Origin of the sequence: Arthrobacter sp. CC3 (assembly GCF_039907775.1) — a bacterium.
In the GTDB taxonomy this organism is placed as follows: domain Bacteria; phylum Actinomycetota; class Actinomycetes; order Actinomycetales; family Micrococcaceae; genus Arthrobacter.
Map to the genome: position 1 here is coordinate 1 of NZ_JARCCY010000042.1, position 41,212 is coordinate 41,212.

Consider the following 41,212-nt stretch of genomic DNA (forward strand, 5'->3'; position numbering starts at 1 on the left):
ACAGAAAACACCCGCCGATCAACACACCGGCACGAACCAGCGACCATCACCGACCATCATGAAAAATCGAGGCTAGGATTCTGGTTGGTGGCGGGCCTACTGAATCCCGCCACCAATCCCCGGCGACTGAACAAGCCGGTCGAACTTTTCGCACAAAAATGGTCGGGCCGTCAAGACCTGCTCCATGGCGATTTCAAACATGTCGATGTACCGCTGGGCCGTGATCTGCACCCTGGGAAACCTGCCCGGTTCGATGATCCAATACGCACCGGAGACCGCGACAAGGACTGTGTCGCCATAGTAGAGAGCGACATCCTGTGAAAACCGCTGGATGTCGGCAACCGGATACTTCCTATCACGAATCACCTCATCGAGACGTTCAAGACCCTCACGTGTGCAGGCAACTGATCCCCCATCCCAGGGAAGGATCCCCTCCAGCGAAGGATACATGCGCAGCGGGCCGGCGTAGCGTGCAATTGCCGGCGCCTCGTCCTCGCGGGTGTACGCCGCATAACGGCGGGTAGGTGGTTTCGAAAGTACGGCGGATACGGCCCTTCTGGCCTTCAGAAGGTTCTCGTCATCTTTTTCAGACACGGCCTAGATTTCCTTTCGCGAGCCAATCACGTGACACCTCTCCGCCCTTGCAGCACTTTGCTCTGATCCGGTGTCGTCTGCCCAGAGACGCGCCGGGCTGGCGTGTGCGGACGGGTCGGCCTGATCATCGGACCCCTTGGTCGCAACTTATCAGATGCAGCGCAGCTTTACAGGGGTGCGTCGGCAAACCGATTCACTTGCGGGCGGGAAAAGCCCCATCCAAACCGGGACACCCTCGGCTGGACACTTCCCTGCGGATCCGAGTCGATGCCGAGAACTCATATGCTGGCCCTGTCCTCAACAGCGTCCTATATGTTCCCATGCGGGTCATTGAGGCAGACGCGTTCCACGTCCACATCCAATGAGAAGCAGCGGCAGTTTGATCCAATCAGCAGCTTTCGTGATCAAGGCATCGGACCACTTCGTGGATTTCGTCGTAGAGCCCTTTCCTCCGACAGACCCTGCATTTGCCCTGCAGGTGGCCATGCGCGGTGAGCGGCCGGAGACTCCGCTGATGGTTCCTCTGATTTACACCGGCGTATCTTCGGGTCTGATCTATTTGGCTGTCGAGGTCTTCGACGGGAGGGCGATGAGAAGGGCAGCTACCGTGTCAGGCTTCACGCCACCGGCCGCGACACCGCCTTTGATCATGTCGTGGAGTCGACAGTTGAGCGTCACCTGGTCCAGTTCTGGAAGGAGCCACCATCACCGGAGTCTGTCCTGTCATCGCAATCAGAGCGAGGCAAGAGCCTGCCGCGTTTCATAAAGATGTGGCAGGGACCACCCGGTGCCACGTCCGGCAGTGAACCACAACTCCTAAATAGCCCGTCTGAATAGCGGTAGTCGCAGACGGAAGAGGCGGACGCCGGTTCAGCCGGTGCTCGCCTTCTTCGTCTTCCAGGGACGATGAGGCACGAAGGATAAGCCTCAACTGTCTGCCATCTCAGGTCCTTTTATAAGGGCAGTCCCGGTGGGAAACCCGCGACCTGCGGCGGGGCGGCGTGTTTGCCAGCGCTACTTGGGCATGGGGATGGGAATGAGCCTCTCTCGACGGGAGTGGCTGTCTCGGAGCGAGTCTCTTTCCTCGAGCACGTCCAGGAGAGCGGTCGCATAGGCTTTGAGCCGTTTCTCCAGGTCACGGTTGGCAGCGGTGAGCCGGGCATTCCGCTCCCTTTCGTCGGACAGGAGTTTCCGCAGGCTCTCGACCTCGGGTTTTGTCCGGTTTAGCTGCCTTGCCCGTTCCTGGAACTTTGCGTTGATGTCGGGGTTGTCGTGGGTGAGCCGGTGGCGCTTGACGCCGGCGAGTTCGACGAGGCGGAGGCCTGTGAGGGGGCCGGGCACGCGGCCTTCCAGGAGGTCGTCCATAGCGCGTTCGAGGCATTGGCGGACCTTTTCCTTTTCCGTCGCCGTCATGGTGTGCCCTCCTGATGGGCTTCGATGATGCTTTGGATGGACTCTCTTATTGCGGTCGTGCGCTGGTGTCGGATCGGAGGGGCCAGCGAGTCCTCCGGAAGGCGAGCGAGCCTGTCGCGTAGTTCTTCGACGTCCGGGCCGGTTCGGGCGATGTTGGAGCAGTCTGGTTGGCAGCCGCTCAGATCCGGGCCGTCGTCCGTGGCCGTGATGCAGCGGGCTTTGGCTCGGTCGAAGACGCAGTGCAGGCCGCGTCCGGGGTAGACCTGGAGCAGTGGGTCCTGGAGCAGCTTTCGGGCCTGGCGGCCGGTGAGCAGGACCTTCCCTGCGAATTTCTTGCCGGTTCCCCGGACGCGGTGTTCCAGTTCGCCGGCGGCCGGTCCGCTGAGGTGTCCTCCGGTGTCGAGGTACGCTTCGAGGTCTGTCGCCTGGTCGATCCGTTCGAGCCATTGTTCGAAGGAAAGATCGTCCGGGAAACCCGAGGCGTAGTTTCCGGCGTAGCCTTGGGTGACGTGGACGTTGATGTGCCCGTATTGGATCGCGGCGACGACCAAGCCACGGGGCCGGCGAACAATGTGCCAGGCGAGGGTTCGGCGGAAGCGGCTGGGGGTGATCCGCCCGTCGGGGTCATCCGGGATGGTGTCAGGACGGCGGTTCTCGCGGCAGAAGCTGTTGACCCACTCGGCGAACGAGACGATGTCCTCCGCGACTTGCGTGGCTGTCCGGGCCTGGCCCGGCCGCACCCATACCCTGCGGGTCTTCGGGCGGTTTTCCTTGGGCCGGATGCTCTTGGGGAAGAGGAGGCGTCCGTTACCGAGTTCTTCGGCGACGGTGACGGCTTGGGCGACGAGGGGGTGGACGACCCACGGGTTCTCACGCGTTGCGCCTTCTTCTGCCTTGCCGCCGTGGGGTCCGGTTGCGCCCTTCCACCGCGTGCCGGTGAGTGTCCACACGTCCCGGTCGGGATCGTGGTGGAGGCATCCGGCCGTTAGGGTCAGGACCCCTCCTGGTCGCATGCCCGAGAGGTAGGCGATCACGATGTAGCAGGCGGTATGGAGCAGTCGGGCGTAGCCGAGAGCGTCATCGTACTTCATGGATCCGGGGTGCCAGGGGATTCCGTCGACGGTCACGGTGCAGCCGGGGGTCAGGTAGGCGTTGTCGTCCATTGGAAGGCCCGAGGCTTCGATCACTGACCGGTCATATTTGGCGTGCGTCGCCCCCAGCGTGCCGGTCAGCCGTGCGAGGTGCGCCCACCGGATCTCGCGTGACCCGTCGGTCAGCACGCGGCCGGGAAGCCCCAGGCCTGCCCCGCGCAGCTGCGCCAGGACCTGTGCCAGCTTCTGATGCCGCTCCGCCTCATACAGTCGAAGACCTGCCTGCCGGTATTCGCGTCCGCCCACGAGGGTCCTGCGGAACTCGCTGAAGTTGGGTCGGATGTCCGTTGAGATCTCTTCGACGAACCGGATCGCCCATGCCAGCAGGGGGACCAGGGTTGCATCGCCGATACGGGGTGTGCGGTTGATTGGCTGGACGTCGGAGCGAGCGCCGAGCAGTTCCCTGGCGGGAGCATCGTCCCAAGGCGGGGCGTCCGGCATCGCCAGCCGCGGCGGGACCAGGTCCCGATATGCCCACAGCCGCCGCACTTCCGCGACGGAGTGCTGTCTGGAACCGTAGGAGACCCCAGAGTCGCCCAGGTATGCCAGGTACTCATCGAGGCGTGCCGGCTCCAGCTCCGCGAAGGATTCCAGTCCGCGTTCGAGTGCCCAGATGATGAGCCGTTCGATAGGGCCCTTCATGAACGACACCGATCGCAGGGAGCAGCGGACTCCGGCGCGGGCGGCTGGCAGGGCGCGCGGATGGTCTTCGTTGATCAGTTGCCACAGGTAGTCTTTGACCGCGTCCCGCCATGGCTGCGGGAGCCGTTTGAAGTTGATGCTCGTGGCGTCGCTGTGGTCCTCGAAGATCCCGGGAGTGAGGTCCCAACGGTCATCGCCGAACCGTGACAGGGTCTCCAGGGCGATCTCCGGCCGGATCGGTCGGCCTAGCAGGACAGGGGTGCCTGACACCGGTGCCGGCCGGGCAACGTCGATGGCGTGGATGCTCATGGGATCTCCAACTCACTTTCAAGGAGGGCTCGGACAAGGCTGGTGTCTTCGACGGATGCTCGCCCGGCCTCCGCCGGGACATCTGCGCGCTGGAGCTGGAGAACGTCGTCGAGCCGAGTGGCTGCTGGTGCGAAACGCCGGTCCCACTCGGACGGCGTCATCTCGGTGCGTCGTCGCCTGAGCTCAGTGAGCATCAGGGCCTGGACCGGCACGTGCCTGGGCTCGGAACGCGAGCACGGGCACGTGAGGCAAAGGAGGAACGATGCCGTGCACGGCCGCCCTTGCTCGCTGTAGGGGCTGTGCTCGTTGTCCACGCAGGCGGATCCGACCGTGTCCAGTTTCCCGGCGAGCACTTTCCCAAGAATCTCCTCGCTGAGTCCGAACCTCTCCGCCACCTGTGCCGGGTCGTCAAGAGCCGCGTGGCAGTCTGCATCGCTGAGGGTGCGGTCCAGGTTCTCAGCGCGGATCCTCTCGACCTCGCCTTTGAGCGCTCCTGCCACGACGTCCTGATAGCTACTGAGGGACGTCCGGTCCCGAACGAGGTAGACAGAGGCAAGCGTGGCGCTGGCCTGGGCCACCGGGCGCTGGTGGAGTTCAAGGAACGTCCGCCGGAGCCGACGAGAATCCACGCGTTGGGGAATGCCGTCCCCGTCTGGAAAGCCCTCCAGCGGTCCGAACAGGCCCACAGCAGGGGTGCGGTAGCCCAGGCTCCCTGGGGTTCCCAACCGATAACTGAAGGAGTGGTAGACGATCAGATCGGGATAGGCGAGGTACTGTCTGGCGTCACGGCCGAGCTCGAGGGCGATCTCGTAAACGCCGTGGGCCGAGCCGTAGTCGTCCCGGTCCACCAGCGGTTTCCGCCGGGCGGAGAGGGTCAGGTCCATCTCGGACCGCAGCGGTCCGCGCCGCGGTTTGCTGCCACGTGTGACCAGGGCAGGAAGCTCACCGGGGGCGGTTGACACGGAATGCTCGGCGCTCATTCCCAGTACCGTCGACGCATTCAGGCCCGTCATGCACATCATCAGCATGGCCATGGCCTCGGCTTCGTGCCTCAGAGGGTGCAGCTCCGAGACCAGGTCCGCGCAAGAGGAGTACCGCACCTTGCCGCTTGCGCGTCGTGGGAGGCCTCCGTGAACTGCGACATATGCCAGCTTCGCTGCTCTCGTTCCTTCCCGGAAACAGGCCTCGCCCGGCCGGGGGTCCCCGGAGAGGTATCGGTCGGCCACGGCGCGGGCAGCACGGACACGCGTTACCGCCGCGCGGACACTGCGCCGGGCCGCCCGCCGGACCTGGCGGAACTCAGCCTCGGTGTAGGCCTCGATGGCGGCACGGGGTTGTGCCGCATGGACCGGGGTGTAGAGGGCATCGCGGAACTCGTTCGGGACGCCGACGCCCCGAAGCGCCGTCCTGAGGGCAAGCACGACGGCGTTCCCTTCCCGTGTGCCCAGCATCCGCAGCTCTAGGACATATCCGGCCCGCAGCTCGCCCACGCATGCGGCCGGTTTTGGCCTGGACAGGATGAGGTTCGCGAAGGTACGCAGGTTTTCGAAGAGCCCGTCGGCGGACGGAATCGTCCGCCTCGTCCCCGCGGGTCCCGTCGCCCGCGCGAAACCGGCGGCGAGTTCCCCGGTCAGGACCGGGGAGAGCCCGAGCCTTCCGAAGTGGAAATCACGAGGCTTCCGTCCCCGCTCCGGATAGACCCGCACCACCGGAGCGTCGCCGTCAAGGAAGAGCGTCTGAGGGGTTGAGTAGCCGGACGGGGGCAGGGATGCCGCCCGCCCCGTCACGTGCCGTCCCCCGGATCGAGCAGACGAACCCGTGGATCGGAGCGCAGGAATGCAAGGACCCCGTCCTGGCTGAGCTCGTCCCCGCTGTGCGCCAATAGGAACTCCACATCCAACCCGATGAAAGGCTCAAGATAGATATTCCTGGTGGTGTTTACATCCGAATGGCCGAGCATCGTCTGCACCAGCGACCATGTGTCGCCGAACTGTTCCCGGAAGTCCTCCAGACGGTCCGACCCGGTCACTGCCCGCCGGCGTTCCCACACCAGCCGTCCGACGGCGTACCACCTCAGCGCGAAGCTGTGCCGGAGCATATGGGGATGGCATTCGAGCCGGTCGATTCCGGCCTTGCGCACACGTTTGTTGGCCAAAGCGAATGACTTGTACCAGGCGCGCTTCGCCCGCGGCAAGCCATCCTCGTTCAGCCACAGCGCCAGCGGTTCAAGACCGTCCGGTCCTTCGACGAACAGCAGGCTCCGGTCCGCCGGGGACAGGTCATTCAGGTTCGCGTGCATGGTACTTCCACCCGGCTCCGCAATCCGTACCAAGCCACGGTCGGTTACTCCTTGGACAATCCGCCGGCCGGCCCGGTTTTGGTACAGCCCGCTCTCGAGGCCGCGGCGGATCGCGGCGGCCCGGTCGGTCTGGACGTAGTTCCACATGCCGTCGAGCGCCTCGCGTCCCACCCAGTACCGCCGGCTCCGGCCGCCCTTTGCGCAGCTGCCCGCCAGACGAGCCGTGGCGTAGGCTTTCGCGGCTCCGTCGGCCGGGAGCTCGATGAGGCATATCGAAGCGAGCTCCTGTATGCGCAGCCCGGTCCCGTAGAGGCCGTCAACGAATGCCGCATCCCGCGTCTGAGACCGCGGCCTCCAGCGCGTTTTCTCCGCCCCGCTGGGCTCCCGTCCGTGAATACCGACGTCGCGCCACAGGCGGAACGCCCCAGGAGAGAGCCATTTGACGTCCGCTGCACGGATCGCCGAGGCTCTGGCGCGGGGGTCGCGCACCGCAGCCCGGTTCCCTGCCCACGCTTGCTTTTGAGCCGCCGGAAGCAGACGGTCGGCGCCTAGCCGGTCTGATGCCCAGTCGTGGAAAGCAAGGATTGCGGCAAGGTCGCCTTGCCATGTCGCGCCAGAAATACGACGCGGATTCTCCAAAGCTGAGGTCCTCCAGAAGCGATAGTCGAATAGATCGCTCTCGGACGCCCCTGTCCACTCCTTGCTCCGCGTCTGGAGGAAGTTGAACCAGGTCCGAAGGGAAAATGCGTACTTTCGGTTCGTTCCCGCCGTCAGATTCCGCATCCGTCCGCTGGCAAAGAACTTGTTGCCCGCGTCATGCGGCACGCCCTCGCGATCCAGGAAGAACGGGCGCCCCGCATCGAGGCGCACACCCTGCCGGCCAACGCGGGCCAGGAGACCGTCATCCCCAGCTGGGCCGGAGTCCTGTGCGAAGTGCAGCCGCCACGTCCCGCCGCCAGATTCGATCATGGCCCGACAGTACGACCGATCTCATGAATCCTCTTTGCAACACGCACGACATGGCGAGAGTTCAAACCGCATCTACCTCGAGTCGTGGCTGAGCAACGACTCGAGGACGTAAACCGAGCTAAGCCGCGCTGCGGCGCGGCGCGGCGCGGTCGCGCTGACGGCGCGGTCGCGGTTGATCCGGGACGTCAGCGCTTAGCGCTGGCGGGCAGGTTCTTGCGTCCGAACGCGAAGTAGCTCCCCGGACCGACGAAGTTGATCAGCGTGACCGCACGCCACAACGCCTTGCTGCCGCGGATCTGCTCCGCGGGCCGCCGGGAAATGTCCCGCTGGGCCGCGATCAGGAGGGAGAGTTGCACGGCCGCCGCCACCAGGGTCCCGAACCGTGCGAGCGGCGGCATTTCCTTCCAGGACTTCTTCTTCTTTTTCTGAGTGGCCATGGCCGATGCTCCCTTGCTCGTGGATTTGTTGCGTTGTTGGACTTGGTGCGTTGTTGGACTGGATCGGTTGGTGGACTTGGTGCGTTGTCCTGGCGCCCCTGTAGTGACGATCATAGGGACGCCGCCCCGCCCCAAGGTAGGGGCTTTGGGCTCAGGCCGTGTACGGGGCCAGGCGCTCCTTCTGTTCCGGGGTCAGCCGCAGCACCCTGCCGGTAGCCTCATCCACGAAGGCCAGATGCGTGGTGGCCTTGACGCAGTCCTCCCTGGTCACCGGGTCCTGCAGCAGGTAGTGGATGTCGAAGCTGGCACCTTTGACGGCACCGATCCACAGCTGGACCACCGCCGGAACATTCCGGTAGTCGAGCGTCCTGACGTACCGGATCTTGTGCTCCACCACCAAAGCCATGGTGCCCTCTGCCACGTCGTTGAAGAGGGACACCTGCGGCTCGATGCCGGGCAGGCCGGCGCCGCGGGGCGGTCCGAAGGCCGCGATGCGGGCTTCCTCCAGGATCCGCACGATCTGCACATTGTTGACATGACCGTAGGCATCCATGTCTCCCCAGCGCATGGGCACCTGGACCTCGATGCGCCGGCCGCCTGTCACGGTCCGGGCGGCGGCGCTCAGCTTCGGACCGCCGTCGTGTTGTCCGCGGAATCCGCCAAAGCGGCGCCCGCGTCCTCGCCGGCGAACTGGGACATGTAGAGCCGGTGGTAGGCGCCCTTGAGTTCGAGCAGGTCATGGTGGTTGCCCTGTTCCACGATCCGCCCGGCCTCCATGACCAGGATGGTGTCGGCGTCGCGGATGGTGGACAGGCGGTGCGCAATCACAAAGCTGGTGCGGTCCGTCCTCAGTGCTGCCATGGCTTTCTGGACCAGGACTTCCGTGCGGGTGTCCACGGAGCTGGTTGCCTCGTCCAGGATGAGCAGGGACGGGTTGGCCACAAAAGCCCGTGCGATGGTGATGAGCTGCTTCTCACCTGCGCTGACGTTGTTGCCTTCCTCATCGATGACGGTGTTGTAGCCGTCCGGCAGTGCCCGGACGAACCGGTCGACGAACGCTGCCCGGGCGGCCTCCATGACCTGGTCCTCGGTGGCGTTGAGGTTTCCGTATTTGATGTTGTCGTAGATGCTGCCGCCGAACAGCCATGCGTCCTGCAGCACCATGCCCACCTTGGCGCGCAGCTCGGAACGGCTCAGGTGCGTGATGTCCACGCCGTCCAGCGTGATGCTTCCCGAACTGAGCTCGTAGAACCGCATCACAAGGTTGACCAGGGTGGTCTTGCCTGCGCCGGTGGGTCCGACGATGGCCACGGTGTGACCCGGCTCCGCGGTGAACGAAAGGTCCTCGATCAAGGGCTTGTCCGCCGAGTAGCTGAACGTCACGTGCCTGAAATCGACGTGGCCGTCGGTCTTGGCGGGCAGGTGCTCGGTGGCGGTTTCGGCATCCTGTTCGTCCGCATCCAGGAATTCGAAGACGCGTTCCGCCGAGGCAACGCCGGACTGCAGCATGTTGGCCATGCCTGCCATCTGGCCCAGCGGCTGCGTGAACTCCCGCGAGTACTGGATGAAGGCGGTGGCGTCACCCAGGCTCATACCGCCGGAAGCCACCCGCAACCCGCCGACCACCGCGATGCCCACGTAGCTGAGGTAGGAGACGAACTGCATGACCGGCATGATCATGCCGGAGACGAACTGGGCTCCGAAGCTGGCCTTGTAAAGGGCTTCGTTGCGTTCGTCGAAGCTTGCCAGGATGTCCGCGTCGCGGCCGAAGACCCGCACGAGGTCGTGGCCGGAGAACGATTCCTCGATCTGGCCGTTGAGCTGGCCGGTGTTCTTCCATTGCGCGGCGAACAGCTTCTGGCTGCGCGAGCCGATGATGCCGGCGGCCACGCCGGACAGCGGGAGGGCGACCAGGGCGATGAGGGCCAGCTGCCACGACACAACGAACATCATGATCACGATGCCGAGCACCGTCAGCGCGGAACTGAGAAGTTGCGCGAAGGCCTGCTGCAGCGCCTGCTGGATGTTGTCGACGTCGTTGGTGACGCGGGACAGGGTGTCGCCACGCTGGCGGGTGTCGAAGTAGTTCAACGGCAGCCGGTTGAGCTTTTTCTCGGTGTCGTCACGCAGTTTGCGGACCACCCGCATCACGAGCACGTTCAAAACGTAGCCCTGCAGCCACGTGAAGATGTTCGCCACGAAGTACATCACCAGCACCACGCTGATCAGGAACGACAGCTTCTGGAAGTCGATTCCCACACCGGGGACGAGTTCCATCTTGGCGATCATGTCCGCAAAGTTGTTCTCGCCCTGGGCGCGCAGACCGTCGACAAACTGGTCCTTGCTGACTCCGGAGGGCAGTTGCTTGCCCACCACTCCCCCGAAGATGACGTCCATGGCCTGCCCCAGGATTTTCGGGGCAACGACGTTCAGCACGACGGCGACTGTCACCATTGCGAGGACGACGGCGATGCCGGCGGCCTCGGGTTTCAGCAAGCCCATCAGTCGCGTGGCGGAGGGCCAGAAGTGCTCTGCCTTCTTCGCCGGCGTCCCGCCGAACATGTCGCCGTCGGCCTCCGTGGGCTTGTATTCCTCTTCGTAGAAATCGTCCTCTTCCGCGGGAACCATGTCCTGGCCGGCCGCGAGTTTTTCGTTGGTGCTCATGCCACTTCCTCCGCGGTCAGCTGGGACTCGACGATTTCCTGGTAGGTGGTGGAACTCAGCAGCAGTTCATCGTGCGTTCCCCGGTCCACGATCCGGCCGTTGTCCAGCACAAGGATCTGGTCGGCATCGGCAATGGTGGACACGCGCTGGCCCACAATGATGACGGTGGCGTCCGCCGTCTTTGCCTTGAGCGCACGGCGCAGCCGGGCATCCGTGGCGACGTCGAGCGCCGAGAAGGAGTCGTCGAACAAGTACACCTTGGGCTGGGTCACCAGGGCCCTTGCGATGCACAGGCGCTGGCGCTGGCCGCCCGAGACGTTGGTGCCGCCCTGGGCGATCCGGGATTCGAGCCCGTTTTTCTTGTCCCGGACGAAGTCGGCAGCCTGAGCCACCGTGAGGGCGTCCCACAGCTCCTGGTCCGTGGCCTCCGTCTTGCCGAACCGCAGATTGTGCTCGATGGTCCCTGAAAAGAGGTACGGCCGCTGCGGCACCATGGCCACCCCGCCGGTGATTTCGGAGCGTTCCAGGTTGGTGATGGGGACGCCGTCGAGCAGTACTTCACCCGACTCGACGTCGTAGAGCCGCGGCAGCAGCGACAGCAGGCTGGTCTTGCCCGAACCGGTTGACCCGACGATGGCCACGGTCTGGCCGGGTTCGGCCGTGAAGCTGATGTTGCTCAGGACAGGTTCCTCGGCTCCCGGGTAGGCGAAGGAGACGTTGCGGTACTCCACGCGTCCCGTCCGCCGGGCGGGCGCGACGGGCACGGCCGGCTCATGGATGGAGGGCTCGACGTCGAGCACGTCACCGATGCGGTCCGCGCAGACCGAGGCCCGCGGAATCATCATGGCCATGAATGTGCCCATCATGACCGCCATGAGGATCTGCAGCAGATACTGCAGGAAGGCGGTCAGCGAGCCCACCTGCATGTCCCCCGCATCCACGCGCTGGCCGCCGAACCACAGCACGGCTGCGGTGGAGACGTGCAGGATCATGCCGATGGCCGGGAACATGAGGACGAACAGGGAGCCAATCTTCAGCGAGACGTCGGTGAGATCGCGGTTGGCTTCGCCGAAGCGCTCCGTCTCGTGCGGTTCACGGACGAAGGCCCGGACCACGCGGATGCCGATGATCTGCTCGCGGAGAATGCCGTTGATGCGGTCGATTTTCGTCTGCATGGAGCGGAAGAGCGGCATCAGGCGGACCACCAGGTAACCCACCACGGCAATCAGGACGGGGACGGAAACCCAGACCAGCCAGGACAGGCTCAGGTCCTCGCGCAGGGCCATGATGATGCCGCCGATGCACATGATGGGCGTTGCCACCATGAAGTTCAGGCCCATCAGCACGAGCATCTGCACCTGCTGGACATCGTTCGTGCCGCGCGTGATCAGGGTGGGCGCGCCGAAAACGTTGACGTCCTTGGCCGAAAAGCTGGTCACTTTGCGGAAGACACCGCGGCGGAGGTCCCGGCCGAATGCCATGGCTGCCTTGGAACCGAAGTAGACGCCGGTGATGGCGGTGGCCACCTGGACCAGCGCAACGCCGAGCATCAGCCGGCCCGTCCTCCAGATGTAGTCGGTGTCGCCGCGGGAGACGCCCTCATCGATGATCTGGGCGTTCAGGCTGGGCAGGTAGAGGGCAGCGATGGTGGATGCCAGCTGGAAAAGAATGACTGCCGCGATATACGGCAAATACGGCTTGGAATAGCGCCGTATGAGGGTGACAAGCATGCCCGGGAGTCCTTTGGAAAGTGCGCGAAGTGTATGCCAGAAAGTAATACCAGCGGGGACTGACACTCTCAGCCTTCCCACTCTACGAAATTCGTTGCCTCGGCGAAACAATGCCCGGGAAATATCATCCGAACGGCGTACCGGCCAAGGGCCGTCTCGTCGGCCGGTTTGCAGGGGCCGCAGCGCCGCTGCAGCCCCAGGCGCAGTCGCGGTCGCAGTCGCAGTCGCAGGCGCAGTCGCAGGCGCAGTCGCAGTCGCAGTGCCACTGCAGCGTGCACACGTGCACCCTGTTACGGGAGAAACGGGTGTCACCCCTCGGTTCAAAGGGGATTGGCTGTGAAAAACGAGTGCCCAGTCAAGTACCGGCCACTCGCGATTACGCAGTGTTTGAGGCTTAGCGTGAAGTGGTCAGATAGTTGACAACTCTGCAGGAGAGTCGCAGGTGATCTGGGCATCTACGAACAACGGTCGGCTCCTCCATGGGCCTCCCGTTCCCGCAGTCTGGTCAGTCCAAAATGATCCAGATGGAGAATCCCATGAAGAGAATCCTCGCAACTGCCGGAGTTGCCGGCATTGCGTTAATAGGCGTCACGGCTCCGGCAAATGCCGGCGACAAGGGCGATGACAACGACAAAAAAGTCACTATTTGCCACGCAACGGGCTCGGAATCGAACCCGTATGCCCACATCACCGTCAGCGAAAACGCGCTCAACGGGAACGGCGGCCATGCTTCGCATGAAGGCGACCTGATTCCGGCGCCGGCGTACGGTTGCCCGGGCGGCAAGGATGATGATGACGACGACGACTCGGGCCACGGTCCGGACAAGATCACGATCTGCCACGCCACGGGATCCGAGAAGAACCCGTACGTTGTCATCACGATTCCGGAAAAGGCCTGGTGGAACGGCCACAAGGACGGACACAACGGCCGCGCCGACATCTACCCGGTCCCGGCCGGTGGTTGCGTCGCAGAGGAAGAGGAAGAGAAGCCGCCGGTCGTTGTACCGCCCGTCGTAGTCCCGCCGGTGGTAACACCTCCGGAAGTGACACCACCGGAAGTAACGCCACCAGCAGTGGCTCCGCCGGCACAGGTTCCAACAGGTGCTGCAGCGGCACCGGTCGGGGCGGCGGCAGCGGTACCCGTGGTCAACCGGGGTTTTAACGCCCAGACTGCGGCCGGAAGCCAGCCCGACGCCGGAATGCCGGCCTGGTTCGGCGGTCTGACAGCGCTCCTCGGGGCGACGGGGCTGATTGCCCTGAGGCATCGGGGACGCCTGCAGGACGCGCCCGGATCCAAATAGGGCCGATCCTGCGGTGAGGACGGGCATCCGCCATCGCGGTTCGATGCCCGTCCATACCACTCTCCCTGGAGGAGTTCAGATGTCCTTCCCCGGCAACAAGCCCGCAGACAGCCCGCCCCTCGGCAGCCGGACCGCTGCCCCGGAGGCGGGCGAGAGCCAATCCCCCGCCGCTACCCCTGCCCCCGCTGCCGGCGGGCGCCAATCCGCCGCAGGCTGGCGGCTCAGCCATCTTGCCCGCAAGCTGCCCTTCCTGAAACGCCTGTCACTTAACCGTGGCGACCGGCTGTTGCTGCTCGCCGGCGTTGCGGCCTTCTTCGCCCTGACGTTCCTGCCGGGCATACTGAGCGCCGGGAACTCCTCCGGCGGGACCGGACTCCATCTGGAAGCTGCTCCGTATTCACGGTCCGCCATCCCGGGGAATGCCGTCCCGCCGGATACGTTCGCCTGGAGCGGCAAGGGCTCGGCGGCCGAGGCGGGCAGGAAATCACCGGCTGCGGCGCCCGCGGCACAGCAGCCCACGCCGGCCGTTCCGAACTATCCACCGGCCGCGGCGCCCACCCGGATCGTGTATCCCTCTGCAGGGCTGGACGTCACCATCCATCCGCTCACCCCGGCGCCGGAGGAACTGGAATCCCAGGCGATCGTGCCGCCGATCACTGTGGACGGTTACTGGGTGACTAACTTCGGCATGCCCGGCGCCGGGTCCACCAACAGCACCTACATCCTCGGACACAGCTGGGAGGGCCGCGACGCCCCGTTCAACCGGCTCAGCGCATCGAGTTCCCCGGGGGACATCCTGGAAGTCACCACAGCAACGGGAACCATGCGGTACCGGGTGGATTCGGTGGACACCTACGTGAAGTCAAGCCTGAAGGACAGTCCCATCTGGACCGGTTTTCCCAACCGCCTGGTCCTCATCAGCTGCTACACGGAAGACCCCTGGGGCAAGAACGTGGTGGTGGTCGCCTCCCCGGTCCCGGAACCCTGAGCGGGAATCCTGAGCCCTGACGACGGCATGGCAACCACATCGCAACGGCGACGGCGGCACTCAGCCGCCGTCGCCGTCGGACGTTAGTGGTTGCTGCTACTCGCTCCGGTGCCGCCCGTGCGTTGCGATGTAGTCCGCCGCCGCCCGCTGCAGCTTCCGCTCCTTGGCAAGCTGCCGCCGCAGGGTGGTGAGCTGCTCGCTGATGCGTGACTGTTCGGCAGCGATCTCACGCTGCTCCGCCGACTGCTCGTGGACGGCCCGCAATGCCTCTGCCAGCTGGAGCTGCTGCTCCGCCAGCAACTGCTGGGTCTGCAGGAGGAGCGGGACGACGTCGGCAGCTTCAGGCCGCGGGTCCGCCACCATGGTCCGGGAACGCTCCCGGAAGCCTTCCCTGCCTGCCGCCGGGGTGTCGCCGCCGCGGAGGCCGTGCTCGTCGCGAGTAACGTCCCGGTCCAGGCGTGCGGCGTCGGGGAACCGGGATTCCTGGGCGCGCTGCCTGCTCAGGACCTCGATGAACTCCCGGTCCAGGTCCACGATTCCGGACCCGCCTGCCGTGACCGGCCCGGCATTGGCGACAGGGGCGTTGGCCTCAGGGGCTTTGCTCCCAGCGGCGTTGGCCGCGGTTGCTGCCGGCACGATGTCCACGGTGCGGCGCAGCGGCTGCTCCTTGATGAACAGGATGGCAACCAGGGCAATGATGCCGATGGCCGCGGAGATCAGGAAGATTCTCGGCCGTCGCGTCGCCGTAGGCCGCCCGCATGATGTCCCGGACCGGGGCGGGCATGTCCTGAAGGTCCATGCTGGCACCGGCTGATCCGCCCGTAACAGGAATCCCGGCGGCGGCGAGGCCTTCGGCAGCCAGTTCCTTGACACGGTTGGCCAGGACGGCGCCGAGCACCGACACGCCGATCGCGCCGCCCACCGAGCGGAAGAATGCCACGGAGGCGCTGGCAGTGCCGATGTCCGTGGCGCGGACGGTGTTCTGCACCGCCAGCACGAGGTTCTGCATCAGCAGGCCGAGGCCCAGGCCAATGACTGCGGTGTAGACGCCGGTGAGCCAGAGTTCGGTGGTGTGGTCGATGGTGCCGGCCAGTCCCAGGCCGCCGATCAACAGGGTGGAACCGGCAATCAGGTAGCGCTTCCATTTGCCGGTCCGGCTGATCAGCTGGCCGGACAGTACCGAGCCGATCAGGTTGCCGGCGATCATGGGCAGTGTCAGCAGGCCGGCTTCGGTGGGGGTGGCCCCGCGGGCCACCTGGAAGTACTGGCCCAGGAAGGCGGAGGATCCGAACATGCCGACGCCCACTGCGACGGAGGCCAGGATGGCCAGGGCCGTGGTGCGTTCGCTGATGATCTTGAGCGGGATGATGGGCTGCTCCACCCTGGATTCGACGACGACCAGGAGGGCCAGGAGCAGTACGCCGCCGCCCACCATGGCCGCTGTCTGCCAGGACCACCAGTCGTAGTAGTCCGGGTTGCCGGCGAAGGACACCCAGATCAGGAGCAGGCTGACGCCGGAGGTGAGCAGGATGGACCCGAGCCAGTCGATCTTCGCGTGGCGTTTGACGTGGGGTAGCTTCAGCGTGATCTGCAGCAGGATCAGGGCGATGACGGCCAACGGTACGCAGACGAAGAAGGTCCAGCGCCAGCCGAGCGGACTGTCCACGATGAATCCGCCCAGCAGCGGGCCGCCGGCGGTACCCACGGCCATCACGCCGCCCATGTAACCGGAGTACTTGCCGCGGTCGCGGGGCGGGATGATGGAGCCGATGATGGCCTGCGCCAAAGCCGTCAGGCCGCCCATGGCGACACCCTGGATGACGCGGGCAGTCAAGAGGAGCGGGATTGTTTCGGACAGGCCCGCCATGACGGAACCGGCCACGAAGATCACAATGCTCAGCTGGACGAGCACTTTCTTGTCGAAGAGGTCGGCGAGCTTTCCCCAGATCGGTGTGGTGGCCGCGTTGGCCAGCAGGGCCGCCGTGATGACCCAGGCGAAGTCCGTCTGGGTGCCCTTGAGCTCGGACATGATGGTGGGCAGCGCATTCGCGACGATGGTGCTGCTGATGATGGCGGTAAAGAATGCGGCCAGCAGGCCGGTGAGGGCCTCCATGATCTGGCGGTGGCTCATCGCCGCTTGGGGCGCCGGTGCCGACGGCTGCGAGGGTGCCGGTGTTGGTGTCGTGGACAGGGCCCGGGACGGACCGGTGGCTGTAGCGTGGCTGGCCATGTGCAGCTCCTTAAACGGTTGGAATTGTTTCGGTGGATCCGGCCGTCGTTGCCCGGGCTGAGTCCCTGAGGGATTCAGCAAGTTTCTTCAGGATTTTCGCGGTCTCCTCGGCGTCGAGCTGGCTCCAGTCCTGCAGGTAGCCCTGAAGCGTTGCCGTGCGCTGCTGTTCTATTTCGTGCAGCTTGCCCTCCCCCGCTTCCGAGAGCGCCACCAGCTGGGCACGCCCGTCCTCAGGATCCGGACGGCGGACCACCAGGCCCTGCTCTTCCAGATCGGCGATATGCCGGCTCAGGACAGGAGCGCTGACGCCGAGCCTGGCGGCAAGCTTCGTGGCCCGGGACTCCCCCTCCCCCACGAACCGCAGGACGCCCTGGAGCGCCACCCCGGTGTCCTGCCCGCGCGTGCTGGAGATGGCGACGCAGCGGACAGCCCGCTGGAGGTCGAAGATCTGGTACACGAGATCGGCTGCGGTTTCTGGTGCGACTGCCATGGCGAATAACCCCTTTGCTTGCCCTAAGCAACTATATCCGAAAATGGTTGCTTTGGGAAACTAACCAGCGAGCGGCCGATGCGGCCGGGGCAAGCGGCACCTTAAACGCCAAGCGCGAACGTACAGTTGAGGCCCCCGCTTTTGGGGCCTCAACTGTACGTTCGCGCTATGTGGTGGTGCTGGCTGGTGGTGGTGCTGGTCTGGTGGTGCTGGCTGGGTTGGGGCCTGCTGCTTAGACGCCCATGTGGGTGGGGCCGAACATTTTGAGCAGGGTTTCGACGACGACGACGTTGGGCCCCTCCGCGGCGAAGCCCGCCTTCAGTGCGTCCCCCACGTTCTCCGGGGTCACCCGGGCGGCCGGGACGCCGAACGCTTCGGCGAGTTTGACGAAGTCGGGCCGGGCCAGTTCCGTTGCGGTGGCCTTGCCGAAGGCGCCCACCATGTATTCGCGCAGGATGCCGTAACCGCCGTCGTCCACGATCAGCCAGGTGACCGGGACGTTGTGCTGCTTGGCCGTGGCCAGTTCGGAAATGGAGTACATGGCCGAACCGTCACCGGAAACAGCAAGGACACGGGCTGACCGGCCGGACCTTCCCGTGGTTTCCAGCCCCACCGCCCCGCCGATGGCCGCGGGGAAGCCGAAGCCCAGCCCGCCGGCGCCCTGGGCGGAATGGAACTGCCCCTCGCGGGCGTCCCAGCAGCTCCAGGCCCAGTACGCGGAGATGGTCATGTCCCAGAAGGTCTGCATGTCCGCGGGGACGGCTTCCCGGATGTCGGCCATGAATTTCAGTTCCTTGCCGAGGTCCTGGGACTCCAGCCGGGCCTTGACCTTGGCCAGGGATTCCTTGACCAGCGCTTCCGGTGAGGTGCCGTGCCAGTCGGCCCGTTCCCCGTGCGGTTCGGTCAGCGCGGCGTCCAGCGCAGCGAGGGCCTGTCCGGCGTCGGCACGGATGCCCAGGCCGGGCCGGTTGGACTCCAGGACCCGGGGTTCGGCGTCGATCTGGATGATCCGGCCGCGCGGCTCGAACGTGAAGTAGTTGGACGTGACTTCGCCGAGGGAGGAGCCGATGACAATCAGCACGTCCGCGTCCTCGAGCAGGTCCGTCATGTACCGGTCCTCGATCCAGGACTGCAGCGACAACTCGTGGTTCCACGGGAAGGCGCCGTTGCCGCCGGGAGTGCAGATCACCGGTGCGCGCAGCTTTTCCGCGATGGACAGCAGTGACTTCTCCGCCCGGCCGCGGCGCGTCCCGCCGCCGGCGATGATCGCCGGACGTTCCGCCGTCGACAGCCATTTCACTGCCTCGCGGACCAGTTCCACACGCGGCGGGTTGTCCGCCGCTTCGGCAAGGGCGTCTTCAACCGGCGGGACCATGATGGGATCCAGGAGCACGTTTTGCGGGATCTCCAGCCAGACAGGTCCCTGCGGGGAGGAAATCGCCTCGGTCCAGGCATCCTGGATGGCAGAGGGGATGCCGGACGCGTGCTGGATCAGGCGCTGGCTCTTGGTGACGTTGGCGGCCGAGGCCTTCTGGTCATCGAGCTGGTGCAGCATGCCCTTGCGGCGTGCGCCCAGGCCGTCCAGCGGAATCTGGCTGGCCACCACCACCATGGGCACACCCGTGGCATAGGCTTCCTGCAGCCCGGCCAGGGACGTCAGCGCACCGGGACCGGTGGACAGGAACAGCACGCCCACTTCGCCCGTGGCGCGGGAGTAGCCGTCGGCCGCGAACGCGGAATTGTTTTCCACGCGGGAGGAGACGAAGTGCAGGTTTCCCCGGCCCATGGCATCAAAGAGGCCCAGCGCGTGCTGGCCCGGGATGCCGAAGACCGTCTTGGCGCCCAGCGCTTCGAGGGTTTCGACGACGAGATCCCCGCCGTTGCGGACGCCGGTGGCGGCCGCCGCACCCGGATCAAAATCGATCACTTGGAGAACTCCTCGACGGCCGGTCGGATGATTCCGGCGGACTGGGCAGCGGCGGCGAAGCCGGCCTGGTGCCTCTTCTCCTGCCCGAGGGCCTGGGCGGCGTAGCCGTTGGCCGCGCCGAACCTGTTGCCTTCGACGGCGGAGTCCGCCATGAGGGTAACCAGCTCGTAGGCGACGTGGCTGGCAGCCACCCCGGTGATTTCTGCGTGGTCGTAGGCCGGCGCCACTTCAACAATGTCCGCACCGACGAGGTTCATGCCGCGGAAGCCGCGGATGATCTCCAGCAGTTCACGGCTGGTGATGCCGCCGGCCTCCGGCGTGCCCGTACCCGGCGCGTGCGCGGGGTCCAAGACGTCGATGTCCACGGAGATGTAGAGCGGACGGTTGCCGATGCGGTCCCGGACCTTGGCCACCGTCTCCAGGACACCCTGGTAGTAGACATCCGCGGAGGTCACGATGCCGAAGCCGAAGCGGTGGTCGTCGTCGAGGTCCTTCTTGCCGTAGAGCGGACCGCGGGTTCCGATGTGGCTGATGGCTTCGGTGTCCAGGATTCCTTCCTCCACAGCGCGGCGGAACGGGGTGCCATGGGTGTATTCGGCACCGAAGTAGGTGTCCCAGGTGTCCAGGTGCGCATCGAAGTGCAGCATGGCCACCGGCTCGCCGGCGCGCTCAGCGGCGGCCCGGAGGAGCGGCAGGGCAATGGTGTGGTCCCCGCCAAGGGTGACCAGCTTGCTGCCGCCGGCCGTCAGGTCCAGGGCGTTCTGCTGGATGGTTTCGATGGCCTCGTTGATGTTGAACGGGTTGACAGCCATGTCGCCGGCGTCCGCCACCTGGACATTCTCGAAGGGGCTGACGTCCCATGCGGGGTTGTACGGGCGCAGCAACCGGCTGGCCTCACGGACATGGTTGGCGCCGAAGCGGGCACCGGGGCGGTAGGAGACGCCGGAATCGAAGGGCACTCCCACCACCGTGATGTCCGCCTTGGCCACCTGGTCCAGGCGCGGCAGGCGGGCGTAGGTTGCGGCCCCTGCATAGCGGGGGATGCGGGATGAATCGATGGGGCCAAGGTTGCCGTTGGCCTCGATGCGCAGCTCTTCCAAAGGAACGCCTCTCCTTCGAGGATGGATCGGTAGTGTGACACCGATCATACACGCTAGTTTCCTATTGTGCATCAAGTGTTTACCAATCCAGCGCGCAGGTCAGTCGATCGCGGACACGCCCCGCTCCCCCGTCCGCACCCGGACGGCATCGGAAACGGAGACGGTCCAGATCTTGCCGTCCCCGAACCGGCCGGTGCTGGCACCCGCTTCGATGGCCGCCATGACACCGTCCATGGCATCCTCGGTCACCAGGACTTCCACCCGGACCTTCGGCAGCAGGTCCGAGCTGTATTCGGTCCCGCGGTACACCTCCACATGGCCGCGCTGCTGCCCGTAGCCGCTCGCCTGGCTGACGGTCATGCCACTGACGCCGAACCCTTCGAGGGCGGCACGGACCGTTTCAACCTTTTCCGGCCGGACGATGGCCGTGATGAGTTTCATGTCCGCACCTTGCCCCGATCGCCCTGGCTGGCCACCGGGACACCCGCCGGGAGTTCCGCCGGAATGTCCGCGGCAGGGTCTGCGCCACCGGGTGCGGCCTTGGCATGGTGTTCGCCGGGATGGAAGGTGCCCCCCACCATGAGGAGCTCGTACGCGGTTTCGGCATGCTCCGTGACGTCAATGCCGTTCCGCTCGCTGGCTTCGGTTACGCGCATGCCCATCGTCTTGTGGATGGCATAACCGATCAGCGTGGTCATGATGGCGCTCCAGGCCGTGACAATCACCGCGGTGAGGAACTGGGGCCAGAACTGCGCCAGGCCTCCGCCATAGAAGAGCCCGCCTTCGGTCTTGGCCGACGGCACGGCGAAGAATCCCAGCGAGAGCGTCCCCCACAGCCCGCCAACAAAGTGGACGGCCACTACGTCAAGGGAGTCGTCGAGGCCGATCCGGAACTTGAGGCCAACCGCGAGCGCACAGAGCACTCCGGCCACCACCCCGATCAGGATGGCGCCGACGGGGTCAACGAAGCCGCAGGCCGGCGTCACGGCAACCAGGCCCGCCACGGCTCCCGAGGCGGCACCGAGGGAGGTGGCGTGGCCGTCCCGAAGCCGCTCGACGAGCAGCCAGCCCAGGAGTGCCGCACTCGTGGCCAGCAGGGTGTTGGTCCAGGCCAGTCCCGCGGTGGCATCGGCGGCGAGTTCAGAGCCCGCATTGAAGCCGAACCAGCCGAACCACAGGAGCCCGGCGCCGAGCATCACGAACGGCAGGTTGTGAGGACGGATGTTGGGATCCTTCATGAATCCAAGGCGCTTTCCAAGCACGACGGCGAGCATCAGCCCCGCGATGCCGGCATTCATGTGCACAACGGTTCCCCCGGCGAAGTCGAGCGCCGAGATTTTGCTGCCCACGATGCCGGTGGCGCCGAAGAGCCCGCCGCCCCAGACCCAGTGCGCGATCGGGGCGTAGACAAGGGTCACCCACAAGGCGGCGAACAGCAGCCACGGCCCGAACCTGACCCGCTCCGCCACAGCTCCGCTGATCAGAGCGACGGTGATGATGGCGAACGTGGCCTGGAAACCGATGAACACCATGTCCGGGAGGCCCGGCGCTTTTCCGCCGATGCTGCTGGTCAGGCCGCTCAGGCCGGGGTTGGCAAAGGGGTCCCCGACGAGTCCGGCCATCGTGTCAGGGCCGAACGCCAGCCCGTAGCCCCACAGTGCCCAGACCACGGCAACAACACCCATGGCACCGAAGCTCATCATCATGATGTTCAGGACGGATTTCATCCGCACGAGGCCGCCGTAGAAAAACGCCAGGCCGGGAGTCATCAGCAGGACCAAGGCGGACGCCGCCAGCATCCACGCCGTGGCGCCGGGGTCCAGCACCGTGGGATCCACTGCCATGCCCACGCTGAGTAGGGAGATGTTCATTTTGGGAGCCTTCCTCTGGAAGTGGCGCTCCTGGGCGCCAACTACGGCGAGACCAATCAAAACGAGACCATTCAACACAACGAGACAGCCACTGAGCATCCACAGCTTTTCAGGGCTCCTCAGCCGCTCGTTATCCGACGCTACAACGGCGGTGTTACCGCCAGGGCCGAGCTGTTTTTCCGGCACGTTAAACAGCGGCGCCGGGGATGAATTCCTGGTTTCCGGCAGGTTTCCAAAATGTGACGTACATCTCACCGGCTGGTGATGGCCGTCATGGTGTGCGTAAAGGTTTCGTTAAAGCCGCCGTTCCGCACCCTTTTCCGGGCCTACGCTCCCAACAGGAGCAGCACACCGGGCCCGCACGGCCGCAGGGAACGCTGCGCGAAAGGAAACCGTGACCACGCTGACCAGGCCGCCCGCCGACCCTTCGGACAGGTACAACCGCAAGCCCCACAGCCTGAAGAGCTGGCTGCTGGAGGGCATGCCCGAAGGATCCGGGAAGCGCCAGGGGCCGCACGGCCAGCCGCAGGCGAACCATACGCCCCAGCCCTGGTGGAAGGTCATGTGCCTGACGGGCGTGGACTATTTTTCCACGCTGGGATACCAGCCGGCCATCGCCGCGCTCGCCGCAGGCATGGTCTCGCCGCTGGCCACCGTTGTCCTGGTGGCAGTCACGCTCCTCGGCGCCCTTCCGGTGTATCGCAGGGTGGCTTCGGAAAGCCCGCGCGGCGAAGGCTCCATCGCCATGCTCGAACGGCTCCTGCCGCGCTGGGGCGGCAAACTGTTCGTCCTTGCTCTCCTGGGGTTCGCGGCAACGGACTTCATGATCACCATTACGCTCTCCGCCGCCGATGCCAGCGCGCACGCCATCGAAAACCCGTTTGCACCGGAGTTCCTCCACGGCCAGGAAGTGGCCATTACGCTGGCGTTGATTGCGGGCCTGGGCATTGTGTTCCTCCGCGGCTTCAAGGAAGCCATCAACGTGGCCGTTGTCCTGGTGGCAGTGTTCCTCCTCCTCAACGCGGTGGTGGTGCTGGTGGGCCTCGCGCATGTGTACAGCGAAGCCCACGTGGTGACGGACTGGTGGACCGCCCTCAACCAGCAGCACGGCAACCCGCTGGTGATGATCGGCATCGCCCTGCTGGTCTTCCCCAAACTCGCCCTGGGACTCTCCGGCTTCGAAACGGGTGTGGCCGTCATGCCGCAGATCCAGGGCAGCCCCGACGACACTGAGGCCAAGCCGGCCGGCCGGATCCGCGGCGCGCACAAACTCCTGACCACGGCCGCCCTGATCATGAGCGCATTCCTCATCGCGTCCAGCTTCATCACCACCTTCCTCATCCCGGCAGCCGAGTTCCAGCCGGGAGGCAAGGCCAACGGCCGGGCCCTGGCATTCCTGGCGCACCAGTACCTGGGCGACGGATTCGGGACCGTGTACGACCTCAGCACGATCGCCATCCTCTGGTTCGCCGGGGCCTCGGCCATGGCCGGCCTGCTCAACCTGGTGCCGCGCTACCTTCCGCGCTTTGGCATGGCGCCGGCATGGACCCGGGCCGTGCGGCCGCTGGTACTGGTGTTCACCGCCGTCGCCTTCCTCATCACGGTGGTGTTCGAGGCCGACGTCGAGGCCCAGGGCGGCGCCTACGCCACCGGCGTCCTGGTGCTAATGACGTCCGCGTCGATCGCCGTCACGTTGTCCGCGCGGCGCAAGCAGCAACGCGGCCGCACGGCCGCTTTCGGCGCGATCGCCGTCGTCTTCCTTTACACCACGGTGGCGAATGTGGTGGAGCGCCCCGACGGCCTGAAGATCGCGGCCCTGTTTATCCTGGGCATTGTAATGGTCAGCTTCGCGTCCCGCGTCCGGCGGTCCTTCGAACTGCGCGCCACGCACATCCGGCTGGACGAACGTGCCCTGGAATTCATGGCCGCCAGCGAAGAGGGGCCCATCCGGCTGATCGCGCACGAGCCCAAACGCCTTAGCGCCGCGCGATACCGGGCCAAGCTGGAGCACGCCGAGCTGGCCAACCACCTTCCCGCGGACAGTGACGCGATCTTCATCGAGATCCTGGTGGACGACAGCTCGGACTTCGAACAGGAGCTCCTGGTCACCGGGAAGATCCGACACGGCTTCCGCATCCTGGAAGTCCACAGCAACAACGTGCCCAACACGCTGGCGGCCGTCCTGCTGCACCTCCGCGATGTCACCGGCCTGATGCCGCACATCTACTTCCGCTGGACCGAGGGCAACCCGCTCACCAACCTGACGCGGTTCCTGCTCTTCGGCGAGGGTGAGATCGCCCCCGTCACCCGGGAAGTGCTGCGCGAGGCGGAGCCTGACGTCACCCGCCGGCCCTGGGTCCACGTGGGCTGAGGCCCGGCCCACCTGCCGCGCCTATCCACGGACCCCGCCTGTCCGCGGACCCCGACTGCCCCGCGAACCCGGCTACGTCAGTGGCTGGCGGCGGGGACCAGCACCCAGAGCACCTCGACGGCGTCGTCGGTGGGATTGATCCAGGTGTGCGGCTCCCGGCCGGGGAACGTGACGGTGTCGCCGGTACTGAGCTCGTATTCCTCGTTGGTGAGGATCAGCCTGATCCGGCCCTTGATGACATGGAGGACGTCGACGTCGCAGTCCACGGCGTAGAGTTCGGATTCGCCGCGGCCACGCGGTTCGATCACGGCCTGGATGATCTGGACGCGGCGTTCCGAGCGGGCGGTCAGGAGGCGCTCGATGATGCCTTCGCCGCCCAGCGAAATCCGGGGCCCCTCGTCCTTCTTCGTAAGGTGGGTTTCCGGTGCGGCAAACAGGTCTCCGATCGAGATCGACAGGACCTGGCAGAGGGTCACCAGGGAAGCCACCGACGGTGACGTCAGGTCGCGTTCCACCCTGCTGAGGAATCCCTTGGTGAGGCCCGTCGCGTCTGCAACCTGTTCAATGGTGAGCCGCTGTGACTGGCGGGCAGCGCGGATGCGCGAACCGATGGCAACCGGGATGTTGCTCGGTTCAACTGGTAGAGCCTTCATTTACGAACCTTTCACAGCCGGCCGCACGGCCCCATTGCTGGAGCCATCCTAGCGGGATACCTACCTTGTGACGCCGGAACGGACCATGGTGTCATCCGCTTGACTGTTACCCGGATCACAGCATAACCTTTGAGGCAACAAGTGTTGTCTAATAGGCAATCCCCTAGGTAAACACTACGACAGTCAGCCTGTCATCATCAGGGATCTCCCCCTGCATCCCCGCTCTATAGCAGCGGAATTCCGGCGTGGCCCACGTATTTGCCGCGAATTCCCGCCCTGCTGCCGACTCGCTCCAAGGAGCCCATTAAATGGACGCAAACTTCGTCAACATCGCCATTGTGGTGGTGTACCTGATCGCCATGCTGGCCTTCGGCTGGTGGGGCAAATCCCGCACAAAGAACAACAGCGACTTCCTGGTGGCCGGCCGCAGGCTGGGCCCCTTCCTTTACACCGGAACCATGGCGGCCGTCGTGCTTGGCGGAGCCTCAACGGTGGGCGGCGTGGGCCTCGGCTACAAGTTCGGCATCTCCGGCATGTGGCTCGTGGTGGCCATCGGCGCCGGCGTGCTGCTCCTGAGCCTGCTGTTTGCCGGTACCATCCAGAAACTGAAGATCTACACGGTGTCCCAGATGCTGACGCTTCGTTACGGCAGCCGCGCCACCCAGACATCCGGCATCGTCATGCTGGCCTACACGCTGATGTTGTGCGCCACCTCCACCGGCGCCTACGCCACCATTTTCGTGGTGCTGTTCGGGTGGGACCGGGCCCTGGCCATCGTCATCGGCGGCGCCATCGTCCTGGTGTACTCCACAATCGGCGGCATGTGGTCCATCACGCTCGCCGACCAGGTCCAGTTCGTCATCAAGACGGTGGGAATCTTCTTCCTGATGCTGCCGTTCACGCTCAACGCCGCGGGCGGCCTGGACGGGATCCGCAGCCGCGTGGAGGACAGCTTCTTCCAGATCGACGGCATCGGGATCCAGACCATCATCACCTACTTCGTGGTGTACACCCTGGGCCTGCTGATCGGCCAGGACATCTGGCAGCGCGTGTTCACCGCCAAGACCCCCACCGTCGCACGCTGGGGCGGCGCAACTGCCGGCATCTACTGCATCCTGTACGGCGCGGCCGGCGCCCTGATCGGCCTGGGCGCACGCGTGGCGCTCCCGGAAATCGACGTGGCCACTGCAGGCAAGGACGTTGTCTACGCTGAAGTGGCCCAGAACCTGCTGCCCATCGGCATCGGCGGCCTGGTGCTCGCAGCGGCCGTCGCGGCCATGATGTCCACCGCTTCCGGCGCCCTGATCGCCGCTGCAACAGTTGCCCGCGCCGACGTCCTGCCCTTCGTGGCCAGCTGGTTCGGCAAGGACATCAACACTGACGACACCGACAACCCCGAGCACGACGTCAAGGCCAACCGCATGTGGGTCCTGGGCCTGGGCATCGTGGCCATCCTCATCGCGATCATCACCAAGGACGTCGTGGCGGCCCTGACCATCGCCTACGACATCCTGGTGGGCGGGCTCCTGGTCGCGATCCTCGGCGGCCTCGTCTGGAAGCGGGGCACGGGCGCAGCCGCGGCAGCTTCGATGGCCGTCGGTTCGGTCATCACGCTCGGCACCATGATCTACCTTGAGATCAACGCCGCGGCGCCACTGGACGGCATCTACGCAAACGAGCCCATCTACTACGGCCTCATTGCCTCGGCGCTGGTGTACCTCGTGGTGTCCGTCGCTACCAAGCCCACCGACCCCAAGGTCATGAAGAACTGGCAGGACCGCGTGGCCGGAAACGTCCCCGAAGAAGAACAGGTTCCGGTTCCGGCCAACTAGTACGGCCAACCAGTACTGCAGAAAAACGCACGACGGCGGTGCCTCCCGGCGCGGGGAGGCACCGCCGTCGTGCGTTGGGAACGGAAGCTACCTATTCGGCTTCCCCGGGCTCACGGAATTCTTCCTCCGCCAACGGCACCACGGGCTTCTCGTCGCCGAGGAAATCCTCCGCGCCCAGGGGAACCAGCCGGTCGGCCTCTTCGAACAGTTCCTCTTCCTCGCTCTCCCCGGCGTCGTCGACGGGAGCGTCCTCGGCAAAGTCGTAGGCGGGATCGGATTCGAGGGTGTCCCGTTCCGGCTGGGTGGGGTGTGATCCGGTGGTGTCCATGGTGCAAACCTCCGTGTCTGGTTGTGCGGCCAGGTGCCGGGCTACGGAAGCACCTGCCCTGGCAATCATCACAACACCGGCATCCGCCGCGGTCAATAGGCGGTCCGTTGCCGGCCTGCGCAACGCCTCCAGTGCCCGCGGCCGGAGGCGCCGGACCGGGCCCGGTTTGAGGTCCGCCTAAACCTGCCGGTGAGGAATACCAGCCGAAAATCCGCGGAAATACGCGGTAGGCTGGAGCTGCAATGGGGCCGATTCATGCCCTATCAAGCCCAGGAGTGTTCGTGTCTCAGCACGCTAAATCTGACCGCAGCCATGCCCTTCCCGCCGACAAGCCGGCAGCAGGCATCCCCGAAACCACCGCAGCAGGAGCCGCAGCAGCCGGACCCGCAGGGACCAGCGCCAGCCCGGCCGACATTAAGCGGTGGCGCCAGTACCTCGCCGACGAACGCGCCGAGGCCCGCGTCTACCGCGACCTCGCCCAGAACCGCCGCGGCGAGGAACGGGACATCCTCCTTGCCCTTGCCGAGGCCGAGGGGCGACACGAAGCCCACTGGCTCCGGCTCCTCGGCGACCACGCCGGGAAGCCGCGGCAGGCGTCCCTGCGCAGCCAGCTCCTGGGATTCCTGGCGCGCCACTTCGGCTCGGTGTTCGTCCTGGCACTGGCCCAGCGCGCGGAGGGCCGCTCCCCGTATGCCTCGGACCCCACGGCGACGCCTGCCATGGTGGCCGACGAACAGATCCACGAGGAAGTTGTCCGCGGACTCGCCACCCGCGGCCGGAACCGGCTGGCCGGTTCCTTCCGGGCCGCCGTGTTCGGAGCCAACGACGGCCTGGTCAGCAACCTTTCCCTGGTGATGGGCATGGCCGCGTCCGGCGTCGGCAGCCAGGTGGTACTCCTGAGCGGCGTGGCGGGCCTCCTTGCCGGCGCCCTGTCCATGGGGGCGGGCGAATTCATTTCCGTCCGTTCCCAGCGGGAACTGCTGGCCGCAACGCGGCCCACCCAGATCACCCTGTCCGCCGCTCCACGGCTGGACATTGAGCACAACGAACTGCTGCTGGTGTACCTGGCCCGCGGGATGTCCCGGGAAGCCGCCGAACACCGCGTCGCTGAACGCATGGGCCTGCTGAGCTGCGACTGCGATCCCAGCCTGTCGCTGCAGCCCGAACTCCCTGAGGCGCAGGACCAGCACGAAGCCGTGGGCACCGCGTGGAGTGCAGCCGCCTCAAGCTTCTGCTTCTTCGCCTCCGGCGCCATCATTCCCATCATTCCCTTCCTTCTCGGCATGACCGGCGTCGCGGCACTGGCGGTTTCGGCGGTCCTTGTGGGCATCGCGCTCCTGGTGACGGGCGGCGTCGTCGGCCTGCTGTCCGGGACGTCGCCCACCAGCCGCGGTTTCCGGCAGCTCGCCATCGGCATTGGCGCGGCCGCTGTCACCTACCTCCTCGGGATGGCCTTTGGCGCGGTGGTCGCCTAGTGGAGGGTCCGCGGCCGGAACAACGCCGGCCACGGCATGCCGGCGGGCCGGGCACCGTGGCCCGCATCCTTCGAACAGCGGCGCTCACGGCCGTGATCGCCGCCGCTGCCTTCACGGCTGCCGGCCTGTTCTACGGCGACCCCCGTTTCGTGGGGCTCTTCCAGCTCCGGAACAGCACGGTCCCCAACGGACAGGCGGCCGCCCAGCAGCCCGGAACCGCCGCCGCCGAGGGAGTCAGTTCGGACGCGCCTCCCCCGGGACTGGAAGAAGCGGACTCGCCGCTTCTGGTCGCGGAGGAGCCTCCCGCGCCGAGCGATTCCTTTGAGTTCCTGGCCACGAACGACGACGGCACACCGGTGGGCTATTCGCCATGCCGCCCGCTGCACTATGTTGTCAATGCCGCGCTGGCTCCGGCGGGCGCGGAAAACCTGGTGGAAGATGCCGTCGGCACGATTTCCCGTGCCACAGGGATCAGGTTCATCAACGACGGCCCCTCCACCGAAGCCCCCTCCGAGGACCGGGACCCCTACCAGCCTGAGAGGTACGGCGAGCGATGGGCGCCGCTCCTCATCGCATGGACCACTCCGGAGGCCTCCCCCAAGCTGAAGGGCCAGGTGATCGGCACCGGCGGCAGCACCCACTACAGTTTCGACGGCGGCGCGAAGACCTTCGTCACCGGCAGCCTGGACCTCGACGCCCCGCAAATCACCGGGGAACTCGAGCGGCCGCAAGGCTCCGCGTACGCCACCGCCGTGATCCTGCACGAGCTGTCCCACGTCATGGGGCTCGAACATGTCGATGACCCCCGGCAGCTGATGTACCCGGAGATCGGCACCCCGGACGGGCTTGCCGCGGGCGACCTCAACGGCCTCTACCAGCTGGGCAAGACCACCTGCCGTAAAGACCTGTAAGCCCGCCGCTGCCGGCCGGCCGCTGCTAGCCTGACACGACCTCGAGCGCTTCCTCTACCGTCTCCACCAGGAAGATCCGGCCTGCCATTGCCTTGCCCGCGGCCAGGCTTTGCAGCAGCGGCCAGGCGGGATACCGGCGCTGCCAGTGCTCGACGCCCACGAGGACCATGGGCGTGATGGTTTCGGAGGCACCGTAGTAGTTTTCGCAGGCGTCCTGGAAGATTTCCTGCAGGGTGCCGGCGGACCCCGGCAGGAAGATCACACCGCCGTTGCACAGCTCCAGCAGGACCGCCTCCCGGATGGCGTTGGCGAAATACTTGGCGATATGGGTGGCGAAAAAGTTGGGCGGCTCGTGGCCGTAGTACCAGGTGGGAACCCCCAGCGACGGCGTCCCGTCCGGATAGCGTTCGACGACGGCGGCCGCAGTCCGCGCCCACGCCGACACCGAGGGGCGGAACCCGGGTACGGCTTCGAGCTGCGCCAGCGCTGCGTGGAAGTCCGCGTCCGGCAGTTCGCTGAGGTAGGCGCCCATGTTGGCGGCCTCCATGGCACCGGGCCCGCCGCCGGTGGCCACTACCCTGCCGTTTGCGGCAAGGAGCCGGCCAGCTATGGCGGCCTCCTCGAAGGCCGGTGTCCCGCGCCTAGCGGTGTGGCCGCCCATCACGCCCACCATCGGGCGGCCGCGGCATAGCTCCGAGCGGGTCAGCTCATCCAGGGCGTCACCGACCGAGTGGTCATGCAGGGCTGCGGCGAGCGTGGCATCCAGCCGATGCCGCTGGCCGGGCCGGATGCTCCACTGGTAGATCCGGGCGTCCAGTGTTGATTCGTACCGCCCGCCGGCGGGACCGGAGTAGAGCTCCTGCGGCGAATAGAGCTGCCCGCGGTACGGATTGAAGGGCACGCTGGCAAGCTTGGGGAAGATGAGCGCACCCCTGCCGCGGAGCGTGTCCTCCACACCGTCGTCGAACGTGCAGCCGAGGAAGATGGCGCCCTGCGCGTCCAGGGCTTGCAGCGGCGCGGAGCGGCCGCGAAGGTCCAGGGACTGGGCGTGCCAGCCCTGCATGCTGCGGACTCCCGCCTTCACCAGCCGGTCGAAGCTGTCCAGGCTTTCAACCTCAAGCGTTCTGGGGCTGGGACTGAGGCTGCGGGCGGCGTTCATGCTGCCAGCCTAGTCCGCAACAAACACACAGGAGTGCCCCCGGTGAAATTCACCGGGGGCACTCCTGTGGGGACATTTTCGGCTGCGGATCAGGAGACCTGCAGGCCGCCGTTGATGTCGTATGTGGCAGCGGTGATGTAGCCGGAATCCTGGCCGAGCAGGAAGGAGATCAGTGCCGCGACTTCCTCACGGCTACCCACGCGCCCCATCATGATGCCCTCGGACATCTGGGCCTTGCGTTCGTCGGACAGGGTACCGCCCATGATGTCGGTGTCGATGGGGCCCGGTGCGATCGCGTTGACGGTGACGCCGAACTCGCCCACTTCCCTGGCCAGCGCACGGGTGAAGCCGATGATTCCGGCCTTCGATGCGCTGTACGCAACCTTGGAGTACGTACCGCCGCCGCGCTGGGCGGAAATTGAGGAGATGCTCACATGCGTCCGAGCTTGCGTTCGATCATGCCCTTGAGCACGCGCTGGGAGACGATGAAGGTGCCGCGCATGTTGATGGCGAAAACCTTGTCCCATTCCTCCACGGTGGTCTCCATGAACGTCGTCGGCGAGCTGATTCCCGCCAGGTTCGCGAGGGCGACGATCGGCGGCAGGGACTCCTCGATTTCGCTGATGGCACGGTCCACAGAGGCGGCGTCGGAAACGTCGGCGCCGACGCCGATGGCCTTGACGGCACGGTTGGAGCCGATTTCGGCGGCGGCGGCCTTGGCGTCCTCCGCGTTGATGTCCAGGATGGCGATGGACCAGCCTTCGCTGGCCATCCGGTCTGCTGCCGCCCGGCCAATGCCGCGGGCTGACGCCGCCCCGGTCAGTACAACGGTGCGTTCAGCGGGAAACGGGGTGATTGTCATGATGTGTCTTTCGTCGGGTGTCAGGTCGATGGTCGGTCGGTCAGGAGCGGGCTTTTGCCGCGTTCACGGCCGCTGCGGCAGCCACTGCGGGATCCAGGGCGGCATCACCTTCAGGCCGCTTCCGGGCGTAGAGGTACGTGGCCACCGCGGTGACGCACAGGCAGAAGGACAGGAACAGCAGGCCGCTCTGGTTGTTGCCCGTGGCGTCCTTGAGCATGCCGACGGCGTAGGGAGCCACGAATCCGCCCAGGTTGCCGAGCGAGTTGACCAGGGCCAGCCCGGACGCAGCTGCTGCGCCGGTGAGCGCCGCGGACGGCATCGACAGGAAGGGGGCGATGGCGCCGTAGATCCCCATTGCTGACGCGGTCAGGGCGATCAGGGCCAGGACAGGGTTGACCGGGAGGAGGTACCCGGCAGCAAGCAGGCCCATGCCGGCGAGGATCATGCTGACGGCGGTGTGCCAGGCGCGCTTTCCGGTCCGGTCCGCTCGCTTGCTCCAGAAGTACACAAAGACCGCGGCGATGGCGTAGGGAATGAAGACAATGAATCCCACTTCGGCGGTGGAGAACTTGCCCAGGGCGGCAACAATGGTGGGCATCCAGAGGCCGAGGCCATAGATGCCGCAGACCAGGCCGAAGTACAGGGCCGAGTAGACCAGCGTGCGCTTGTCCTTGAGGCCGGCCAGGAAGTTGTGGGTTCCGCCCTTGGACTTGGCGGCCAGTTCGGCATCCATGGTGGTGGCGAGCCATTCGCGCTCGTCAGTATTGAGCCACTTGGCGTCGCGCGGGCGGTCGGTCATGAGGATCGGGGTCAGCAGGCCCAGCAGGATCGCGGGGATGCCTTCGATGATGTAGAGCCACTGCCAGCCCTGCAGGCCAAGAATTCCGTCCATCTGCAGCAGCAGTCCGGACACCGGAGCACCGAGTGCGTTGGACACGGGCTGGGCCAGGATGAAGATACCCAGGACGGTGACGCGCTGCGCGGCCGGGAACCACAGCGTCAGGTAGAACAGGATGGCGGGGAAGAACCCGGCCTCGGCCGCACCCAGCAGGAACCGGATGATGTAGTAGGTGCTTTCCCCGTTGACCAGGCACATGGCCGTGGCGAAGATGCCCCAGGTGATCAGGATCCGGGCGAGCCATTTGCGAGCTCCGAAGCGGTACATGCCGGCATTGCTCGGAACCTCCAGCAGGGCGTAGCCGAGGAAGAAGATGCCGGCGCCAAGCCCGTAGGCCGCAGCGCTGAGGCCGATGTCCTCGCTCATGGTGAGTTTGGCGAAGCCCACGTTGTTGCGGTCAAGGTAGGCAACGAAGTAGAGCAGGACGATCAGCGGCATAACGCGGCGGCGGACCTTGCGGAGCGTGCGCTCACCGAGCTCGCCGAGCCCTGCGGACTGCATGGAGAGTGAAGTCATCATCGACCTTCTGTTTGACGGAGGCGGCACCCGGGTACGGGCGGCGCGGTCCGATGGAAATGTGGGGGGGCCTCTATGGTTTTCGTCAAGTGGCTGAGGTCGTTCGTGGTTCGTAGAAGGTGCCGTCTCTGAGCATGGCGAAGAGCGTGTCGCAGCGGCGGCGGGCAAGCGCGATGAGGGCCTGGTTGTGGCGTTTGCCTTCGGCTCGTTTCCGGTCGTAGTAGGCCCTCGACGGCGGGTCCTTCAACGCGGCGAAGGCGGAGAGGAACAGGGCTCTTTTGAGGATCTTGTTTCCTTTCCGGGATGGGTGGTCGCCGCGGATGGACGTCCCGGATCGCCAGGTCACGGGGGCGAGTCCCGCGTAGGAAGCCAGGTGCCCTGCCGAGGCGAAGTTTTTGCCGACGATCTCGGTGAGGATCCGTGCTGCGGTCCTGACGCCGACCGCCGGGAGTGACGTCAGGACCGGGTGAAGAGGGTGGGCCTCCACGAGGGCTTCGACGTGGGTGAAAACGGTGTCCCGTGATTCGCGGATGTCGGCGAGCATCCGGGCGAGCTGGGGCAGCACGATCGTGGCCGCGTTCGTCCCGATGACTGTGACCGTTTGCTGGTCCAGGGCGGCGATGATCTCGCCCGCGAGGCGTTCGCCCATCCGGGGTGCGAGCTTCTTGAGCCTGTTCCCGATCCGGCGCCGGCCGGCATGGCGGAGGGCTTCGGGGGTCGGCCAGGTCCGCAGCAGGTCCAACACGGCCGGGTGGTCCAGACGCGGGCCAAGGACACGTTCCAGTGCCGGGTGGATCTGGGTGAGCAGGCCTCGGATCCTGTTCGACGTTGCGGTGGCCTGTTTGGCCAGGTCGTCATCGAAGCCACAGAGCATGGTCAGTTCCGCGAGCTGTTCGTCGGCGATCTGGATGGAGCGCAGTGTGTGGGGCATTGTCCGGGCCGCTTCGGCGATGATGAACGCGTCCCGGGCGTCGGTTTTCGCCTCGCCAGGGTGCAGGTCAGCGATCCGGCGCATCGCCAAGCCGGGCAGGTATCCGACGGTGACACCGGCGGCCTGGGCAACCGCGACCGGTAACGCACCGATCGTCGCGGGCTGGTCAACCACGAGCAGGATCCTGCCGTGCTTGTTCAAAGAGTCGAGGATTTCGCGGAGCTTGACCTCGTCGTTGGGCAGGGCCTTGTCGAAGAGCTTCTTACCGGCCCGGTCCACGGCAACCGCGTGGTGCTCGCCCTTGCCGACGTCCAGGCCGATAAAGACATCAATGCTTTCGTGGTTTCCGATCACCTGTACCTCCCAGTCGCAGCAGCTGATACCCGTGCTGGACTGTCCGCGGTGTCAGAGCCCGGCATCCACGTTACGCACGACGATCCCAACCTGTCCTGCCTCTATCAGCGGTCTCTCCGGCACCTACCGGACCCCGGTGACAACACCCCCCGGATCATTGACGACTGGGGGCGGCAATCATGCCGGGGCCGGCAGGCCAGCACACCCTCATCCTGCAACAGGAACCGGGCTACGAAAAAGGTAACGGGGAATCCGTCGGGCGACTAGCTAAGTCTGATGTCTGACATCTGACGGAAGAACATGAAAAAGATCATAGAAGCGTGATCTGGGTTACGTCAAGCCCGCGGGGGCTGCGGCGTCAGGGCTGGGAGTGGTGGACGTAGCGTTCGTAGTCGCGGTACGTCTGCTCCATGTGTTCATCCATGGTTCGCCGGGACAGTTCGGCGTCTCCGCTGAGGATGCTGTCCATGACCTTCTGGTGGTACTCGATGGCGTGGAGCTGGATTTCGGGGACGGCGGACGTTTCCCGCCGGGTCATGTAGAGCAACTGTCCCAGCTGGGCGAACAGCGCCCGGACGAAGGGGTTGCCCGAGGCCTTCAGCACCACGTCGTGGAACGCGATGTCAGCTTCGACGAAGCGGTCCAGGTCGCCGGCCTCATGGAAGCGCTTCATGTCCGCGATGCACCCGCGCATCTGTTCTGCATGCTCGGGAGTATGCCGCCTGGCGGCCAGGGAAGCGGCACCGGTTTCCACCATGCGCCGCATTTCGATCAGCCCCACGGAAACCTGGTCCGCACCGTTTCCATGCGAGGCGGCCTTGAAGATCGCGTCCAGCCCGGTCCAGTTGTCCGAGGGATTGACGAATGTTCCGCGGCCGGCCTTGACGTAGAGGATGTTCTGCGCCCTCAGGGCCTTAAGGGCCTCGCGGACGGTTAGCCTGCTGACGTCGTAGGCCTTCGCAATGTCAGCTTCCGGAGGGATGGCATCGTGCGGCTTCAGCTTGCCGTCGAGGATGTCATCGAGCAGGCCGTCGACGAGGTCGTCAACGAGTGTCCTGCGGCCCATCCTGGCTCCTGCCCTCGGTTTTGTCCCGCGGTTCGGGTCCCTTCAACATTACTGTCGGATGCGGTCCTGATCAGCATCATGGCCGGAACCGGCGACATACTGGTCCAGCTTCGCCAAGGTTGCCTCCAGGTTGGCGGGGTGGCGGCGCAGGTAGCCGGCCAGCCGGAGGAACAGCTTTCCGCGGACGTTCCGCGCATCCCATTGCTCGGTGACCAGCGTGCCCGGAGTGCCGGCGGCGTTGGTGGCGGGCTGAAGCACATAGCGCCACACATGCCCGAAGAAATGCCGCCAGGCAATGCGTTTGCCTTCCTCGAACTCACAGACGGTGTTGAGGATCTTGTAGTCCACCATCACGTTCATCTCCATGCCGAACCTGGCCCCGGCGGACAGCCGCTCCGGACCGCGAGGCTGCGCCGCCTTCACCGTGTCCGACCCGTCGATCACGCTGTGCAGCGCGGGCGTTGCCAGCACTTCGAAAATGGCCTCGGGTGAGGCCGCAACGAAGCGCTGGCGGGACACAAGGTATCTGTTGTTCATCCGGCAAGCCTAACCGTTCCAGGCTGTTGCAGAATGAGTCATGCGCACTCCTCCCCCGCCCCCGCCCGGCCGTCCCCGGATCGGAATCCCGGTCCGCCTGAGCAATTCCCGGGACGCCGACCCGCGGGTCGGGGAGGCCAACGAGCTGTTCGCTTACATCGTGGATCTGGTCCGTGACGGCGGCGGGGAGCCTGTGCTGCTCACCCCCGATCCCGACGGCGGTTCCGACCATGGCGGTTCCGTCCACGGCGGTTCCGACCATGGCGGTTCCGTCCACGGCGGTTCCGACGGCGGCGGTTCCGACGGCGGCGGGCTGGCCGAACAGCTCAAGGAGCTGGACGGCGTCGTACTTCCCGGCGGCGGGGACCTGGACCCGCGACTTTACGGGGAAGAGCCGGGCGCCGCGTGCTATGACGTCAACGTCGCACAGGACGCGCTGGATGTGGCGGTGGCGCGGGGAACCATCGATGCCGGCCTGCCCCTGCTCGGGATCTGCCGCGGCCACCAGCTCCTCAACGTCCTCTACGGCGGCACCCTGGTGCAGGACATGGCGGACGGTCCCGTAACGCACCACGAGCCGGCGGCGGGTGACGCGGCGGTTGGCGGCGGTGAAGGCGGGGGCGCGGGAGCGTGGGCCTGGCACGACGTTGACATTATTCCCGGGTCCAAGGTGGGACGCCTCTACGCATCGCAAGGCACGGCGCACGGCCTGACGGTCAGGATCGCCTCCGGCCACCACCAGGCCGTGGCGCGGGTGGCCGACGGGCTGATCGTCACGGCGGTCGCCGGCGACGGCACCGTGGAAGCATTGGAGGATCCCGCCCGCTGGGTGGCATCCGTTCAGTGGCACCCCGAAGTGCTGGAACTCCCGGCCGAGGAACGTGTTGCACCCTTCCGGGCATTCGTGGATGCCTGCTATTATCGTCAAAACGGCAGTATGTCCTATCAAGAGAACATAGGCTGACATACGCGGCACCCGGGCACCCTCGGAGGCCGCGGAGCACAAGGGAGCGCTCAGTGGCGAATCAACTTAATCTCAGCATCGACCGCTCTTCGCCGGTGCCCCTCTACCATCAGGTGGTTCAGGGCATCGAGGCCGCCATCCACACCGGACTCCTCCCGCCGGGCAGCCGGCTGGACAACGAGATCGACCTCGCCGCCCAGCTCAACCTGTCCCGGCCCACCATGCGCAAGGCCATGGACGAGCTGGTGCGTTCCGGGCTCCTGGTGCGCAAGCGCGGGGTGGGAACACAGGTGGTTTCCAGCCAGGTCCGGCGGCCGCTGGAACTCTCCAGCCTTTACGACGACCTCACCAACAACGGGAGCAAGCCCACCACCGAGGTGCTCAGCTTCTCCCACATCGAGGCAGACGCCGCCACACGCACAGCCCTGCAGCTCCCGGCCGGTGCGAAGGTCTACCACTTCACGCGCCTGCGCAAAGTGGGCGGCAAGCCGCTGGCCCTGATGGAAAACTGGGTCCGCGACGACATCACCACCATCGATGAAGCCCAGCTCGCCGCCCAGGGCCTGTACGCGATCCTGCGCAACGGCGGAGTGAACTTCCGCCTGGCCTCGCAGCGCATCGGCGCCATGGTGGCGAACGACTACCAGGCACCGCTGCTGGACACCGAACCCGGGCTGGCCTTGGTCACCATGGAACGCACGGCCGTGGACGATACGGGGCGCATGGTGGAAACCGGCCACCACGTCTACCGGGCAGACTCGTACAGCTTTGAAATGACCCTTGTCCAGCGATAGGCGCCAGCGCTAACCGCTGCGGCAGCAAGCACTTAAACGAAAGAACAAAATCTATGGCCAACTGGGTATATCCGCTGGGTTCCGCCGCCGACGGCAAGTGGGACGTCTCCCTGGGAACCTCCGATTCCGCCCTTGAGGTGGACGGCTGGGCCCACACCGGAATCAAAGTCGCGACGCTGGCACCAGGTGCCGCCGTCGAACTCCCCGCTGCCGGCGAGGAGCGCATCGTGGTTCCGCTCAGCGGATCCTTCACCGCCACCGTCGACGGCCAGGACTACCGGCTGGCCGGCAGGGCGAGCGTCTTCCACGGTCCCAGCGACGTCCTGTACACGGGCACAGACACGGCAGTCACCATCAGCTCGGAGGCCGGCGGCAGGGTTGCCGTGGCCACGGCACCGGCGAAGGCCTCCTACCCCACCCGCCTCGTCACAGCCTCCGAGACGCCGGTGGAGCTAAGGGGCGCCGGCAACTGCTCCCGCCAGGTGCATAACTTCGGCACGCCGGCCGCACTGGAGGCCGACCGCTTTATCGTCTGCGAAGTCCTCACTCCGGCGGGTAACTGGTCCTCCTATCCCCCGCACAAGCACGACGAGGAAAAGGACGGCGAGACCAACCTCGAGGAAATCTATTACTTCGAGACCCGTGTGGCGCCGGACGGACCGGCCGCCGCCGGCTCAGGCGTGCAGGGCGACGCGATCGGCTACCAGCGCGTGTACGCCTCCGACGAACGGCCCATCGACGTCTCGGCGGAGGTCCGCACGGGCGACGTCGTCCTGGTTCCCTACGGCTGGCACGGGCCCGCGATGGCCGCCCCGGGGTACGACCTGTACTACCTGAACGTGATGGCCGGCCCCGGCCCGGTCCGGGAATGGCTCATCAGCGACGACCCCCACCACGGCTGGATTCGCCAGACCTGGGACGGCCAGGACGTGGACCCGCGGCTTCCCTTCGGCACCTAGGTTCCGGCAAAACTACTGATGCCCCCACCGCACGCGGTGGGGGCATCAGTTGTCTGGCGCGGCCTGTTGGCGCAGCCGGCACGGCTCAGCTGGCGACTTTCTGCGCCACGCGGACCGGGACGCCCGTTGCCAGCGACTCCTGGGCGGCGTCGGCCACCCGTGAGGCCGCGACGGCGTCTTCCGGCGTGCACGGGTTCTCCCGGCGGCCCAGGATCAGCTCCACGAAGGCTTCCATCTCGGACCGGTACGCCTGGTCGAAGCGTTCGGCGAAGGTCTTGTGCGGCTCACCCGCCGGGAAACCGACGCCGGGTTCGGCCGAGGCGATCGCGGTCTTGTCGTCCAGCCCCACCATCAGCGAACGGCGCGAACCCTGGATTTCGAGGCGGACGTCATGGCCGGCCCCGTTGTACCGGGTGGCAGAGACGGTCCCCACCGTGCCGTCGTCGAACGTCACCAGCGCGAGGGCGGTGTCCACGTCCCCCACCTCCCCGATGGCGGGGTCGCCGTTGTTCGATCCCCTGGCATACACCTCGACGATTTCGCGGCCGGTCAGCCAGCGCAGGATGTCGAAGTCGTGGACCGAGCAGTCCCGGAAGAGGCCGCCGGAGCTGGCCAGGAACTCCACCGGCGGGGGTGCCATATCGCAGGTGACGGCGCGCAGCGAATGGATCCAGCCCAGCTCGCCGGCCTGGTAGGCGCGCCGCGCCTCCAGGTAGCCGGCGTCGAAGCGGCGCTGGTGGCCGATCTGGACCACGCCGTTGTTGTCGCGGATGTAGTCGAGTACCGGTACGGCATCCGCCACGTTCAATGCCACCGGTTTCTCGCAGAAGACCGGGATCCCGGCATCCACGCCCGCCTTGATCAGCTCAGGGTGCGTGGCCGTTCCCGTGGCAATGACCAGGCCGTCCAGCCCGGAGGACAAAAGCGCTTCCACCGAGGGCAGGAACTCGGCGCCGAGCCCTGCTGCAACGGTCCGCGCGTGGTCTTCGGCCACGTCGGTGAGCCGGAGCCTGACGTTGATGCCGCCCGGATTGAGGACGCCGTTCAGCGCGGCGATGTTGTTGGCGTGCATAACGCCGATCCGGCCCACTCCGACCAGGCCAAGAATGACGTCCTTCATGATTTCTCCCCTGCATATGCGACGGTTGATGCTGCCGGAGCCGGCACGGGCGCCGGGGCGCCGTGGTTGACCGATTCGATGCAGGCCAGCGCCATCGCCAGCGCACGCCTCGCGTCCGATGCACCGGGTGTGAGGGTGACGTCGGACGACGACGGCGGCAGGCCGTCGCGCCTGGCACGCACCGCAGCAGCGAAGTCAGCTAGTTCATCCGTGTAGGCCTGCCGGAACAGTTCAACGTTGAGCCGCGGCGTGTCGGCGGACATTCCCTCTGAAGTGAAGCGGCGGGCCGCCGTTTCCGTGGCACGGCCGGCCTGCACCATCCCCTTTGAGCCGAAGACCTCGCCGCGGATGTCGTACCCGTACAGTGCGCTGAAGTTTGCCTCAGCCACGGCGATGGCGCCGTTGCTGTAGCGGATGGTCACAACGGCTGTATCCAGGAAGCCCTGGTCCCGCAGCCCTGGCTCCACGAGGGCGTCGGCAACGGCGTAGACCTCCACGGGCTCGGCGCCTTCGTTGAACCAGTTGAGCGTGTCGAAATCGTGGATGAGGGTTTCAAGGAAAATGGTCCAGGCCGGGACCCTGGCTGCGTTCGGGATGCTTCCGTTCCCGGGATCCCTGGTCAGCGACCGCAGGAGCTGCGGTGTTCCGGCCACGCCGGCGGAAAGGTCCTTCTTGGCGGCCAGGAAATCCTCTGCGTACCGGCGGTTGAAACCGACCTGGAAGTGGACCCCCGATGCTTGCACCGCGGCGAGGGCGGCGTCCAGCTCCTCAAGCCCCTGGCCGGCGGGCTTCTCGCAGAATACGTGCTTGCCGGCGGCGGCTGCCTGGGCGATGAGGGAGGAATGGAAACGCGCCGGGCTCGCGATGATCACTGCGTCAATCTCGGGATCCGCCAGGATGTCCTCGGCGTTGGGGGTGACCTTGGCGGCGCCCAGGGACCGGGCCAGGGCTTCCGCGGATTCCACGTTGGGGTCGGCGATGGCCGCAAGGACGGCGCCCGGAACGCGGCGGGCGATGCTGTCGGCGTGGAATGCCCCCATCCAGCCCGAGCCGATGAGTCCGATCCGCACCGGCGCCGGGACTCCGGCGGAGTGTTGAGTGATGTAGGCCAAGTGGCCGGTCCTTTCAATTGGTCCGAAGATGCTTCTGCCCGGCTGCTGCCTGGCCATTGCATGGCTGAGCAGGGCCGGCCCGGGTGGGCGGGCCCCGCCCGTGGCGTTGGGTCAGCTGTACGCTTTGCCGGTGGTCTGGGCGACGTCGGCCACTTCGCTCTTGACTTCCTTGACAACCTCGCTGTGGCCGCCGAGTTGTTCGAGTTCGTGGGCGAGTTCGGCCAGTTCCGCGCCGCCGGCCATCTGGGCGGTGAG

General features: G+C 66.1%; 31 protein-coding genes and 3 pseudogenes. 9 read left to right on the forward strand and 25 right to left on the reverse strand.

The features are described 5' to 3' along the window. Window positions 1–96: 96 nt before the first annotated feature. From PV761_RS19630 to PV761_RS19670, 9 genes are all read right to left on the reverse strand, one after another. The gene (locus PV761_RS19630; RefSeq protein ID WP_347899342.1) at window positions 97–594 is read right to left on the reverse strand and encodes a DUF6278 family protein; all 498 of its coding nucleotides are present in this window, start codon (window positions 592–594) and stop codon (window positions 97–99) included. A gap of 1,014 nt (window positions 595–1,608) precedes the next feature. After that, on the reverse strand, window positions 1,609–2,007 hold the full coding sequence (locus PV761_RS19635; protein WP_347899343.1) for a hypothetical protein: 399 nt from the start codon (window positions 2,005–2,007) through the stop codon (window positions 1,609–1,611). Beyond that, entirely contained in the window at window positions 2,004–4,109 is a 2,106-nt protein-coding gene (locus PV761_RS19640) for a hypothetical protein (RefSeq protein WP_347899344.1), read from the reverse strand. The genes PV761_RS19635 and PV761_RS19640 overlap by 4 nt, the downstream gene beginning before the upstream one ends. Then, the gene (locus tag PV761_RS19645; RefSeq protein WP_347899345.1) at window positions 4,106–5,896 is read right to left on the reverse strand and encodes a hypothetical protein; all 1,791 of its coding nucleotides are present in this window, start codon (window positions 5,894–5,896) and stop codon (window positions 4,106–4,108) included. The genes PV761_RS19640 and PV761_RS19645 overlap by 4 nt, the downstream gene beginning before the upstream one ends. Further along, the gene (locus PV761_RS19650; protein ID WP_347899346.1) at window positions 5,893–7,377 is read right to left on the reverse strand and encodes a site-specific integrase; all 1,485 of its coding nucleotides are present in this window, start codon (window positions 7,375–7,377) and stop codon (window positions 5,893–5,895) included. Before PV761_RS19650 ends, PV761_RS19645 begins: the two co-directional genes overlap by 4 nt. A gap of 185 nt (window positions 7,378–7,562) precedes the next feature. Continuing rightward, window positions 7,563–7,814: a hypothetical protein gene (locus tag PV761_RS19655; protein WP_347899347.1), complete on the reverse strand. Its 252-nt coding sequence runs from the start codon at window positions 7,812–7,814 to the stop codon at window positions 7,563–7,565. A gap of 151 nt (window positions 7,815–7,965) precedes the next feature. Continuing rightward, window positions 7,966–8,382: a thioesterase family protein gene (locus tag PV761_RS19660; protein WP_028272074.1), complete on the reverse strand. Its 417-nt coding sequence runs from the start codon at window positions 8,380–8,382 to the stop codon at window positions 7,966–7,968. 53 nt (window positions 8,383–8,435) lie between these two features. Next, window positions 8,436–10,478: an ABC transporter ATP-binding protein gene (locus PV761_RS19665; RefSeq protein ID WP_347899348.1), complete on the reverse strand. Its 2,043-nt coding sequence runs from the start codon at window positions 10,476–10,478 to the stop codon at window positions 8,436–8,438. Next, window positions 10,475–12,208 carry an ABC transporter ATP-binding protein gene (locus tag PV761_RS19670; protein ID WP_347899349.1) on the reverse strand — a complete coding sequence of 578 codons (1,734 nt, stop codon included), beginning with the start codon at window positions 12,206–12,208 and terminating at the stop codon, window positions 10,475–10,477. The genes PV761_RS19665 and PV761_RS19670 overlap by 4 nt, the downstream gene beginning before the upstream one ends. A gap of 536 nt (window positions 12,209–12,744) precedes the next feature. Between PV761_RS19670 and PV761_RS19675 the strand changes: the two genes are divergently transcribed. Together PV761_RS19675 and PV761_RS19680 are read left to right on the forward strand one after the other, a co-directional pair. Next, on the forward strand, window positions 12,745–13,509 hold the full coding sequence (locus PV761_RS19675) for a hypothetical protein (RefSeq protein WP_347899350.1): 765 nt from the start codon (window positions 12,745–12,747) through the stop codon (window positions 13,507–13,509). Window positions 13,510–13,588: 79 nt separating this feature from the next. Continuing rightward, the gene (locus PV761_RS19680; RefSeq protein ID WP_347899351.1) at window positions 13,589–14,497 is read left to right on the forward strand and encodes a class F sortase; all 909 of its coding nucleotides are present in this window, start codon (window positions 13,589–13,591) and stop codon (window positions 14,495–14,497) included. 96 nt (window positions 14,498–14,593) lie between these two features. Here the strand turns inward: PV761_RS19680 and PV761_RS19685 are convergent. From PV761_RS19685 to PV761_RS19710, 6 genes and pseudogenes are all read right to left on the reverse strand, one after another. Continuing rightward, a pseudogene (locus PV761_RS19685) lies at window positions 14,594–16,628 on the reverse strand (MDR family MFS transporter). A gap of 109 nt (window positions 16,629–16,737) precedes the next feature. Then, on the reverse strand, window positions 16,738–17,217 hold the full coding sequence (locus PV761_RS19690) for a MarR family winged helix-turn-helix transcriptional regulator (protein WP_347899352.1): 480 nt from the start codon (window positions 17,215–17,217) through the stop codon (window positions 16,738–16,740). A 232-nt stretch (window positions 17,218–17,449) separates the two neighbouring features. After that, window positions 17,450–19,144 (reverse strand): thiamine pyrophosphate-binding protein, encoded by a 1,695-nt coding sequence (locus PV761_RS19695; protein WP_347899353.1) that lies wholly within the window; start codon window positions 19,142–19,144, stop codon window positions 17,450–17,452. Continuing rightward, complete coding sequence (speB, locus tag PV761_RS19700) at window positions 19,141–20,244, reverse strand: agmatinase (protein ID WP_043439174.1); 1,104 nt, start codon at window positions 20,242–20,244, stop codon at window positions 19,141–19,143. The genes PV761_RS19695 and speB overlap by 4 nt, the downstream gene beginning before the upstream one ends. A 99-nt stretch (window positions 20,245–20,343) precedes the next feature. Next, window positions 20,344–20,685 (reverse strand): P-II family nitrogen regulator, encoded by a 342-nt coding sequence (locus PV761_RS19705; protein WP_028272067.1) that lies wholly within the window; start codon window positions 20,683–20,685, stop codon window positions 20,344–20,346. Then, the gene (locus tag PV761_RS19710) at window positions 20,682–22,115 is read right to left on the reverse strand and encodes an ammonium transporter (protein WP_347899354.1); all 1,434 of its coding nucleotides are present in this window, start codon (window positions 22,113–22,115) and stop codon (window positions 20,682–20,684) included. The genes PV761_RS19705 and PV761_RS19710 overlap by 4 nt, the downstream gene beginning before the upstream one ends. Window positions 22,116–22,509: 394 nt before the next feature. On the opposite strand from PV761_RS19710, the gene PV761_RS19715 reads away from it, so the two are divergent. After that, entirely contained in the window at window positions 22,510–24,486 is a 1,977-nt protein-coding gene (locus PV761_RS19715) for an amino acid transporter (RefSeq protein ID WP_347899355.1), read from the forward strand. Window positions 24,487–24,563: 77 nt separating this feature from the next. On the opposite strand, the gene PV761_RS19720 is transcribed toward PV761_RS19715, so the two are convergent. Further along, window positions 24,564–25,139, reverse strand: a complete 576-nt coding sequence (locus PV761_RS19720; RefSeq protein ID WP_347899356.1) for a cupin domain-containing protein — start codon at window positions 25,137–25,139, stop codon at window positions 24,564–24,566. Between the two features lie 308 nt (window positions 25,140–25,447). On the opposite strand from PV761_RS19720, the gene PV761_RS19725 reads away from it, so the two are divergent. Continuing rightward, window positions 25,448–26,971, forward strand: a complete 1,524-nt coding sequence (locus PV761_RS19725) for a sodium:solute symporter (RefSeq protein ID WP_347899357.1) — start codon at window positions 25,448–25,450, stop codon at window positions 26,969–26,971. Window positions 26,972–27,062: 91 nt separating this feature from the next. On the opposite strand, the gene PV761_RS19730 is transcribed toward PV761_RS19725, so the two are convergent. Then, window positions 27,063–27,299 carry a hypothetical protein gene (locus tag PV761_RS19730; protein WP_028272062.1) on the reverse strand — a complete coding sequence of 79 codons (237 nt, stop codon included), beginning with the start codon at window positions 27,297–27,299 and terminating at the stop codon, window positions 27,063–27,065. Between the two features lie 281 nt (window positions 27,300–27,580). Here PV761_RS19730 and PV761_RS19735 point away from each other — a divergent pair, with 281 nt between their 5' ends. Then, entirely contained in the window at window positions 27,581–28,774 is a 1,194-nt protein-coding gene (locus tag PV761_RS19735; protein WP_028272061.1) for a VIT1/CCC1 transporter family protein, read from the forward strand. Between the two features lie 56 nt (window positions 28,775–28,830). Beyond that, window positions 28,831–29,685 (forward strand): matrixin family metalloprotease, encoded by an 855-nt coding sequence (locus PV761_RS19740; RefSeq protein WP_043439172.1) that lies wholly within the window; start codon window positions 28,831–28,833, stop codon window positions 29,683–29,685. A gap of 25 nt (window positions 29,686–29,710) precedes the next feature. On the opposite strand, the gene PV761_RS19745 is transcribed toward PV761_RS19740, so the two are convergent. The 6 genes and pseudogenes from PV761_RS19745 to PV761_RS19770 form a co-directional block, all read right to left on the reverse strand. Next, window positions 29,711–30,844: a Rossmann fold nucleotide-binding protein gene (locus PV761_RS19745; protein WP_347899358.1), complete on the reverse strand. Its 1,134-nt coding sequence runs from the start codon at window positions 30,842–30,844 to the stop codon at window positions 29,711–29,713. An 89-nt stretch (window positions 30,845–30,933) separates the two neighbouring features. Beyond that, window positions 30,934–31,706: pseudogene (locus PV761_RS19750) on the reverse strand (SDR family NAD(P)-dependent oxidoreductase). Window positions 31,707–31,746: 40 nt separating this feature from the next. Further along, window positions 31,747–33,120, reverse strand: a complete 1,374-nt coding sequence (locus PV761_RS19755) for an MFS transporter (protein WP_347899364.1) — start codon at window positions 33,118–33,120, stop codon at window positions 31,747–31,749. 85 nt (window positions 33,121–33,205) lie between these two features. Beyond that, window positions 33,206–34,470, reverse strand: a pseudogene (locus tag PV761_RS19760) (IS110 family transposase). A 293-nt stretch (window positions 34,471–34,763) separates the two neighbouring features. Then, window positions 34,764–35,471 carry a FadR/GntR family transcriptional regulator gene (locus PV761_RS19765; protein ID WP_028272056.1) on the reverse strand — a complete coding sequence of 236 codons (708 nt, stop codon included), beginning with the start codon at window positions 35,469–35,471 and terminating at the stop codon, window positions 34,764–34,766. A gap of 48 nt (window positions 35,472–35,519) precedes the next feature. Continuing rightward, window positions 35,520–36,008, reverse strand: a complete 489-nt coding sequence (locus tag PV761_RS19770) for a polyketide cyclase / dehydrase and lipid transport (RefSeq protein WP_347899359.1) — start codon at window positions 36,006–36,008, stop codon at window positions 35,520–35,522. Window positions 36,009–36,048: 40 nt separating this feature from the next. On the opposite strand from PV761_RS19770, the gene PV761_RS19775 reads away from it, so the two are divergent. Genes PV761_RS19775 through iolB form a run of 3 tightly spaced genes read left to right on the forward strand, consistent with a single transcriptional unit; the run spans window position 36,049 to window position 38,725 of the window. After that, on the forward strand, window positions 36,049–36,972 hold the full coding sequence (locus tag PV761_RS19775; protein ID WP_347899360.1) for a type 1 glutamine amidotransferase: 924 nt from the start codon (window positions 36,049–36,051) through the stop codon (window positions 36,970–36,972). Window positions 36,973–37,025: 53 nt separating this feature from the next. Further along, on the forward strand, window positions 37,026–37,766 hold the full coding sequence (locus tag PV761_RS19780; protein ID WP_028272054.1) for a GntR family transcriptional regulator: 741 nt from the start codon (window positions 37,026–37,028) through the stop codon (window positions 37,764–37,766). A gap of 53 nt (window positions 37,767–37,819) precedes the next feature. Continuing rightward, window positions 37,820–38,725 (forward strand): 5-deoxy-glucuronate isomerase, encoded by a 906-nt coding sequence (gene iolB, locus PV761_RS19785; RefSeq protein ID WP_347899361.1) that lies wholly within the window; start codon window positions 37,820–37,822, stop codon window positions 38,723–38,725. A gap of 85 nt (window positions 38,726–38,810) precedes the next feature. On the opposite strand, the gene PV761_RS19790 is transcribed toward iolB, so the two are convergent. Both PV761_RS19790 and PV761_RS19795 read right to left on the reverse strand, forming a co-directional pair. Next, complete coding sequence (locus tag PV761_RS19790; RefSeq protein WP_347899362.1) at window positions 38,811–39,845, reverse strand: Gfo/Idh/MocA family oxidoreductase; 1,035 nt, start codon at window positions 39,843–39,845, stop codon at window positions 38,811–38,813. Further along, complete coding sequence (locus PV761_RS19795; protein ID WP_347899363.1) at window positions 39,842–40,957, reverse strand: Gfo/Idh/MocA family oxidoreductase; 1,116 nt, start codon at window positions 40,955–40,957, stop codon at window positions 39,842–39,844. The genes PV761_RS19790 and PV761_RS19795 overlap by 4 nt, the downstream gene beginning before the upstream one ends. Window positions 40,958–41,212 lie beyond the last annotated feature (255 nt).

What these genes read in the sequence shown, in the direction of transcription:
- PV761_RS19660 (WP_028272074.1), bottom strand. Translation starts at nt 8,382, where the DNA reads ATGCGCTGGGGAGACATGGATGCCTACGGTCATGTCAACAATGTGCAG.
- PV761_RS19650 (WP_347899346.1), bottom strand. Translation starts at nt 7,377, where the DNA reads ATGATCGAATCTGGCGGCGGGACGTGGCGGCTGCACTTCGCACAGGAC.
- PV761_RS19745 (WP_347899358.1), bottom strand. Translation starts at nt 30,844, where the DNA reads ATGAACGCCGCCCGCAGCCTCAGTCCCAGCCCCAGAACGCTTGAGGTT.
- PV761_RS19640 (WP_347899344.1), bottom strand. Translation starts at nt 4,109, where the DNA reads ATGAGCATCCACGCCATCGACGTTGCCCGGCCGGCACCGGTGTCAGGC.
- PV761_RS19665 (WP_347899348.1), bottom strand. Translation starts at nt 10,478, where the DNA reads ATGAGCACCAACGAAAAACTCGCGGCCGGCCAGGACATGGTTCCCGCG.
- PV761_RS19680 (WP_347899351.1), top strand. Translation starts at nt 13,589, where the DNA reads ATGTCCTTCCCCGGCAACAAGCCCGCAGACAGCCCGCCCCTCGGCAGC.
- PV761_RS19730 (WP_028272062.1), bottom strand. Translation starts at nt 27,299, where the DNA reads ATGGACACCACCGGATCACACCCCACCCAGCCGGAACGGGACACCCTC.
- PV761_RS19690 (WP_347899352.1), bottom strand. Translation starts at nt 17,217, where the DNA reads ATGGCAGTCGCACCAGAAACCGCAGCCGATCTCGTGTACCAGATCTTC.
- iolB (WP_347899361.1), top strand. Translation starts at nt 37,820, where the DNA reads ATGGCCAACTGGGTATATCCGCTGGGTTCCGCCGCCGACGGCAAGTGG.
- PV761_RS19705 (WP_028272067.1), bottom strand. Translation starts at nt 20,685, where the DNA reads ATGAAACTCATCACGGCCATCGTCCGGCCGGAAAAGGTTGAAACGGTC.
- PV761_RS19655 (WP_347899347.1), bottom strand. Translation starts at nt 7,814, where the DNA reads ATGGCCACTCAGAAAAAGAAGAAGAAGTCCTGGAAGGAAATGCCGCCG.
- PV761_RS19720 (WP_347899356.1), bottom strand. Translation starts at nt 25,139, where the DNA reads ATGAAGGCTCTACCAGTTGAACCGAGCAACATCCCGGTTGCCATCGGT.
- PV761_RS19765 (WP_028272056.1), bottom strand. Translation starts at nt 35,471, where the DNA reads ATGGGCCGCAGGACACTCGTTGACGACCTCGTCGACGGCCTGCTCGAT.
- PV761_RS19710 (WP_347899354.1), bottom strand. Translation starts at nt 22,115, where the DNA reads ATGAACATCTCCCTACTCAGCGTGGGCATGGCAGTGGATCCCACGGTG.
- PV761_RS19670 (WP_347899349.1), bottom strand. Translation starts at nt 12,208, where the DNA reads ATGCTTGTCACCCTCATACGGCGCTATTCCAAGCCGTATTTGCCGTAT.
- PV761_RS19770 (WP_347899359.1), bottom strand. Translation starts at nt 36,008, where the DNA reads ATGAACAACAGATACCTTGTGTCCCGCCAGCGCTTCGTTGCGGCCTCA.
- PV761_RS19725 (WP_347899357.1), top strand. Translation starts at nt 25,448, where the DNA reads ATGGACGCAAACTTCGTCAACATCGCCATTGTGGTGGTGTACCTGATC.
- PV761_RS19775 (WP_347899360.1), top strand. Translation starts at nt 36,049, where the DNA reads ATGCGCACTCCTCCCCCGCCCCCGCCCGGCCGTCCCCGGATCGGAATC.
- PV761_RS19790 (WP_347899362.1), bottom strand. Translation starts at nt 39,845, where the DNA reads ATGAAGGACGTCATTCTTGGCCTGGTCGGAGTGGGCCGGATCGGCGTT.
- PV761_RS19755 (WP_347899364.1), bottom strand. Translation starts at nt 33,120, where the DNA reads ATGACTTCACTCTCCATGCAGTCCGCAGGGCTCGGCGAGCTCGGTGAG.
- PV761_RS19635 (WP_347899343.1), bottom strand. Translation starts at nt 2,007, where the DNA reads ATGACGGCGACGGAAAAGGAAAAGGTCCGCCAATGCCTCGAACGCGCT.
- PV761_RS19675 (WP_347899350.1), top strand. Translation starts at nt 12,745, where the DNA reads ATGAAGAGAATCCTCGCAACTGCCGGAGTTGCCGGCATTGCGTTAATA.